This is a genomic window from Fibrobacter sp. (assembly GCA_017503015.1).
GTDB lineage: Bacteria > Fibrobacterota > Fibrobacteria > Fibrobacterales > Fibrobacteraceae > Fibrobacter.
Genome location: JAFVTX010000025.1, coordinates 1 through 57,671, shown reverse-complemented (window position 1 = coordinate 57,671; position 57,671 = coordinate 1). Strand labels below are relative to the sequence as shown.

The window sequence follows — 57,671 nt, the reverse complement described above, 5'->3', positions numbered from 1 at the left end:
GCGTACACGAATAACAACAGGCCTGTCAAGACGATGTATGGAGCTACATAGAGTCCAACAATAGAGAAGACAAGATTATCGGCTATAAACGCAATCAAAAAGAGCGACGACATTAGCCGAATATTAACAGAATGCCCTTCCCTTTCAAAACGAAAGCCCAAAACACCCACAAGGGCAGAATAAATCGTTATTCCACCCATTATGGTAATCAACCATACATTATCGTTATCGACATTCATGGAATACAGACCATATCCAGCAAGAGCGGACATTCCCAAAGAAAGTAAAATCATAAACCAATTCGGTTTCATTGTTTGCTCCTACTTTAGCATTTGCGGAATTTCTGGAGGCATTAATGCAACCAACTTAAGAACATCTGGAATATTCTCTGCCGTCAGCCATTCTCGCATCCCCGGCTTCCACACAAAAGTATCCTTTGTAACTTTTTTCTCATTTATGAGCCTCGAAAGTTCACTCTGAGAAAACGGCCCCGCCTGTTTTCCATCCAAGACAACATAGTAGACACCGTTATTTACCGAATTCAACACCACATTTTGAGGCATCGACGCAGTCGGAGTCTGCATTTGGCAAAGCGTCTGATTCATGGCATTCGTCATCTGCTGAGCTACGGCCATACCAAGACCAAACTCTACAAGACGATCCATCGAAAAGAAACTGTTGTCACTCATACTTCTCTCCTACAATGAAGGCGGAACAGGCGGCACGCCGGGATTTCCCGGAACCGGAGGTACCGGGGGAACAGCTGGTGTGAATAAAGACGCGAGCTCCGGCACAGTTGAGGCCGCAGCCCAAGCAGGCATCCCCACTTTCCACACCAGAGTATCCTTGGTCAAAGTCCCCGCAGCAATCATCTGCTGCAACGCATTCATATCAAAAGGTCCTGCAGACTGGCCATTGACAACCACATTGAACTGAATCTGCGGAGGCATGGGCGGGGGCGGAGGAGCCATATTGGGAGTCATACCGGGAACACCCTGCATTCCACCCATCATATTATTCATCATTCCCGCCATATTCTGACCAACGGCACCACCAACAGCCATGCTAGCCATCATTGCACCAGGATTGAAAGCGCCGTTTCCGCCCATATTCATTCCGCCATTTGCCCCGAGTTGTCCCAAGGCGTCTGTGCCAGCCAAAGCAACCTTGGTCTGCTGATTTAGCTGATGAGCCATAAAATTTGCACCTTCAGTCTGCAATTTCTGCGCACGCTGGGCTTCTTCTCGCTGAATACGGAGCGATTCCTCCATATTTTCGGCATTGATACGCTGCATATCCTGCATATTCTGGATATTCACAGCGCTCTGCGCCTTCATCGTATCCAAATTCACATTCGCCTGTGTTTTGGTAAATTGAGTCTGAATATCCTGCGTAACACTCTTAAGGGTCACATAAGCATCACTCGTCTTGTCCACCTCAATCGTAGCAATATCTACAGAAGAAACAACAACACCGAATTCACTCTGCAAACGCTTCTTGAGACGTTCTTCAATGGCATCGCTCACTGCTATTATTTTCTTTTCTATTTGAACGAGCGGGATATTATCAACGATATTGATAACGGTATCCTTGACATACTTAACGCAAGCATCCTTAATTTGCTTTTGGAACGCGTCCAAATCAAAATTCACAAGGCGATGCAGCTTGATAAATTCACGATAGTCCGCAATCTTAAAGCTCATCGTTCCGCGGACCGCAACGGGAACGCCTAAATCGGGTTGACGCGGATCAAACACATCAAAATACGGAATCGCGAACTTAATCTGGATGATGCCAGCAAGATTGATATAGTAGACTTCGGCCTGGAAAGGAGAAGCCCCGCCAAACGCCAAGCCAACAATACTTGCAAGTACAGGGAAGTTCGCCGTTTCAATTTTCTTGTCAAACGGACCTTCGATAAAATCCTGCTGCGTTCCGTCTTTTTGATTATATACAAATACAGCGACTTCACCATCTTTGACGCGAACGGTGGAACCATACCGAATGGCATTCTCTTTTTTTGTGGTATTCGCTTCCTGCCCCGCAGGACGCCACTTCCAAATAAGATACGACGGTTCGTCGCACCGGATGGCGTCCATAAAGCCGCCTTCATTTACCTTAGGAGCATTACTGCCAAATCCAAAAAGACCCATAAAATACCTACTGTTAATTTGAACTAAAAAGAGTTATTACCGCTCATTTCAGCGTTCGCAATACCCTTGACGGAATACAAACGCCAAAAGGGCGGTTTCCAACTCGGAAATCGTCTCTGACAAAATCATTTTGTAAACTAAATTTTACACGGGGGGGGGAACAGAATAAAACGAGCCATTTTTAAGCCTATTTCGCCCATTTTTCTTATACCCATCAAATTCATACGAAAGAAATATACATAAAATTTGCAAACAATGTACCTGTTCTTAAATTTTTTTTAGAATTTTGAGTGTTACCAACCACTTTTGAGCAGAAGCACCCCAAAAAACGAATATTTATGCAGGAAAAAAACAATGTATGGCAACCTACATTAAACCGATACCAACGCTGAGCGAACGCATTACGGAGATGTTCGCTATGATTGCCCAAGATAACGGGATATATTTTTCCGTGTTGCATTTACAGCTTGATTTTTTTTATTAAGAAAAGAGGTTTGCTATGACTGCAATGGCTGCCGAATTTTCTGAAATCATCGAAACGCTTACCGAGGAAGATTTGCGTTCGGCCTTGGGTTATGTCCGGTTTCTCTCGGCATCCCGCAAAAAAGCGGCAAAAGCGACCATGAAACAGATTCAGGGAATTTTCGCCGACGACAAGGGCTGGAAGAACGAGCAGGAGATGCTTGCTGACATGGCCAACTTCAGACGGACCCGAACCGCTTGATGAAAATCCTGCTTGAGACAAATGTCCTGATATCCGCATTTGTCTTTGGAGGCAAGGCGGTCGTCTCGGGCATTCCTATCACCACGACCATCGCCGCCCTCACCTCTACCGTGGAAGGCCTGGAAGACCGGCTGGCCTTTAATTCAGGATGTTACAAGACCCCAAAGGCCAGCCTCTCGCACGGCAACTCAGCCAAGGCTTCTTTGCCTTCGCTCACAGGGGACAAGCACGACTTCGGAAGATTCGAAGTTTGTAGTTTACAGGAGTACCACAGGCACGTGAAGAAGTAGGAACTGATTAAGGGAAGGACCCTGAGCTTGCCCCGGACTTGCCTCCATTGAGTGGAACCGAAGTGTTCCAGGCTTAAGGCATCACCTTTTAAAAGTAAAAAAGAGGGGTCGCAATCGCGGCCCTTTTTTGCATTCTAAATTTTTGAATTGCACAATTTATTCTGAATTCTTTTCACAAAGCCAAAACAATGATGAAAACGATCGTCAATAACGATGCACTTCCAATAGCAATCCACACCGCCGTATTGTCCGTGTCCTTCATTTTATACGACCCGTCAGACTGAAGTTCAGCCGTATACCTGTCATCTCCCCTGTTGCCGAAGTTTACGTTCATGATGGGCCCATTTATCTGTTGTTTGTTCTCTTGCGAAGGAGCAAAAGTCGCCTTCAAAATCGGTGTATTGGAATCCCCATGAACATTTTCTGCAGCCGTATTTTCGGATTCGGCAACAGTCTGTTTTTCAGCATTACTCAAAACTTCGCATTGGCAGGTTTTAAGAATTTCAGCGCACAAATCCGATTGTCCTTCCGCACATTTTGAGCAAAAATCGATGCATATTGCATCGTCCGATGCAGCAACCACCACAGAGCCCGCAAATAAAACGAACAGAAATAATTTCAGCATAGACGCCTACGATTCTGAAATGATAAGTACTGTTACAATTCCCACTGTAGCAAGGACACTAAGTAGGATAATCCAGAAAGAGGACCCCTGCGATACTTTGGTGTCATTCGCTACCGGCTCATAATCAGGCCTCGGTCGTAAGCCAACAACTCGGCTGTTTACAACCATTATGCCGACAAACCCGGTACGAACGCTCCACAAATCCACTCGATCGTTATCATTGGGCTTAAAATCCCGACCATTGCGAACAGATTTGTAAAGGTGAGGCCTGTAATTGTACACAAACTCTACGGTATCCCCTCTATATTCCGTAAAAACGGGTGTACCAAGAATGGGTGCTACTTTATTTATGTCTGGTTCCGCTAAAATGGTCTTCATGTCATCGTCATCAACCCAGTTTTCTTTTAAGCCATAAGTAGATGCACAACCGGCAAGAAATAACACCATTAAAACAATAGCACATTCAATAATTCTTTTTCTATTCATACAGGCTCCTCCAAAATCTGTCAATTTTTTCGTTCGGAAACAAGTGTTTGACTCTCATTCAACATACCAAAAGAAATATAAATAAAAAATTCTCTTTACAACATTTTTTTACTAAAACAACTTCTTTTTTAGGCAATATCACCCCAAACTTATGTTTTTCCACAGACAAATAAACAATTAGGTTTTTAATTTACAAAACCCCTCTTTTTTTTGATATTCTATTTCATAAAGCGATTTCAGAAAAAAAATCTGGCCATAGGTAATCTTTTTTCTCATTAACGTCGCCATTCACAAAAAAAATTCTATCTTTCCCACTATGCTTATCAGGCAGTACAACGAAATGGACCTTGCGGCAATGATCCACATCTGGAACGAGGTGGTGGAAGAAGGCATCGCCTTTCCGCAAGAGGACTTGCTCACGCCCGAAACCGGCAAGCAGTTCTTTGCCGCACAGACCTACTGCGCCGTTGCGGTCGAGGACGGCAAGATTTACGGGCTATACATTCTGCACCCGAACAACGTGGGCCGTTGCGGACACATCTCAAATGCGAGCTACGCAGTCGCTTCGGAATCCAGGGGCAAGCACATCGGCGAAATGCTCGTAAAGGACTGTCTTGAACAAGCTAAAAAGCACGGTTTCGGAGTTTTGCAGTTCAATGCCGTCGTCGAAAGCAACACGCATGCGCGGCACCTGTACGAGCGCCTCGGATTTGTCCAGCTCGGAACCATCCCGAAAGGTTTCCGAATGAAGGACGGACATTACGAAAACATCTGCCCGTACTATCACGAGCTGTAATTCTCTTCCGCAAAAAAAAGATTACTTTATTCGTTACACCCTGTCCATGCGCGGCAGGGATTTTACGTTTTTTGGATATTATTCAATAAACGAAAAACATTATCCGTAAAGTCAGCGCGGTTTTCTTTCATTTTCCCAGCGATTTCGCCGTTTTTCGCGAAATTTCGCGCATTTCTCTTTTTTGGCACGCTCTTTGCATATATGGCGCGAATTCCAAAATTCCTTGGAATGAAAACAAGGACAAGCGCCATGAAACTCGTTACGGCCTACATTCAACCCGAACGACTCAATCTCGTGAAGCAAGCGCTTTACGAAAACAACATTTTCAAGATGTCAGTAACCAACGTGCTCGGCTGCGGCCAGCAGAAGGGCTATAACCAGCGCTTCCGCGGCGTGGTGACCGAAGTGAATTTGCTCAAGAAAATCTGCCTCAAGATTGCGGTAAACGACGAATTCGTGCAGCCCTGTATCGACGCCATCATCAAGGGCGCGCGCTCCGGCGAAATCGGTGACGGAAAGATTTTCGTCACCAGCCTCGAACAGTGTATCCGCATCCGTACCGGAGAAACTGGGCCGGAGGCGATTGGATAAATAGCGCCTTCGGCGCAGTTACGCCCTGCGGGCTAGTTAATAGATACTAGTTACTAGAGGCTCTCAAAAAAGACTAGTAACTAGTAACTTAGAGCTCGCAACTATACCATCTTTTCAAACCATATTTTAAGGACTACCAATGAACGAAGTTACACAAGTCGTACCTGTCAGCGACGCCATCTTTATGACAGAAAACATCTGGATCATGATCAGCGCCATGCTGGTGTTCATCATGGGTCTCGGATTCGCCTGCGTGGAAGCGGGTCTTGTGCGGGCCAAGTGCTCTGCGAACGTCGCGTTCAAGAACATCGCGGTCCCCGCCATAGGCATCACCATGTACGCGCTGCTGGGCTTTGGCCTCATGTATCCGGGAACCTTCAACGGGATTCTCGGATTCGCAGGCCTTGGCATCGGCGATTGGGCTAACCCGGACAGCTTCACCGCCGCCTACAACGGCCACTTTACGTTGTTTGCAGACTGGCTTTTCCAGGCCATGTTCGCCGCCACCGCAGCCACCATCGTCTCGGGCGCCGTAGCAGAACGCGTGAAGCTCCATTCCTTCCTCATTTTCACCATCATCTATGTTGCCTTTGTCTATCCTATCGTGGGTAGCTGGACATGGGGCGGCGGCTGGCTTTCTACCCTCGGTGCACACGGCTTCCATGACCTGGCCGGTTCTACGCTGGTGCACTCCGTGGGTGGCTGGGCAGCGCTTGCAGGCGTGATGATTCTTGGACCCCGTATCGGCAAGTATGTGGGCGGCAAGGTGCATGCCATCCCGGCTCACAACATTCCGCTCGCCACCATCGGCGTGTTCATGCTGTGGTTCGGTTGGTGGGGATTCAACGCCGGTTCCGCTCTCTCTGGCGACCCGAAGGCTACTAGCTGGATTTTGGTGACCACGAACCTCGCCGCTGTTGCCGGTATCATTACCGCGACACTCACCAGCTGGATTGTCTCCAAGAAGCCCGACGCCACTATGGCCTTGAACGGCTGCCTTGCCGGTCTCGTGGCTATCACTGCCGGTGCCGACGTGGTAACTCCGCTCTCCTCCTGGATTATCGGCGCTATCGCTGGCGTGCTGGTTGTGGGTGCGGTGTTCATGTTCGACCGCCTGCACTTGGACGACCCGGTCGGTGCCCTCTCTGTTCACCTGGTAAACGGCGTGTGGGGAACTCTCGCCGTGGGTATCTTCGATATGACCGGCGACTACACGCTGGGAACGCAGGCTGTTGGCGTGCTTGCCTACGCAGTGCCCTGCTTCGCAGCCGCAAGCCTGATCTTCTACGTCATCAAGAAGACTATCGGACTGCGCGTTACTGAAAGACAAGAACTTCGCGGTCTCGACCAAAGCGAACACGGTCAAGAAGCCTACAGCGGATTCCAGATCTTCAGCAATATGTAAGTTATACTCCATAAATAGAGGCTATCCCGCGGGAGAAATCCTGCGGGATTTTTTTAATGTCGTACCTTGACGATATAGAAAAAGCCCGCTCAGGGCGGGCTTAACAAAATGGTGACGCACAAATGCAATGTTTTATTTTGACTTGATGCCCAGCTTGTTCATGCGGTAGTTCATCATGCGGGGAGACACGCCCAGGTCGCGGCCTGCGGCTGAGAGATTTCCGTTGTTGCGCTTGATGGCCTCGGTGATGATTTCACGCTCGTAGTTGTTCAGCATCACGTCGAGAGGGGCTATTTTCGTACTGGCAGCACCCGACTGCCCCGTGCTGAGACTGGTTTGAAGCGATGGAGGCAGGTTATAACTGTGGATGCAGTCGTCGCTTGCGGTAAGCACCGCCCGTTCCATGCAGTTTTCCAGTTCGCGGACGTTGCCCGGCCAGTGGTAGCTCATGAGCAGGTTGATGGCCGTCGTCGAAAGACGCACCACCTTCTTCGCGTAGCGCAGGTTCATCTTCTCGATGAAATGCTCCGCAAGCAAGATGATGTCGGACTTGCGCTTAGCCAGGTCGGGCATGGAAATGGGGAAAATATTCAGGCGGTAGAAAAGGTCTTCGCGGAACTTGCCCTGGGCGATGAGTTCTTCCAGGTTACGGCTGGTAGCCGCCAAAAAGCGAACGTCCGAATGGAGTTCCTCGTTGCTGCCTACCCTGCTGAAGGTGCGCTCCTGCAAGAACCGCAAGAGTTTCACCTGGGTCTGCATGGTAAGGTCACCGATTTCGTCCAAAAAGAGCGTGCCTCCGTTGGCGGCTTCGGCGCGACCGATACGGCGGTTCACCGCTCCCGTAAAGGCACCCTTCTCGTGACCGAACAGTTCGCTTTCCACCAGGTTTTCCGGAAGGGCCGCACAGTTCAGGGTAATAAAGGGCTTGTCCTTTCTTGCAGACAAATTCACAATGGCACGGGCTATCATCTCTTTACCCGTACCGCTCCCGCCACGGATCAGGACCGTAGCGTCGCTGGGCGCCACCTGGCGTACCTGTTCGTAAATCAGCTGCATCTCCCGGCAATTCCCTACCAGATCGCCCGGATTGTTAGAAAGCATGTCGCGGAGCTTGCGGTTCTCTTCCAGCATGGCTTCGCGTTCGTTGTGCAGCTCGATACATTCGTTGGCGGCGTCGCCCGTGATGTTGGCGATGATTTCCAGCAGGGCCACGTCCCGGTCCAAATCCGTCGCGCCATCCACCGGGCGGTCGATAGAGAGCGTGCCGATGACCTGGCCGTCGTGAATCAGCGGCACACAGATGAAGGCCACCTGATTTTCGTAATGACGGCTCCCCGTACGGTTCAAGAAGCGGGAATCCTTGCGCAGGTCGGGAATCACATGGCTGATGCCACGCTCCGCCACATGGCCCGTAATGCCCTCGCCCATCCGGTACAATCCACGCTGTTTTTCGGATTCGTCGAGCCCACGGGACGCCTCGATCTTGAGGGTATCGCCAAAGAGGAGCGCGAAAGTGCCCCGCAACATGCCGAGCTCGGATTCAAGAATGCCAAGCACATTCTCGAGTAACTTTTCCACATTGCGCTCGTGGATGATGGCGACGCTGATTTTTTGAATAACCGAAATTTCGGAACCGATGGGAATTGGCATGGACATAAGATAGCAAATGGGGTTCGAGGTGTGGGGTCGTGCCTACGGCACTTTGAGGTATGATAAACGAGTAGTTAAAATTTTGCTCAGAGTGAGCCAAAGGCGAACGACCTCATAGCTCAAAGCCTTGCACAGCATGGCGAGCTCAGAGCCTTTCCTTTATTCGCTGGAGTGCGACTTTCGTGCGCTCATAGTCGCCGAAGGCGGTCAGGCGGAAATAACCCTCACCGCAAGGACCGAAACCGCTACCGGGTGTACCCACCACTTCGCAGGTGGCAAGCAGACGGTCAAAGAAATCGAAGGACTTTTCGCCGCCTTCAATCTTCCACCAGATGTAGGGAGCATGCTCGCCGCCGAACACGGTATAGCCAGCCTCGGTGAGTTCCTTGCGGATAACCCCAGCCGTGCGCATGTAACCCGCAATGACTTCTTTGGTCTCCCGCCAGCCGACCGGACTGTAGATGGCCTCGGCGGCACGCTGGGTCACGTAGCTCACGCCGTTGAACTTGGTACACTGGCGGCGGTTCCACATGGAATGGAGTTTCGAAAGTTCGTGAGGGATCACCGTGTAGGCGCAGCGCACGCCGGTAAAGCCCGCCGTCTTGCTGAAACTGCGGAACTCGATAGCGCAGGTGCGGGCTCCCGGAATCTCGAAAATAGAATGGGGCAGCGACTCGTCCTGGATGTAGCAGTTGTAAGCCCCGTCAAAGAGTATTATCGCACCGTTCTCGTTGGCGTAATCCACGAACTTCTGGAGGGTCTCGCGGCTGAGCACCGTGCCCGTGGGGTTGTTCGGGCTGCAGAGGTAAATCATCTGCACCGGATTCTTGGGCAGGTCCGGCTGGAAGTTGTTTTCGGCGGTGGAGGCCAGGTAGGTGACCTTAGAAAAATGTCCATCATCTTGCAACACGCCCGCGCGCCCGGCCATCACGTTGGAGTCCAGATAGACCGGATAGACAGGGTCCGGAATGGCTATCTTTACATTTTCTGTAAAAAGTTCCTGGATGTTCGCCACATCGCACTTGGAACCGTCGCTGACAAAGATATCCTCCGGATCCATATCAATCCCGCGGGAGGTGTACTCCCCCGCCACAATGGCCTGACGCAAAAAGTCGTAGCCCTGCTCGGGCCCGTACCCGCGGAAAGTCCCCTTCTCCGCCATCTCGTCAACAGCCTTGTGCATGGCCTTGATAACTTCGGGGACAAGCGGCGTGGTCACGTCGCCGATTCCCAGGCGGATGATGTCGGCATCGGGCTTTTTGCCCTGGTATTCGGCAATCTTTTTGGCGATGGTAGAAAAGAGGTAACTGCCGGGAAGAAGATCGTAATTGGTGTTAAGTATATTCATAATCGCGTTTCCAAAGTGTCATTCTGAGCGGAGCGCCGTAAGTCGTGTAGTCGAAGAATCTATTCATAGGCTTCAGATTTAGATCCTTCGACTTCGGCGTTTCACGCCTACGCTCAGGATGACACATCCTTGTTTTAAATTTCTCCTCTGAAAACTTCAGTAGCAGGGCCGGTCATGAGGACGGGGCCGCCGTCTTGATGCTTGATGTGGAGCGTCCCGCCGTCGAGAATGATGTCGGCTTCGACGCCCACGCGGCCCGTGCGCTGGGCCGCAACGAGGGTGGCGCAACTCCCGGTTCCACAGGCCATGGTGACGCCACAGCCTCGTTCCCAAACCCGCATGCGGATTTGGGTGGGCGCCCCCTGCTCTGCAGGCAAGACCTGCGCAAACTCGATGTTACAGCGGTCCGGGAACTGCTTATCTACTTCCAGGACACTCCCCCACTTTTCCAGCTGGATCTTCTCGATATCATCGACGAAAATGACCGCATGGGGATTTCCCATGGAGACCGTCTCGGCGGTAAAGTCGAAACTGTCGGCGGGAAGTTTGATACTCCCGAGGAAATCCCTGGGGAGGCCCATATCCACACAGACCCGACCGTCTTCCAGAAGCGAGGGCTTCACAAGGCCGCTCTTGGTATGCAGAACAAAGACCTTGGTGCCGGCATCCTTAGCAAGTCCGCGGCTGACAATGAACTTTGCCACGCACCGCGTGGCGTTCCCGCACATGGCGGCCTCGGAACCGTCGGCGTTAAAGATGCGCATCTCGAAGTCGACGCCCTTGGTGCAGCCGTCGCCCTCCAGCGGAGTCACGAGGACAACACCATCGGCGCCGATACCGAAACGGCGGTCGCAAAGCCGAACAACTTGCTGTTCAAATCCATCGCCAAGATCCAGCGATTCTCCCGGTTCCAGCAGCACGAAATCGTTACCCAGGCCGGTCCATTTTGAAAATTTTAAGCTCATGCCTGCCAACTTGCAAAAAATGTGCCAATTTTACACAAAATGTTAAAACATGTCTAAAACTGCCTAATTTTGGCAAATTTAAGCAAATATTCCAATGTATTATTTTTACAATTTTTGTAAATTCAACAAATTCTTTTACAATTTTTGTAAAGCAAACTATTAAGTCCAATCACTACAGCTCGCATCGCTGGGCATGCGCCAGTCGGCACGGGGCGACAGCGAGATGGTTCCGACCTTCGGGCCATCGGGAATGCAGCTGCGCTTGAATTGCTGCGTAAAGAAGCGCCTGATAAAAACAGCGAGAGCCTTGTCGATTTCTTCGTCAGTATGCCTGTTTGCGAACGCGTATTTCGCGAGGTAGCGGAGTTTTTCGGGAGCGGCTCCGTATTTCGCAAAATGGTAAAGGAAAAAATCGTGCAGTTCGTACGCCCCGAGAATGCTTTCCGTTTTTTGAGCAATCTGGCCGCTTGAATCGGCAGGCAAAAGTTCCGGAGAGACGGGCGTGTCGAGGATGTCGCGGAGGACTGCGGCAAGGGCGGCTTCGTCGCTGGAGGCGAGATGCGTGGCTTTTTGATCCGGGATAGATTCCGCGCCGGTTTGATTCGGGTTATGAGTCGCGCGGTCGGCATACCAGCTTACGATATGGCGCACGAGCGTCTTGGGAATATCGCAGTTCACCGCATACATGGACATGTGATCGGCATTGTAAGTGCTCCACCCGAGCGCAATTTCGGAGAGGTCTCCTGTTCCGATGACGATTCCGCCTTCGCTGTTCGCGATATCCATCAGGATTTGCGTGCGTTCGCGGGCCTGCACGTTCTCGTAAGTCACATCGAGCTTTTGCGGGTCGTGCCCGATGTCGGCAAAATGCTGGAGGCACGCCTTTTGGATATCGACGGTGCGGAGTTCCACGCCCAGGAGTTTCGCGAGTTCAACTGCATTGTTCCTGGTGCGATGTGTTGTCCCGAATCCAGGCATCGTGAGCGCAAGTATTTCTTTTGCAGGGCGGTTCAACAGCTTGAACGTTTCCGCAACCACAAGAAGCGCAAGCGTAGAATCAAGCCCGCCGCTCAGGCCAATTACAGCACGCTTGCTTCGGGTCGCCTCTAGGCGCTTGGCAAGCCCCGCGCACTGTATGTTGAAAATCTCGGTGCAAGAAGCGTCACGAGTTTCGAGCGAGCCAGGAACAAAGGGTGTCGGCGAAACATAGCGGTACTGTAGCTTTTCGCATGCGTGCAGGTTATCAAGAGTAGCCGCCCGTGCAATGATAGCACGGCTGTCAAAATCCTGGAAGCTTCCTTCGCTCAGGCGTTGCATATTCAGGCGTTCCACGTCCACATCAGCATAAACGATTTCGGTTTCCCGCGAGAAAGGCTTGCTTTCGGCGAGCATGCTCCCGTTTTCTGCAATCATCAGGTAGCCACTGAAGACCATGTCCGTTGTAGATTCGTGTACTCCGGCGGAGGCGTACACGTAGGCCGCCATGCAACGCGCCGACTGGTTCATCACCAAGTTCCTGCGGTAATCGCGCTTGCCTACCAGCGCATCACTTGCAGAGAGATTCACGATGACGTTCGCGCCTGCAAGGGCAAGTTCCCCGCTGGGTGGTGCCGGTGTCCACAAGTCCTCGCAGAGTTCCACGCCTATGCGAACCTCGGAACCCGCGCCCTTCACAGTAATAAAATTCGTGACAGGGACTTCGCCTGCGCCTTCTATCGCACACTTCACGATGCTAGCGGCACTCCCTGCCGAAGTGCCACATGCCCCGCGCAGTAAATCCCGCCCGCTCGAAAAATGGCGTTTCTCGTAGAATTCGCGTTGGTTCGGCAAGTGAATCTTGGGCGTAATCGCCACAACGCGCCCGTGCTGCACAAAGGCAGCGCAGTTATACAGCCTTCCGAATATGCGCAAAGGCAGGCCAACCGCAATCACGGCGTCGCTTTCTTTTAAGGCGTCCGCAATCCGCACAAGCGCATGGGTGCTGTTCTGCAAAAGCAGTTCCTGGTGGAACAAGTCGCTGCAGGTATAGCCCGTAATGCAAAGTTCCGGGAAAACGACAAAAGCCGCCCCGTTAGAGGCAGCAATTTTCGCGCTCCTGATAATTTCTTCGGTATTGTAGGCGGTATCGGCCACCTTCAACACGGTCGAAACACATGCGAACCGGTAAAATCTGAACATAGTTCCGTGGGCAGTTTACAGCAGCCGTTACTTGAGAACCGCGACTTTCGCCTTCGCGTCGGCCATGGCGCGTACCACCAGGGAAGCACCGTTCGCGCAGTCGCCCACCGCATAGATGTGTCGGGACGGATCCGGGATAATCGCTGTTCGCGGGGTAAGTTGTAGGCCCAGGTCATTCACGATTCCCTCGGCAGGCACGCCGGTGAATCCCATGGCGAGCACCACCAGGTCGGTATCGATGACCTCGGTAGAATTCGGGACTTCAGCAGGCTTGAGCGGGCGGCCCTGCGGAGACATTTCCCATTCCACACGAACCGCTTCTACGCCTGCCACGCGACCGTCCTTCACAATGAACTGCTTGGAAGATACGTTCCAGCGACGCTCACCGCCTTCGTGCTGGGCGTAGCTCGTGCGCAGCATATACGGCCAATCCGGCCACGGAGTGGACGGAGAACGCTCCTCGGGCGGCTTGGGCATGAATTCAACCTGGAGCACGCTTTCGCAGCCTTCACGGATGGCCTTGCCCACGCAGTCGTTACCCGTATCGCCACCGCCAATCACCAACACCTTGCGGCCCTTGGCACTGAACTTTTCGGGATTCTTTTCGCCCGGCATTTCAGCACCGTGCAAAAAATCGAGAGCGAGGAAAATACCTTCGGCTTCACGGCCCGGGATTTTCAAGTCGCGGGCGTTCGGCGTACCGATGGCGATGAACACCTCGTCAAAATTCTTGTGGACGTATTCTGCCGCAATGTCCTTCCCTATTTCGGTATTGTAGATAAACTTGATTCCGGCTGCTTCAAGCAAGGCGATACGCCGATCGATAATGGACTTGTCGAGCTTCCAGTTCGGAATGCCGTAACGCAGCAGGCCTCCCGCCTTCGCATGCTTCTCGAAAACCGTGACGGCATAGCCCTTGCGTCGCAACGCCTCAGCAGCAAACAGCCCCGAAGGACCGGAGCCGATGACGGCGGCAGACTTTCCGTTGGGCTCAGCCGTCGGCAACACCACGCGACCTTCCTCAAAGGCGGTCTCGATGATGAACTTCTCGATCTGGCGTACCATCACCGGGTCGTTATGCACGTTGCCGGTACAGGCGGATTCGCAGAGCGCGGGACAAACGCGGCCCGTAAACTCCGGGAAGAACGCCGTCTTGCTGATGATATCGTAGGCGCGTTCCGCATTCCCGGCAGCAATCGCCGCATTGAATTCGGGAACGAGGTTTCCGAGGGGGCAACCCGCACCATGGCAGAACGGGATTCCACAGGTGTGGCAGCGTTCCGCCTGGCCGATGATTTCTATCGAAGTGAGTTTGCGTTCGACTTCGTTGTTGTCCTTGACACGCTCTTCGACAGGGCGGTAGATGTCTGCGATTCGGTTTTTTTGCTGCATTATGCCCTCCCCTTCTTCGCCAAAGCGTTCCTGTAATCCACCGGGAAAATCTTCACGAACTTCGGGCGTTCGCTGTTCCAGTTTTCCAGAATGCGCTTGCCCTTCTCGCTACCCGTCGCCTCAACGTGCTGATTGATGATGCCGAGCAGTTCGCTTTCGCTCTCCGTGCCCGGAAGCACACTTTCTAGGTCGGCGGAATCCACGTTGCAGCTCAGGTCAAAATGCCCCGTCTCATCGTAGACGTAGGCAAAACCGCCTGTCATACCCGCGGCGAAGTTCACGCCCACGCGACCGAGCACAACCACGCGACCGCCTGTCATGTATTCGCAGCCGTGGTCACCCACGCCTTCGCTGACCAAAAGCATACCCGAGTTACGGATACCGAAGCGTTCGCCCGCGAGACCGTTGATGAAAATCTTGCCCGAAGTTCCGCCATAACCGATGACGTTACCCGCAATCACGTTGTCTTCGGCCTTGAAGCTTGCATTGCTAGGCGGGCGCACGATAATCTTACCGCCCGAAAGGCCCTTGCCCATAAAGTCGTTGGCTTCGCCCTGCAAATCGAGGGTGATACCCGGAGCGAGGAATGCACCGAAGCTCTGGCCCGCGACACCCTGCAGGTGAATCTTGATGGTATCTTCGGGGAGGCCCTTCACGCCAAAGCGTTCATCCACCTCGCCGGAAAGTTCCGTACCCACGGTGCGGTCGGTATTGTGCACTATGGTGCAAAGTTCCACGGACTCGCCATTCTTGAGGGTATTGAACACGAAAGGCAACAGTTCGCGACGGTCGAAGTTCACCAGTTCTTCTTTCACAAAGTTCTTGTCGAAGGACTTGATGCCGCCACCCACGGTCTTGAAAATCTTGGAGAAGTCCAGGTTGTGCGCCTTGTAGAAGGCAATAGCTTCGTCCCGTTCCAGCAAGTCGCTACGGCCGCAGGCCTCTGCCAGGGAACGCAGGCCAAGGCTTGCAAGGATTTCGCGGACTTCGTCGGCAATAAAGTAGAGGAAGTTTTCCACATATTCGGGCTTGCCCGCAAAACGCTTGCGGTATTCAGGATCCTGCGTAGCGATACCCATGGGGCACTGGTTCGTATGGCACTTGCGGTCCATCACGCAACCGAGACTTACCAGAAGGTTCGTAGCAAAGCCGAATTCTTCGGCACCGAGGAGGGCAGCCACCACCACGTCACGGCCTGTCTTGAGCTGGCCATCCACCTGGAGCTTGATGCGTCCGCGCAAATCGTTCAGCACCAGCGTCTGTTCCGCTTCGGCAATACCGAGTTCCCACGGGAGGCCTGCATGCTTGATGGAGGTAAGCGGAGATGCACCCGTACCGCCATCGTGACCGGAAATCAGTACCACGTCGGCATGAGCTTTAGCGACACCCGCGGCAATTGTACCCACGCCCACTTCAGACACGAGTTTCACGGAAACGCGGGCCTTCGGGTTGGCGTTGCGCAGGTCATAAATCAACTGCGCCAGGTCTTCGATGGAGTAAATATCGTGATGCGGCGGCGGAGAAATCAGAGACACGTTCGGGATAGAATGGCGGATACGTGCCACGAACTCGTTCACTTTATGGGCTGGCAGCTGGCCACCTTCGCCGGGCTTTGCGCCCTGGGCCATCTTGATCTGCAAATCCTTTGCATGACGCAGGTAGTCGATGGTCACGCCAAATCGGCCCGAGGCAACCTGGCGAATCGCAGAACTGCGGATATCACCGTTTGCGGCCGGAGTATCGCGGTCAGGGTCCTCGCCACCTTCGCCGCAGTTGCTCATGGCACCAATGCGGTTCATGGCAATGGCAATAGTCTCGTGGGCTTCGGGGCTCAAGGAACCCAGGCTCATGGCACCAGCCACAAAATGCTTCACGATAGATTCGCGAGATTCAACTTCGCCAATATCAATCGGCGTTGCAGCCTTGAACTTGAAGAGCCCGCGCAAAGTCGCCTGACGTTCGGACTGGTCGTTAATCAGCTTGCTGTAGACCTTGAACTTCTCATAGTCGCCACCCTGCACCGCCTGGCGGAATGCGGCAAGCGACTGCGGAGTCCACAGGTGCTTCTCGCCTTCCTTGCGGAACGCATACTGGCCGCCCGACTGCAGAACCTTGCTTGCATCGGCAAACGCAATCTTCTGACGCTCGCCCACTTCGCGGGCAATTTCTTCGAGGCCGATACCTTCGATGCGGCTTGCCGTACCTGGCAGGAACTTCTCGATGAGTTCGTGGTTCAGGCCCACGGCTTCAAAAATCTGGGCGCTGCGGTAGCTGCGGAGGGTAGAAATACCCATCTTTGACATAATCTTCAGCAGGCCCTTATCGACAGCCTTTACATAATTTGCAGCAGCCGTCACCGGATCCACATCCAGGTCGCCGTTGTGGCACATGTTGGTAATGCTCTCGAAAGCGAGATACGGGTTGATGACCGTGGCACCGTAACCGAGAAGCAACGCAAAGTGCATCACTTCGCGCACTTCACCGCTCTGCACGATCAAACCGATTTCGGGGCGAACACCCGCTTCCACCAGGGCACGGTTCACGCAAGCCGTCGCCAAAAGCGAAGGCATAGGCACGTAGCCCCAGTCAATGTTCTTGTCCGAAAGCACGATGATATCGTAGCTGTCCTGCACCGCACGCACGGCATCGCCGGCCAAGTTCTGCAAGGCAGCCTCCAGCACGGAACCGTCACCGCCCAGCGGGAACTGCATCTTGAGCACCTTCGCCTTGAACGCCTTGTCGCCGATATTTTCAAAGCGGCGGATTTCATCTTCCGTCACAATCGGGCGCGGAATCTTAATCAGGTGAGCCTGTTCCGGAGTTTCTTCCAGAATGTTGCCGTGGTTCCCGATGTATGTCGTAAGGCTCATCACCAGCTCTTCGCGAATCGGGTCAATCGGCGGGTTAGTCACCTGAGCGAACAGTTGCTTGAAGTAGTTGAACAGCGGTTGCGGCTTGTCCGAAAGTACAGCCAGCGCGGCATCGTTACCCATGGAGCCAATCGGCTCTGCACCGTTCTTCGCCATGGGCTGCAAAATGATGCTCAGGTCTTCGGCGGAATAGCCAAAACGCTTCTGCTGCACCAGAATGTCGTCGGGCACGTCGGACGGGTTGATTTCGCTGAAGAGCCCGCGGACGCTCATCTTGTTCTCGGCAACCCAGCGGCGGTAAGGTTTGGCACGGGCCACCTGCGCTTTCATTTCCGCATTCTTCAAGATGCGGTGATTTTCCAAATCCAAATAAATGATTTCGCCGGGCTTGAGGCGGCCCTTTTCTTCCACCTCGTCATCGCGGAGGTCGAGCACGCCCGTCTCGGAGGCCATCACGAAAAGACCGTCTTTACACAGAGTGTAACGTGCCGGACGAAGGCCGTTGCGGTCGAGAATCGCACCCGCATTTACGCCATCGCTGAACGCCACGGCGGCCGGGCCATCCCACGGCTCCATGAGCATGGATTCATATTCGAAGAACCCACGCACGTCGCGACCCAGGTAATGTTTTTTGCCCCAGGCCTGAGGCATGAGCATCATCATCGCATGCGGAAGGCTACGACCCGCAGCGACGAGGAGCTCAAACATGTTGTCAAGGCTAGCCGAATCGCTCTGCCCCGCCGGAACAAGCGGCAAAAGTTTCTGCAAATCGTCGCCGATAATCTCGCTCTTCAGATGCGGTTCGCGGGCACGCAGGCTGTTGAGGTTTCCGCGCAGAGTATTGATTTCGCCGTTGTGAGCGAGGTAGCGGAACGGGTGCGCCAGCGGCCAAGTCGGGAAAGTATTCGTAGAATAACGCTGGTGAACAAGGGCAATCGGGCTCTCGAAATCGAGATCGTTCAAGTCCTTGTAGAAGCCTTCAATCTGGCTCGCCAGAAGCAGGCCCTTGTACACGATGCTACGGCGGCTGCAGCTGCAAACGTACAAGCCCTTGCAGGCCTTTTCCATTAGGCGACGTACCACATACAACTTAATATCAAACGTGCCGTCATTTTCAAACGCCGTCCCGTCAAAGAACACCTGGCGGATATGCGGCAACGTCTCGCGGGCAGTGCGGCCGATCTTGTCGGCATTCACCGGCACCTCGCGGAAGTTCAGCACTGGCATGCTCTCGGCAGCGGCAATCTCCTTGATCTTCGCGTCAAAGGCATCCGCCGCAAGCGTATTCTCCACAAAGAACATCGCCACACCATAGCGGGCAGGCAATTCCGGGTGCAACTTGCGGAAAAACTTGTGGGGCATAGAAAGTAAGAGACCCGCACCGTCGCCGGTTTCCGGGTCTCCACCTGCTGCACCGCGGTGCATGAGCCTCTTCAAAACGGTAATGCCCTGCAGCACAATCTGGTGCGAGGCGACGTTATTAATATTGGCGACCAGGCCGACACCGCAGGCGTCGTGTTCGTTCATCGGGTCGTAAAGAGCTTGAGCGTTCATACTCGTCCTTTCCTAAATTTGCGAATCATTTTCAAATCCGCGCATTATTCCTATTTTTGCGAAAGGACTTTGCAAAAACCGTGCCAAATCTCAGCACAACCCGCCAATTATTGAAAAAGCGGAAAGAAAATGTAAAGAATGGAAAATCGAAGGCGGTTTTAGAAAAGGAATAAATTTCATTTTTTGTAAAAACACGAGCAGTTATTACACCTTTCGTAACATAAAAAGTGGGCTTACAAAGCCCCCTTTAATAAAATCCCCGCCACCATCGCTGGCAGCAGGGATTTTAAAGGATTTCCGTTAGGAAAGATAAGGTTGATTAAGCGTTGCGCTCTACGAGCGCAGGCATATCGGCTCGGAAATGGGAACAAACGAGTTTGTTCCCGCTTTACTCGCCTTATTATGCCTTATTCAAACGATCCTGGATCATGTCGATGATTTCAGAGAGTTCCTTCGGGAGGTGCTTGCCGAACTTCGGATAGTGGTTTTCCTTAACGTCGGCGAGTTCCTTCTTCCAGCCTTCCACGTCAACCTTCGTGATTTCCGGGAGAGTTTCCTTGTAGTAGTCAGCGAGGCCTTCAGTATTGATGGCGCCGTCCTTCGGCATGTAACCGATCGGAGTTTCCTTGGCGTTATCGACACCGTCGCAACGGTCGAAGATCCAAGCGAGCACGCGGCTGTTGTCGCCGTAACCCGGCCACATAAAGCCACCCGGGAGTTTCTCGTTGTTGGCATCCTTGCGGAACCAGTTCACGTAGAAGATCTTCGGAAGCTTGTCTTCGGTAGACTTCTTGCCGATTTCAATCCAGTGCTTGAAGTAGTCGCCCATGTTGTAGCCGCAGAACGGGAGGATGGCGAACGGGTCGCGACGGATCTTACCGACTTCAGCAGCGTTGATGGTGGAAGCAGCGGTGATTTCAGAACCCACGATGGAGCCGAGGAACACGCCGTGGTTCCAGCTCAGGGACTGGTGGACCAGAGGAATGGTGGACGGACGACGGCCACCGAAGAGGATTGCAGAGATAGGCACGCCGGCAGGATCTTCCCATTCCTTGGCAATGCAGGGGCACTGGTTGGCAGGAGCGGTGAAGCGAGCGTTGGGGTGAGCCATTTCTTCGCCCTTGGGAGCCTTGTCCTTGGGGAGAGCGTCGCGGGTCTGACCCTTCCAGTCAACGAGCTTGCCCTTGGCCGGGTAGCCGATGCCTTCCCACCAGACGTCGCCGTCTTCAGTGAGGGCGCAGTTGGTGTAGATGGTGTTCTTTTCGGCAGAGATAAGAGCGTTCTTGTTGGATTCTGCAGAGGTGCCCGGAGCAACGCCGAAGAAGCCGGCTTCCGGGTTGATAGCGTAGAGACGGCCATCCTTGCCAAACTTCATCCATGCAATGTCGTCACCGATGGTTTCAACCTTCCAGCCCGGGATTGTGGGGATAAGCATGGCGAGGTTCGTCTTACCGCAAGCAGACGGGAAGGCGCCAGTCACGTACTTGACTTCGCCCTTCGGGTTGGTGAGCTTGAGGATGAGCATGTGTTCGGCGAGCCAGCCTTCGTCGCGAGCGAGAACGGTAGCGATACGGAGAGCAAAGCACTTCTTGCCGAGGAGGGCGTTTCCACCGTAGCCCGAACCGTACGACCAGATGAGGCGTTCTTCCGGGAACTGGGTGATGTACTTGTGTTCGACGTCAGCGCAGGGCCAGATACCGCCGTCGGTTTCGCCGTTGTTGAGCGGCTTACCCACGGAGTGGAGGCAGGGCACGAATTCAGCGTTCTGGTCGGCATTGAAAATGTCGAGGACCTTCTTGCCGGCGCGAGTCATGATGTCCATGTTGAGCACGACGTATTCGGAGTCGGTCAGTTCGATACCGTTCTTGGAAATCGGGGAACCGAGGGGACCCATGCAGAACGGAATCACGTACATGGTACGGCCGTGCATACAACCCTTGTAGAGGCCCTTCATGGTTTCCTTAAGTTCCTTGGGGTCGATCCAGTGGTTGGTCGGACCGGCGTCTTCTTCCTTCACGGAAGAGATGAACGTACGGGATTCGACACGGGCCACGTCAGACGGCAGAGAACGGAACAAGAAGCAGTTTTCCTTCTTCTTGAGCGGAGTGGCAAGGCCAGCCTTGACACACTTCTGCATGAGGGCGTCATATTCTTCCTTGGAACCGTCAACAACAACCACGTTGTCCGGTTCGCACATTGCGATGCATTCTTCAACCCAAGCCTTGATCTTGCTGTGCTTGATGTCGTTGAGAGTCAGACTCATATAGAGCTCCTGTTTGGTTTAACGTTAAGTTTCGATAATTTCGAACGGGGATAAATTTACAAAAAACAAACCCCGGCAAAAGGTCCAACCTCCTAAAAAAAGGTGCTTTTTTCCTTTTTTTGTGTTTTTTTCTAAAAAATAAGGTAAATTAGTGGTGTACAAGCAAATAAGCATTTTTCCGAGGAAATATGAACTGGTCCTACTCTAGAGAGCATCAAAAAAACATCCTTTGCATGATCATGGCCGGCGGTCAAGGTAGCCGTCTTCAACCCCTCACCCGGGACCGGGCAAAACCCGCCGTCCACTTCGGGGGAACTTACCGTATCATCGACTTCGTGCTGAACAACTTCATCAACTCCGGCATTTTCAAGATCAAGGTGCTGACCCAGTTCAAGAGCGATTCCCTGAACAAGCACATTTCCGCCGCCTGGAACCTGAACGCGAGCCTAGACCAGTATGTGGACCTGGTGCCCGCCCAGATGCGTACCGGCGACGACTGGTACCGTGGCACCGCCGATGCCATTTTCCAGAACATCAACCTGATTACCGACGAGCGCCCCGACCTGGTGGCCATCTTCGGAGGCGACCACATCTACAAGATGGACATCAACCAGATGATCGATTTCCACCTGAGTCGCGCCGCCCTTTTGACCATTGCAGCTATCCCGGTGCCCGTGTCCGAAGCTTCTGAATTCGGCATCATCGAGGTGGATGCGGACAACCGAATGATCGGTTTCGAGGAAAAGCCCAAGAACCCGAAAGAAATGCCCGGCAACCCCGGCTACTGCCTCGCCAGCATGGGCAACTACATCTTTACCAGCAAGTTCCTGGTCCGGGAACTCATGAAGGGTGCCGCGAGCGGCGCCACCGACTTCGGCAAGCACATTATCCCGAGCCTCTACAAGGACTACCCCGTCTACGTGTACGATTTCAACACCAACATCGTCCGTGGCGAACAGGCCTCTACCAAGGGCTACTGGCGCGACGTGGGAACCCTTGACGCCTTCTTCGAGGCCAACATGGACCTGTGCTCCGAAAACCCACCCTTCGACCTATACAACAACTACTGGCCTATCCGCACCTACAACTGGAACCAGCCTCCCGCAAGGTTCTTTGCCGGCGAAGGCAACGCCCACCAGGGGGCGGCCATCGATTCCATCGTGTCTTCGGGCTGTATCATCGGCGGCGGCACCGTGGTCAAGAGCATTCTCAGTCCAGGAGTCACCATCCAGAAAGATGCCCTGGTAGAGGAGGCTATCCTATTCCCGAACGTGACCATCGGCCCGGGCGCTAAGGTGCGCCGTGCCATCATCGAGAAGGGCCTGCATATTCCAGCCGGATTCCAGATCGGCTATGACCTGGAACGAGACAAAAAGTTGTTCCACGTGACCGACTCCGGCATCGTGGTTCTTGCCAAGGATACGGTGATTAAAGCTTAATAGCTACATCCTCAATAGAACGAAACCGAAACGGCTTATTACAGCCATTGGGTAAATGATTTATGTCATCGCAGTAAGAGCGCTGAACTAGTCATTTATAGTTCTCATTTTTTTGATGCCCCAAAGAAAGCATGTTTTACACTACACACAAACTAGCAAAGAATTTTCCAATTCTTTACAAACTTCATGCATGCACCGACATCTACAAAAGGATTATATGAGGTGAGCGAATTTTGCAATTTTATTCACACACAAAAATTAAGGATTCATCAACCTCTCGAGCAAAAACCTTGTAGTGCAAAACAACGATTGTGACGCATTTTCAGAGACACGCTTTGTATCAATATATAATAGTATCGAAGTCCAAGAATCTAGAGAGAAATAGTTGAAACAATTATCCATGAAAATTTTCAAACATGAAAACTACTTTATCAAAAAAAATGTTGAAATAGAATACTTTGATTTAGTGGATAAACAAAATTTACAACTCTTGTAAAACATTGATTTCTTTTTCAATTTACGAAAAACAACCATTTCATGTAAGTACAGTTATTCCCATTTTTTTGCTTTTTTAGCAGAGCATTACGATTTAACACATTTTGGCATAATTTTTGCTTTCATGGCAGCGAAAACAAAATTCACACTAGGAGATTGCCATGAGCAACGAATACAGGCTGAAAGCCATCAAGGAAATCGCAAGCGAAGCCGCGGGCGCAAACATGCCCGCCGCACCCGCAAGTCTCGACTTTTACGGCGAGGACGTCTTTAACGCGGAGGCCATGCGCGCCTATCTGCCCAAGGATATCTGCAAGAAACTGTTCGCCACCATCGACGAGGGCGCACCCCTTGACGCGAGCATCGCAAACGAAGTCGCACATGCCATGAAGAAGTGGGCCATCGACCGGGGTGCCACCCACTTCACGCACTGGTTCCAGCCGCTCACCGGTTCTACCGCCGAAAAGCACGACTCCTTCCTGGAACCCGAAAACGGCAAGGCCATCATGGCCTTCAGCGGCAAGAACCTGATCGTGGGAGAACCGGACGCGTCCTCTTTCCCGAGCGGCGGCCTGCGTTCCACCTTCGAAGCCCGTGGCTACACCGCCTGGGACCCCACCTCCCCCGCATTCATCAAACGTCACGGTAACGGCGCCACGCTCTGCATTCCGACTGCATTCTGTAGCTACACCGGCGAAGCCTTGGACAAGAAGACTCCGCTGCTCCGCTCCATTCAGGCCCTGCAGAAGTCCGCCGACCGCCTCATGGGCATGTTCGGCGTTGCCCAGCAGAAGGTCACCGTCACCCTCGGAGCCGAACAGGAATACTTCCTCATCGACAAGCGTTTCTACCTGCAGCGCCCGGACCTCTACCAGGCCGGCCGTACGCTGTTCGGTGCAGCTCCGGCAAAGCACCAGCAGATGGAAGACCATTACTTTGGTAGCATTCCCGCCCGCATCTTGAACTTCATGAATGATGTGGAAAAGGAACTCTGGAAACTTGGCATTCCAGCAAAGACCCGCCACAACGAAGTCGCCCCCGCACAGTTCGAACTTGCCCCGATGTTCGAGGAAGTGAACCTCGCCTGCGACCACAACATGCAGATTATGGAAGTGCTCCGCCAGGTCGCCGACCGTCATGGCCTCGTGTGCCTGCTGCACGAAAAGCCGTTTGCTGGCATCAACGGTTCCGGCAAGCATAACAACTGGTCGGTGAACTACGGCAAGACGAACCTCTTGAACCCGGGCAAGGACCCGCACCAGAACGCCATCTTCCTCACTACGCTCTGCGCGGTGATTTACGCCGTCGATACTCACGCCGACTTGCTCCGCATGGCAGTTTCGGGCGCAGGCAACGACCACCGTCTCGGTGCCAACGAAGCGCCTCCGGCAATCATCTCCATGTACCTGGGCGACCAGCTTGCCGACGTAATCGACCAGCTCGAAAAGGGTGACCCGAAGTCCAGCAAGCAGGCAGGCGCCCTGAAGCTCGGGAGCGACACGCTGCCGCCTCTCCCCCGCGACGCGACCGACCGTAACCGTACATCGCCCTTCGCCTTCACCGGCAACAAGTTCGAATTCCGCGCTCCGGGCTCCAGCCAGAGCTGCTCCGAACCCAACGTCATCTTGAACACGATTGTTGCCGAAGCATTCGACATCATCGCCGACAAGCTCGAAAAGGTTCCGGCCGACAAGTTCCACGAAGAACTGCAGTCCTTGCTGCAGAAGATCGTGAAGGAACACAAGCGCGTTATCTTCAACGGTAACGGCTACACCGACGAATGGGTGGAAGAAGCGGCCAAGCGCGGCCTCCCCAACACCCGCACCACCATGGAAGCGCTGCAGGCCCTGAACAAAGCCGAAAACATCGCCCTCTTCGAAAAGTACGGCGTGTTCAACAAGCGCGAACTGGAATCCCGTTACGAAGTGAACCTGGAAGAATACCACAAGAAGATCCACATCGAAGGCAAGATTTCCGACGACATCGCGAAGAACGTTATCTTGCCGCAGGTGCTCTGCGCCTACAGTACGGCCCTCAAGACCAACGCCATGGCCAAGGAACAGGGATTTGCCGCGGTGGATTCCTACGCTCAGGAACTGGGAGAAGGCTACAAGGCCCTCGCCTCTGCAATCGAGCGCATGGAAAAGGCCCTGGGCGAAAAGCACGAGAACATCCTCGAAGCGATGGCGGATCTCCGCGTGCAGGTGGACAAGCTCGAAAAGGTTATCCCCGACGAGAAGTGGCCCCTGCCCAAGTATCGCGAGATGTTGTTTATATACTAACCCCCCTGTTGCTCAATAGACACACAAACGCCATCGGAGAAATCCGGTGGCGTTTTTTTATATGTGCGTTTTTTCAGCACGCCCTATTTCAGGCGACCAAAGCTCTTTTTCAGCTTAGCGAGGGCGTCATCTTCGATAACCTCTTCGGAGTCGTCTCCCTTGCGCTTGAACTTAAGTATTTCGAAGTCCTCGAGCATGGCTCGTGCCTGCAGGTATAGCGTGGGATATTCGGCATCGTCCGGTTGCATCCGTTCCATCTTGGAAAGGATTTCACGGACTTTCTTGAGTTCGTGATCCTTGATATAGCGGGCCTTGAGGAAAGGTCGGAACATTTCGCGAAGTTCCCGAACAGAGAGGTTGAGGGGGTCATTGAGCGCCCCAAGGGCAAGGCAGTTATCACCCTCAAATTTGAACTCATCGACGAGCGCCTGTGAAAGGGCGGAAATCCTTTCGAAAAGCGTCCTTTCTACAGAATTTAGGGAATAGAGGGCCAGAATTTTTCCGATAGACTTGTGTTTTGCCTTTAACGCGGCCAGCGCATCGCGGGCATGGTCGCCCCCTTGACGCATAGCTACCGAGAATTCCCGCAAAATGTCCCAGAGTTTCACGAAGGGTTCTGCCCCAAGCAAGGCGGACTCGTAGGTGGCGCGGGCAAGTGCCATGCGGGTCTCTTCGTCTTCGCTCCGGGTGTTGGCTGCCAAATTCTTGAAATCGTGAAGTTTCTTGCCGCGGGAATATTCAAGACCTGTAAAAAGAACGCAACGGGCTGGGTCCAGATGGTCGGCGACGAGGGATTTGACGAGCCAGTTCGAAAGAGGCTCGAGGTTCGAGGCGCGAGGTTCGAAAAATGAACCCATCTCCAATCGCGAAACAAGCAATGTAATTTTTTCGTTTTTGGAAGAAAATTTATCCACCCGCTTGCGGAAGGACTGCCAGAAGGCGGATTCCTGCGGGGTCATGAGCGCGGATTCCCCGAGTCGCCAGCCAAAACGCATACCGTCCAAAGAAAAATCGATTCCGCTGGATTCTACCACAGGGCGCACCGCCGCAAAAAGCCGGAAACTCCCCCACTCCGGATTGATATCGAAGGAATGTTGAGCCACCCTTACATGCAAGCGCAGGTGATTCTCCTTTTCAGGAGTAACCGTCGGAACATCGCAATCCAGCTGTTTCATATCGGAGAAGACTTCGTACAGGAGCAAAAGCGGAGCCTTGTGCGGGTTCGCCTTCAATTTGTCGCAGAAGCCGTCATCAATAAAGGTGCGGCGATTTTCCAGCTGCTTTTTCGCATTCTTGGGCAATTCACGGATGACGGACTGAGCCATCCATTCCCGCCATTGATGGATTGAAAGCGCAAGAGACGCAGGCGTCACCTGCGGGAGCATGTCGCAAGGCAAGTCCAGCGTAATGCCGTCACAGTCACGAGTCGCATCGAACACCAGTTCGCCCGACACCATGCGGCTAGAACCGTCCAGGCCCTCAATGCGGAAACGTTCGAGAGAACCGCCGAGTGTGGGTACGAGGTCGGCGCGGCTCTTACCATCCGTCATGGCGGACCGTGATCCGCCATCTAGATTCCGTGTCCCCGGATCGAGTCCGGGGCAGGCTCTACCCGGAATGACGTTCTTTCCACCCTTGCCCCAAAAGTCGCTTAGAGATTGCTTCACCCCTTCGGGGTTCGCAATGACACCACTAAATCCGCTATCGTTCTGCTCCAGCCAATACTTCGCATCGAATTTCAGGAACTGGTCGGTGTGTTCGCGGATGTAGTCCTTCAATGTCTTGATGGAATTGACTTCATGCGCGATGCGCGTGTAGTAATCCACCAGGGCGTCTTCGCTCGGGGCAAGCCCGAATTGGCGTTTGCGGGCCTCCAGCGCATGCAAGTCCTCAACGACGCGCTCGTTGTGCGTCATGAAGGCGAACGGGCGCGCCATCTGGCCAAGCACAACGGCCTCCCGCCAGAAAATCTCGGCACATTCGTCGGGGTTCACGCGGGCGTAATCCACGCGGTGACCGCGGCTAATCACAAGCCCGCGAAAACTCACCTCCTCCACCGCTTCCACGAAACCCCGTTCCTGGTTCCATGTGGGCGCATACCAGCGGCGCGTGCAGAAAGGTTCCGCCACCTGCATAATCCATTCGGGCTTGATTTCGGCAGCCTTGTTGAGGAAGATGCGGCTCGTCTCACGCACCTCGGCGCTAAAAAGCCATTCCACGCTCTTGCCGTAAAGGTCACTGCCCGGGAACACGTGCGTCTCGCGCCCGCTCACCAGGCGGTAACAACCGTTTTCCAAGTCGCGCAGGGCAATGCCGCCCAGGAATCCCGAAAGAAGCGCGATGTGCAGGTTGTCCCGATGGAAACTGTCCAGCGGGCATACGCGATTCTCGAATTTCACGTCGAGGATGCGCCCGAACTGCTCGTACAAATCAATCCACTCGCGGCACCGCAAAAAGTGCAAGCTGTTCTTGTCGCAGAACTTGCGCAGTTTATTCCAGGTCTTACCATCCCATTCGGCACAGAAGGCATTCCACATGCATATAAACGTGAGGAAATCGCTCTTGTGGCCAGCAAACCTGCGATGCAGCTGGCGGATGCGGGTGCGTTCCGGCTCCTCGCTGGGCACTACACGGGGGTCCTGGATGGAGAGCGCCGAACAGACAATCAGCGCGGGCTGCAATACGCCGGCATCCCGCGCCCGCAGGAGCACCGCCGAGAGCGCCACGTCCATGGGGAGGCGCGTCATCTCGCGGCCGAGCTTGGTCACTTGCCCGCTGGCGTTATCGGCAGTAAGCGCTCCCAGTTCAAACAAGGTCTTGTACGCCCCTCGGAAAGCCGAATTCGGTGGCGGTTGCAGGAACGGAAAATTTTCCAGCTCCAGCCCGAGACTGCGCAACTGTAGGACAACGTTGGCGAGATTACTCCGCCGGATTTCCGGCTCCGTAAACTCGTCGCGCTTCTCGAAATCCTCGGGAGAATAGAGGCGGATGCAGACACCCGGCTTTACGCGCCCCGCACGCCCTGTGCGCTGCCGGGCACTGGCCTTCGAGATGTCCTCGACGGGCAAGCCCTGGATGCGCGACTGCGCGTTGTACCGCGAAATGCGGGCCGTACCAGTATCCACCACGTAGGCGATTCCAGGAATCGTGAGCGAAGTTTCCGCGATGTTCGTCGCGAGCACCACGCGGGTCTTTTCCGTATGCTTGAAAATGCGACGCTGTTCATCAGGGCTCATGCGCCCGTACAGCGGGAGAATATCGAACGTCGCAGAATCCAGTTCGTGGGCAAGTTCCCCCGCCAAATCCTGGATGTCACGTTCCGTCGGTAAAAAACAGAGCAGGTGGTCGCGGTGACGGCTTTCCAAGTCCAGAATCGCATCCCGTGCCTCGTCAAGCAAGCCCGAATCGCCCTTGCCGCTAGTGTCGCGCCCCGTATTGTCATCCCCGCGAAGGCGGGGATCTCCATTCCCTCCACCGAAATAGTATTCTACGTCCACAGGGAATGTGCGGCCCTCGGCTTCCAGCACGCAGCTGTTGTCGTAAAATTCCTCGAAGAGCCTGGCATCCAGCGTCGCGGAGGCCACAATCAGCTTGAATTCGGGGCGGGCCTGCAGAACCGTCTTGAAAATGCCAAGAAGGATGTCGATGTTCAACGAACGTTCATGGGCTTCGTCTATCACGATGGCCGAATATTGCCTAAAAAGCCTATCGCGGCGGAATTCTTGCAACAGGATGCCGTCGGTCATCACCTTGATGGGGGCATCACTCTGGCCCTGTTCCCAGAAGCGGATCTTCGTAGAAACGAGCGTTTCGTCCTTGAGTTCTTCGCGCAGGCGGTCCGCAATGGAAATCGCCGCCAGCCGGCGAGGTTCTGTGACACCGATTTTAAAGAGTTTGTGAGGTCGCGCTTCGCGCTCTGAGGTATGAGTACGGGCTTCGCCCTTTGAGAAATACCATTCCAGCAAGAACTTCGGTAGCTGCGTGGATTTTCCGGAACCGGTGTCCGCCTTGACAATCACCACCTGGTGCTTTTCGAGCAATTCGAAAAACTCTTCCCGATGATCAACGACGGGGAGGTCGGGGTAGGTGATTTTCAGGTTTGATGTAATCATCATCAAGGATCCAGATCCTTCGACTACGTGCTACGCACTCCGCTCAGGATGACACATTCGTGTCACTCCTTTATGTGTCCGCATTTGTCGCAGGTGAGTTTGTAGCTGTTGTCCGGATCGACAACCATCACGCCGTCGCAATCCGGCTTTTCGCAGGGCAGTTCCCCGGGCATTACTTCACGATAGGTTTGTTTTTCTTCCATAGATTCCTCCTCCCTACTTTACAAACTTTTCGATGACTTCGGCGATTCCCGAGTGGTTGTTATCCCGTTCTGTCACATAATCGGCGGCATCCTTGACCACTTGCGAGGCATTCGCCATAGCAACGCCAATGCCTGCCGCCTCAATCATGGGGCAATCGTTTTCTTCGTCGCCTACGGCAATGGTATCCCCCATCGGGACTCCGTAAAATTCCGCCATAAAGCGCACCGCGTCGCCCTTGTTGCTCTGCAGGTGCGAAAATTCCAGCATTTCGGGCTTGCTGAACACGTCAAACAGTTTTCCCGCCGTGGTCTTGCGCATTTCGGCACGGAAACTTTCCAGGCTGGAATGACCGAAGGGCGTAATGATGTTCACCTTGATAGGGGGCTTCACCACCACATTTATGGGTGCCGTCGGAGCCGCATCGCATCCGGTTTTTCCAGCAAAATACTCCCGGATATCATCTACAACCACGTAGTCCATCTGCATCAGGCGGCAGTAGGTCTTGAGCTGTTCCGTCTCGTGTTCCGAAACCACCAGGTCTCCGGCGTAGGTATGAGCGTGCATTCCCGAGCTAAAGGCCGCATCCATAATGAACTTCACGTCGTCAACGGAAATTCGCCGGGTCAGTATGGGCTTTTTTGCCCCGCAGTCGTAAATGAGCCCGCCATTGAAACTCACCAGGTAAAATCCGGCCTCCATAAAGCCGTACTTTTCGGCCAGTTTCTTGACGCTGGTCAAGGGCCGCCCCGTGGTCATCACGAACTTGTGGCCGGCCTCAATCATCTTGCGGATGGCGGACAAATCTTCTGCGGAAATATCCTTGTTGTCGTCCAGCAGGGTTCCGTCCAGATCGGTAAACAGGATTTTCATGATACAGTCCTACAATACGCTACGAGACCGTCTTTACCAAGGTTTCGTGAATCAGGCCGTTGCTGAAAAGCACCTGTTCGCCGTCCACGAACTGCATGGGTGTGCCGTCGATATGAGTGGCCATGCCACCCGCTTCCGTAACCATCAGGGCTCCGGCGGCAATATCCCAGGGGTAACTCATGGTCATCACGAATCCGTCTATGCGGCCGCAGGCCACAAAGCAGGATTCCACCACCGCAGAACCCAGGCACTTGACCCGCTCGAAGGCCTCGGCCTCCCGGGCAAAATTTTTGGAATTGCGGGCGTTGATTTCTGTCGCCACGCCCACGTTAAAATCCCCGTTGCTCACGATGGCATGGAGCGGGTTGGATTCCTTGCTCACGCAGACCCGCTTGCCGTTCATGAAGGTGCCGCCCCCGAGGGTCGCCGTAAAGAACTCCCCAAGCTTAGGCAGGTTTATCACCGCCACCAGGGGCTTACCCTTATAATGGAGCGCAATGGAAATTCCCCAAAGGGGAATGCCCCGGCTAAAGTTCACCGTGCCATCCACCGGGTCGATAATCCAGCGGAAATCCGGGTCGGAGCCTTCTACCACGCCCATTTCTTCAGTTCTGATAGAATGGCTCGGAAACGCCTTGCGGATTCCTTCCACAATGAGCTTCTCGCTGCCCACGTCGGCAACGGTCACTACATCTTTAACAGACTTGTACTTCACATCGCCCAGTTCGCCCTGCAGGCGAAGGCAAAGCTCCCCCGCCTCGCGGCCCAGGCGTTCCGCCAAATCCAGGTATTTTTTCAGGTCTTCCATAAGCGCCCCAAATATAGAAAAAGCCCCGCGGGGCTTGCTCGCAAGGCTAAATTCAAAAATAATTGTTATATGTCAATTAGAACAAGGCGATGCTGTAAGGAACCTGGGCACCCTTGGGCTGTTCAAAGCCGGTCAGCTTGCCGTCCTTATAGACATAGATCTTTTCCTTGCCCATGGTATGGTCGCCCACATAGAGAGCCTCGTCCTTGTAGGCAAGGGTGGCCTGGGCATCGGCAATGCCCTTCACTTCTTCGAAAGAACCCTTTTCAAGGTCGATCTTTACAACCGGCGTGCTGCCCCATTCCTTATAGAGGGCCGCAAAGGCAATTCCATCTTCTGCGGTAAACCCGTAGATACCGGCACCCAGCTTTTTGCCAGAAATAACAAGGCTTGATTTCTTGGCATCGAGATCAACCTTTTCAATGCCGCGGTTGTCATCGGCCTTACCGTCGTATTCACCTAGAGAGGCCACATAAAGGTCGCCTTTGTAGAAGGTCAACTTTGTCGGATTGTTCGTCACAAGCTGAATCGTGTCCTGCAGTTTGCCGGTAGAACCGTCGTAAATAGCCACCAGGCCCTTCGGGTAAGTGAAAACGAAGTTTTCATCCGAAGAATAGCGCTGCATCAGCACATAAAGCGTGCCGTCATCAAATTCCACATCGGTCACATACGGAGAAACCTCTTCTCCTGTGGCAAATTCGCCAGTCTTGATGGACTTTACGACCTTGCCATCCTTGGTAGAGATTTTCACGAGAGAGTCGGCATTCTGGAGAGCCACCCAGGCTTCTTCGCCATCGAAAGCCATGTCCACCGGGTTGGAATTTTCAAATTTTACCTGCCAGACCACAGCCTTCTTGGCACCCTCTTCAATGAATTCGGGCTTGACCAGGGAAACGTTATCCGTGCCCAGACCTTCCATAACGAACACGTCGTTGCCATTGGTCGCGACTCTCGAATCCTGGTAGAACGAAAGGCTCTTTTCGGAGATGTTGCCCTCCACATCAATCCAACGGAGTTCTCCTTCGGGCACCTGGTAGTCGCCGCCATCAAAAATGACACCGGCAAGTTCCACGTCGCCAACGATGGGGCCGCTTGTGCTAGAAGAGCTGGAGTCGTCACCGCAAGCGGAGAGACCAAAAGCAAGGCTGGCCACAGCAATGCAGGCGAGAGATTGCTTCGCCATGCTCGCAATGACATTATGTTTCTTATTCATGTTTTGTCCTTTTCTGGCTTTACACTATACTTTGCCATAACTCTATGAACTCCGTATAGCGAGGGGGCTAGAACCCCTGTATGATTGTGAACTTGTATTCTCTTCCTGGCATGGGAAAAGGCGTATAGAAATTTCGGTACTTTTCGTCGGTAATGTTATTCACGCTAAAAGTCAAACGGGTATTATCAAAGGGATTGTACGAAAGGGAGGCACGGTGGGTCGCCACGGCCGGCTGTTCCGTTCTGTTGGCTCGGTCGCTATACATAACGCTTCGCCAGTCCGAAGCCCAAACAAAGTCGAAACGGAATGGCAAATGAAGGGTCGCTTCTGCATAATAGCTGCGATCCGGCTCACCGGGGAGCTTGTTACCGTTATAGGTGTTGGAATGGGAACGGTCCCTTGTCTTTTGGATAGTCGCCCGAAGCACCACATCCAAAAATTTCGCAGGGCTGCTGTTCAGTTCCATCTCCACTCCTCGGACAAGGGAACGGGCTACATTTTCAGGACGCAGCAGCTCTACCGACATCAGCCAATAGATTCCGTCTTCCACATGGGACTCAAAATAGGTGGCCTGAAAAGCCGTGCGGTTCCCCGGAAACCTGTATGTGCCCGTTGCCTCGAACTTGGTTGCCTTTTCCCGTTTCAATTCCGGATTGGAAACCGCGCCGGGGAATGTGCCGTAAAGCTCCATCAGGGCGGGCTGCTGGTAAAAACGGCCTATGGAAACCTCCCCCATGAATGGAGAAGCGCTGGCACCGAACCTTGAATAAATTCGGCCCGCAAATGTAGCGTCCCGATCTGCCGCCTTATCCAGGGTATGGGTCCCCGTCGGCAACACGAAGGCTCCCTTGTCCAGGCGGTCCTTCAACGCCTGCACGGAACCTTCACCGCCGAGACCTGCGTACCTGAAAAACTGGTAATACAAATCTCCGGAACCAACGAAGGTCTTACGGTCCAGCGCCCAGTCCTTGGAATTCCCTCGGGCTTCGGCGCGTTCCCATTCGTAGGCCACGCGGGCCGTTCCGGTCAAATGTTCCAAAGGAGTAAACTCGGTCCACAGCTCGGGAACCAGCTTGTAGGTGGCCGTTCCGTAATCCATAAAGACATTGTTCCCAAAGCCGATGTGGTCCAGGGGGTAGAAGGAACTGGACATGTTCTTGTCGAACCGTGCCGAAAGAGCGCCATACAAGAACAACTTGTCATCAAGGTAGCCTACCGATTCAAGCCCGTAGCGGATTAGCGCAGACTCCCCCACAAACTTCGCTACCTTGGTTTGGTTCTGTTCCTTGCCGGGGTTACCGCTTTCGGCCCTGGAGGCCGTCGCCGACAAGGTGGAAAAATACCCGTTCCCGTGAAGCATACGGAACTGGACATTCCCCGAGACATCGGTAAACTTGGCGTTTTCGCGGGTGGCGGTGTAGTCGTCCTCGTCGTTGTACTGGGTACCGTTCCGGTTGGTATATTCGTAGTCGTTGTCGGAATGCCTCGTGGCAAAAGAAGAGGCGAACATGATGCTGTCGGTCACGGGAGTCGCCACCTGGAACGAACCCTCCCAGGTGTTGTGGTTACCGTAGGCGGCAAGGACCCGGCCGCCTTTCTTGACGGCGTTCTTGGTCACAAAGTTGATGGCCCCGCCGACACCGGACACGCCAAATTTTGCAGGAACGTTGTTCTTGTAAACCTCCACCTTTTCCTTCTGGTTCAGGTCGATGGAACCCAGGTTCACCGCCCCGCCGCTGGCATCGTTCAGCGGAACGCCATCTACGCAAATCAGAATATTTCGGGCCGCAATCCCGCGGATAGAAACCGTCTGGAAACTGCCTAACCCGCCCTGCTTGTAGGACTGAATTCCGGGCAGCGTCGAGAGAAGGTCTGCCGCCGACAGAGCCTTGCCCTCCCAAGCATCGGAGGTAATTTCTGTATAATTGGCACTTGTTGTAGGCTTGTACCCGTCGTCACCGGACACCTCGGACACCCCGAGGTCCTGGACCGGGGCTGCATCAGGCACGTGAGCCACGGCAAAACCCGTGGCAGCACAGCACCAAAGAGCCGCAGCGTATGCGGCCTTGCAGAAAGATGTCGTTCGCATCGTTCCTCAACAAAGCGTTTCCCACAGTTCTTCTGGCTCGGGGCTCAATCTACTCCCGGTTCCTTCACACACGACAGCTCGTGCATTGGTTCATGCCGGTTTCGTCCTCCCTTACAGCGGCGCGACCGCCCCCGGCTTTCACGGGGTTCTCTCCTTGCGGGCCACCCAGTAGGGCGCCAGCATGGGCTTTTCAGGGCACAGGAAACTTTAGGCCAAATGTAGGTAATGTAAAACCAGGACAGGTGCAACGTTCTCAAAAAAGGGCAAAATTTGCCTAAAAACGCCAAATTTTCTACAAATGTAAGTTTTTCATGTCGTTTTTTGCACTTTCCGCTTTAAAACAAGCACAAACTAACGCAAATAAACTATATTCGTCGTATTCATCGGGATCAAGGGATTTTTTATGAAAAAAGGCTTCACCCTCATCGAAATAATGGTGGTCATCGTCATCATGGGCGTGTTGGCGGCCGTTGGCGTACCAAAACTTTTCGCGATGATCGCCAAGGCAAAGGCTAGCGAAGCACCAACGGCAGCCGGAGTTTACATACATTTGCAAGAAGCGTACCAAGCCGACAAAACTGTCATTGGAAGTTGGAAGAACATTGGTTACGAAGCTCCTGGAACAAACGGTGTTTCGTCCTACTTTAAATACAAAAGCTGCGCAGACGAGGACATTGTATACGATGGAAATCAAAGTGCTGCTATTGGTTGGATTGCTACTAGCTTAAGTGGCCTCAATGACTGCGCGTTGGGCAGTTCATGGGCCGTTACCGTATCTATCTTGGCCGAACGGAGTCTTGTCTACGCTACAAACGTCAATTCCGACGAATGTACCAAACTGACTCACAACTGGACTGTCGCAAATATTGGAGACGAATGCGAAGGAAATTCAGGCAATACCCAACAGGCGAGCAACGACCCTGAGCCACAGCAGCAACAGCAACCAGAACAGCAACCAGATGAACAGACACAATCTTCACCTTCGCAAGACGTCGACTGCCAAGCCCTAAAAGATGCACACAATGCTGAGCATGGAAATAAAAATGGATGGGTCGATTACCCACGTTGCGGAACGAAAGTTCCACCCGGAGTAGCAAAGGACTTGCCCGGATGCTCTGGGAATGGCAACAAACTCCAGTGCGAATAGCTCCACAAACCCGCAGCACCAATGCGGGTTCTTTTTTTTGACTATATTGTTTCCGCAAAAAGAGACAATTAAATGATCCACGAAATACTCCCCCACAAGCTCTACAACGAATTCAAAATCTGTGGACCGAAATCTACGGATTTTGTTATCCGGTATGACGGAGCAAAAACCTTATTGAAGAAGGGTACCGCCTACACCATTCCCCGCGTAGGCGAACTACTAGAACTTGAAGGCAAGAGCCTCGAAAATTTTGAAGGTCATTACCTTTTCAGTATCGACGAGACGGCGTTTTTTTTGGATGATAGTGTTACCTGCGGTGACGCTCCCGAGGGTTACGAATACATGGTCAGCCGGACCTTCCGCAATATGAGTCCCGTAGAACGCCTGGGTGGAGCCACCGCCGCCCACCTCGCCCACTGGGAATCCCTGAATAGGTTCTGCGGCCGCTGCGGAAGTGAAATGGCCCGTGGCGAAAAAGAACGTTCCATGGTTTGCCCCAAATGCGGGAACGTCGTGTACCCGCGAATCTCGCCGGTGGTGATTGTGGCCGTGCACAACGGTGACAAGCTCCTGATGGCCCACAACATCGACAACCCGAACCCAAGACTCTTCTTGATTTCGGGATTCGTGGAAATCGGTGAGAGCCTGGAACAGGCGGTACACCGGGAGGTTCTAGAAGAGGCGGGCCTTCGTGTGAAAAACGTCCGCTATTTCGGGAGCCAGCCGTGGCCTTTCAGCGACTCGCTTATCGCAGGGTTCACCGCCGAACTGGATGGCGACGACACCATCCACATGCAAGAGGCGGAGCTTTCCGAAGCCATGTGGGTCCGGCGCGAAGACATTCCCGAATACGAGACCGACGTAAGCATCAGTTGCTGCCTCATCGAGAATTTCAGGCGTGGATTTACGATAAAAGAAAGCTAGATGGCGGATCAGGTCCGCCATGACGTACAAATCTGCGTCATTCCGGCCCACGAGCCGGAACCTAGATGGCGTGTCGTAGCACGCCATGACGTTTACACAACTTAAAGCACTAGCGGCACGGGCTTGTCGGCGCTAACCGTCTTCGGAGTCACCTTGCAGTCCACTACAAAAATTTCCACACCTGCGTCTCGGGCATCCCGCAGGGCTCCCGCGAACTCCGGATGGATTTTTTCGTCGGGTCCAAAGCGGTGGCAGCCCTTCATCTGGACCAGAAACAGCACGCCACATTCGTAAGGTGTTCCGTCGTCTGCAGACGTTCGGGTCCCAAGAATGCGGGCAAGTTCCCGCAGGTGCTTGACGCCCCGCTCCGTCGGAGCGTCTGGGAAAGAGGCAGAACCGTCGTATTCCAAAGTCACACCCTTCACTTCCAGGAACATCTTGTGGAGCCGCGCTTTCTGTGCCCTGGTCTTCCCCGCTCCCCGATATTCGATGTAAAAGTCGAAGCGGGAATTCCCGAAGGTGTATTCCGGCTTTAGAAAGGTAATCTCCGGAAAGCGTTCCCGGCTGGAACAAATCCATTCGGCGGCCACCTTGTTGGGAGCCTGACTGTCCATGTTCACCAGGATTTTCCCGCGGGGAGTGACCTTTTCCACCGTCACCAGGTCGTAGGGCGTCTTGCGTTCCGGATTTTTCGACTTTTCCAGAAAAACTTTTACGCCTGGCTGCAACAGTTCACGACAGCGTCCCGTGTTCTTCACGTGGACCACCGTCTTTTTGCCGTCTATTTTCACGTGGGCGATAAAGCGGTTCGGCCGCTCCAAGAACTCGCCCTGGACAATTTCACCATATTTCATCGGCATTTTTCCAATTTGACCAGAATATAAATAAAGAATTCGGCGAAAATTTTTAATTTTGAAGAAAACAAAAGGAGTACGACTTCAAATGGTCATTACCGTTTTTATCCTGTACCTGTTGATGATGCTCGGCATCGGTTTTTACTTTTCCAAGAAGGCCAACAGCCTGAACGCCTACTACCTGGGCAACCGTGGAATGAACAAGTGGGTGGTGGCCATGTCCGCCCAGGCCTCCGACATGAGCGGCTGGCTCCTGATGGGGCTCCCCGGTGCCGTGTTCGTGAGCGGGTTCTCCGAAGCCTGGATCGGTATCGGCCTTGTCATCGGCACTTATTTCAACTGGAAAATCGTAGGCAAGCGCCTCCGCAAGTACAGCCACTTCTGCGGCGATTCCATCACTCTCCCCGACTTTTTCTCTAACCGCTTCCGCGACAACAAGGGCATCATCCGCGTGATTGCCTCCATATTCATTCTCGCCTTCTTCCTGTTCTATACGGTATCGGGATTTGTGGCCAGCGCTAAACTGTTCGGCACCATCTTCGGCATGAACTACACCACGGGCCTGATTCTTGGGGCTGTAGTCGTGGTGAGCTACACCTTCATGGGCGGCTTCTTTGCCGTGTGCTGGACCGACTTTATCCAGGCCATGATGATGCTTGTGGCCGTGGTCGCCATCCCCCTGATTATCATGAGCGGCTCTGGCGGATTTGCCTCCACCATGGACGCGGTGAACGCCCAGAACCCCTACCTGATGAGCCTGTTCACCAACGCCACCACCGGCAAGTCCATCGGCCTTATCGCCCTGATTTCTAGCCTCGCGTGGGGCCTCGGCTACTTCGGCATGCCGCACATCCTGGTGCGCTTCATGAGCATCAAGAACGCCGAAGACATCAAGTTCTCCCGCCGCGTCGCCATGACCTGGGTCACCATCTGTCTCGGTGCCGCCATCATGATTGCCATTCTCGGTCGCTACTACGTGGAAGCGAACGGCATCAAGGTGGACGACCCGGAACGCATCTTCATGATCCTCTGCCAGGCGCTCTGCCACCCGGCCATTGCCGCCATCTTGATGGCCGCCATCCTTGCCGCCATCATGAGTACCGCCGACTCCCAGCTGCTTGTTTCCGCTTCTGCCTTCAGTAACGACCTCTACAAGCACCTGTTCCGCAAGAATGCAAGCAACAAGGAAGTCATGTGGGTGAGCCGTGGCGTGGTGGTGCTTATCACCGTTATCGCCGTCATCGTGGCCATGCAGGGCGCTCCCAGTGCCGACGGAGTGAAGCACGGCAAGAGTTTCCTGGACGTGGTCATGAGCCTGGTGAGCTTCGCCTGGGGTGGATTTGGCGCCACCTTCGGCCCGATTATGCTCCTCGCCCTCTTCTGGAAACGTACCACCCTCCCCGCAGCCATCGCCGGCATGCTGGTGGGCGGCATCACCACCTTCGTGTGGAAGTTCTACCTTTCCAGCTTCCCTGCCGAAATCTTCCAGATTTACGAACTGGTGCCCGGCTTCGTCTTGAGCTTTGTGACCATCGTGGTGGTGAGCCTCTTGACCAAGGCCCCCAGCAAGGAAATTCAGGACGAGTTCGACCAGGTGGAACACACCCGCCTCAGCACACTGAAACTTTAACCATTCGCCCGCATATTACGGAGAAAAAATGTCCCTACTAGAATCATTACCTAAATCCAACAAAGACGGAATCCTCTACGAGGCCGACACCGTCCACAATATCTTGCCGCAGAAGGCGCCCTTCGCCTTCGTTGACGAAATCCTCAGCCTCGACGTCGAGAACATGGAAATCGTAGGCAAGTGGCACCTGACCGGCGAAGAAGGATTTCTGAAGGGGCATTTCCCCGGAAACCCCGTGCTCCCCGGCGTCATCCAGATTGAATCTATGGCCCAGGCGGCAACGCTCTTGACCATGATCGGCCGCGAAGCGGAAACCACGGGCAAGCGTCCCGCCTTTATGGGCGTAGAAAACTGCCGATTCCGTGCACCGGTAATCCCCCCTGCCGAAATCGTTTTGAAGGCCAAGCTGGTCATGGCCCGCCACGGCATTTTCAAGTACAGCGGCGAGCTCTATACCGTTGATGCCGAAGGAAAGGAAACCCTCTGCACCAAGGCGGATTTCAGCGCCGCCATGGTCTAGCAGGACTTTCTAAAAAATCTCAAAAAGATTCCGCCCGGAGCCTTTAAATCTGGGCGGATTTTTATATATTTGGTTCGCTCGCCCCCATCGTCTAGTGGCCCAGGACTCGGGATTCTCATTCCCGCAACAGCGGTTCGAGTCCGCTTGGGGGTATAAAAAAACCGATGCATCACAAAGGTGTGTCGGTTTTCTTTTTTCCGAAAAAAAGCGGCACAAAGAAAAAGCCACCCGCATCTGCAGGTGGCAAAATTTGTTCGGGCTTAACAACGCTGTACAACTAGTCCTTGTAGAACAGGTCCAGATTGTTCACCACAGGCGTTGCCTTTTCCAAGTCACCCACATACTGGCTGAAGGCCGTCATAGAAGTGAAGCGGGCGGCATTGTCCTTGTCGTCCTTGATGGCGGTTTCGAGAGCGGCCTGGTCCACAGCCTTCTTGGACTTGACCTTAATCATCACGGCACCGTTGTCGGTTTCCACCACAGGGCCCCATTCGCCTTCTTTCTGGTTCTTGAGCACCTTGGCCACATTCGGGTTGGCATAGCCGAAGCCCGGAATAAATCCTTCCACAGAAGCGCTCTTGGATTCAATCTTTACCTTTTCGATTTCGGCAGGAGCATTGGCTGCCGTAGAGTCGGCGGCAGAATCAGCCGGAGCCCAGGCCTTCACCTTGTCGGCCATGGAGGTCAGGTAAGCGGCTGCAGCGGCAGCGCTCTTCTTCTTGAGCAGGTTCTTCTTGATTGCGTCATAGTAAACGCTCACGTCACGTTCGCCGGCCTTGAGTTCCTTGGCCTTGGTGGCCACCACAACCCACTGGTTGTTCTTGAGAACCGGAGAGACATCGCCCACGTCTTCAGAAAGGTTTTCGTTGGGCCAGGCAAAGGAAGTCAGTCCCTTCAGGTAGCCGAGGGCGGCAATGTTGTCGCCGGGGCCAACCCATTCGGAGCGTTCCACCGTAAGGTTACGATCCTTGGCGGCATCGGCAAAGGACTTGCCGGCGGCCATATCGGTCTTGATTCCGGAGAGAACGTTTTCAAGGCTATCTACAGTTTCGGAAGAAGCGTTCACCACCAAGAGGATATGGCCCACCTTGGCGGAAACTGCGCCGGTAGAGTCAGTAGTCTTGCCGTAGCTCTTGATGATGTGGTAGCCGAAGCGGGTCTTGACCGGTTCAGAAATAGCGCCGGAATCCAGAGCCAGGGCGGCCTTCTCGAATTCCTCGACAAAGGCGCCGTGACCGGCTTCTTGGGAGAGCATGCCGCCGTTTTCGGCGCTGCCCGGATCTTCGGAAGAAATGCGGGCCATGTCTTCGAAGTTGGCAGTAGAAGAGGTATCGGAAAGCTGGTAGTAAAGCGTCATGGCGTATTCGCGGATGCGTTCGTCATCGGCGTCGGTAGCGGCCACCGGGAGCTTCACGTAGTCAAAGAGGACCTCGTCCTTTTCTACAAAGAAGCTATCTACATGGGCGTTGAAATAGCCCTTGACCATAGCGCTGTCGATAGTGGCTTCTTCTACGGCAAAGTCGTTTGCATTGACGTATGCCACGTCCATGTCGTAATCCGTCATGCGGCGGTCCACGTTCCACTTGGATTCAAGAGAGGTGGGGTGCACCGAAGCCCCGACCAGCACCTGCAGTTGACGGGAAGGAATGGTGGCGTTCTTCAGGTCTTCTTCGAACTGGAGCATCACGCCCCACTGGAAAGCCTGGGGAGTCTCGAGCCAGGCGTCGAATTCGGCCTTGTTGAAGTTGGTGTCCACCAGGAACTTGGGAAGAGAGGCGATGTAGGCCTGGGAGCGCTGCATCAGGTCTTCTTGGGAGGTAGCCTGCTGCTGGATAGCGTACAGACGGCTCTGGGCCTCTTGCACCAGACGGGCGCGGATGGCATCGGGATTGTTCTTGAATTCGCTCTTGAGTTCGACCACAGAAGCACGCAGTTCGGCGTCTTCGTAGATGCCTTCCATCATGACCTGGCGCACAAAGGAGCGGAACACTTCGGAACGGAGCTGGGCATACTGTTCGTCTTCGAGATGTTGGCCCTGGTACTGGTTCTGCACGATTCTCTTGATGCGGGTGTCGAATTCACCATAGGAGACCTTGTGGTCATTCACGATAGCTACCGGATAGCTCTGGTTCGTGTTGGGCACGCGGTCCATGGCCAGAAGGCCCACGACAATACCGGCAGCAAAAATGACAATGACCCACTTGGCCTTTTCATTAATCCACGTTAACATAGAGATGACTCCATAAATAATTTTGACGGGCGAAAATTTAGCAAAAAAACACGGGTTTCTGTTAAAAACAGTACAAATATAGCCGTATAGCCCCAAAATTGCTATCTATTGTCTATCCCCCAAAATCGGGGACGTTTCGTCATGGAGTTCAGATGTACGACATTCTAGTACTTGGAGCAGGGATTTCGGGCCTTTCCGCCGCCCTGCATGCCGCCGAAAAGGGCCTTTCCGTAGTCATCCTCACCAAGGGAGCAAAGCCCGACGGTTCCTCCAACTACGCCCAGGGGGGCATCGCCACCGTCACCGAAAAGACGGACAAGTTCGAATTCCATATCGCGGATACCCTGGAAGCGGGTGCCGGTCTCTGCAAAAAAGAACCCGTGAACATCCTCACCAAGAGCGGGCCTGCCACCATCAAACAGCTGGTGAAATGGGGCGTGCTCTTTACCCCGAACCCCACGGACAAGACCCAGTTCGACCTGCACCTGGAGGGTGGCCATAGCCACCACCGCATATTGCATGCCGCAGACCTTACCGGCAAGGAGATTATGCGGGCCCTTTTGGCAGAGCTCCACAAGCAGAAGAACATCGACTATCTGGAAAACTGCTACATCAAGGACTTGATTTGCAAGGGCACAGGCAAGGCCAAGCAGTGCATCGGTGCCGAAATCATCCACCAGAAGACCGGCGAAATTGAAAAAATCTACGCCAAGGCCACCATCCTCTCTACAGGTGGCGCCGGCCGCATCTGGCAGTACACCGTCTGCCCGCCGGACAGCTGCGGCGACGGCATGGCCATTGCCGCCCGTGCAGGAGCCGCCCTGCAAGACATTGAGTTCATGCAGTTCCACCCCACAAGCCTTTATGCGCCCAGCCTAAAGAAGCCGTTCCTGATTTCAGAAGCGGTCCGAGGGTTCGGCGGGATCCTGAAGAACGACAAGGGCGAAGAGTTCATGAACCAGGTGCACCCGCTCCATTCTCTCGCGCCCCGCGACATCGTGGCCCGGGCCATCCACAGCGAGATGCAGCGCCTGGGCAAGCCCCACATGTACATCGACCTGAGCGGTCGCACGCCCAAGGACATCAAGAGCCATTTCCCGAACATCTACGCCAAGTGCCTGGAAGCAGGCATCGACATCACCAAGGAATGGATTCCCGTGGTGCCCGCGGCACATTACATGTGCGGAGGCGTACTGGTGGACACCTGGTCCCGTACCGAAATCAAGGGCCTGTACGCCTGCGGCGAAGTCGCCGCCACGGGCGTCCACGGGGCAAACCGCCTCGCCTCCAACTCCCTGCTGGAAAGCGTGGTCTTTGCGCTCCGGGCCGTCGATGACATCCAGAAGAGCGGTCTTCTGAAAAGCAAGCTGACCGTTCCGCCCAAGGGCAAAAAACAGTTCATCAGTTTCGCGAAGGCTCCCTACTGGAAAAAGCGCCGCAAGATTCTGCAAGACATGATGTGGACCCACTGCGGAATCGTCCGCACGGTAGCTGGTCTGAACCAGGGGCTGAAAGTCATCGAAGAACTGGAAGCCGACCTGCAAGCCGCCATCAAGAACAAGGAAACGGAGAACATCCATTTCTTGGAATTCCAGAACGCCCTGCAGGTGTCGAAGATGATCCTTATCGCGGCGCTCCGCAGGCACGAATCCCGCGGGCTGCACTACATTCTGGACTACCCGAACCCGAGCCCCAAAACCAAGCACCAAAGCATTTACCTGAGCGACAAGAAGTGAGTGGTGAGTTTTTATAGTCGCGCCTTTGGTGCCAAATTTTGTACTGAAGACTGAGAACTGAATACTGATAATTCGTTACTTATTTTACATATTCTCATAAACTTATATTATCTTTAGGACCATGGCCGAAGCGAAGACTAAACTCCCCAAGAAAATCGGTGGCTACACGCCCACACAAATGCTGGGACACGGAGCCATGGGAAACGTGTGGCTCTGCCACGACCCGTCTCTCGACCGCATGGTGGTGGTCAAGCAGATGCGCCAGGTCCTGTTGAACCAGGACGATTTCATTTTGCGTTTCGAGCGGGAAGCGAAAATTCTCGCCCACCTGAACCACCCAGCCATCATCCAGCCTTACGCCCTCTGGAAGGAGAGCGACGGCCAGCTTTCACTATCGATGGAGTTCGTAGAGGGCAAGAGCCTCCGGGAACTTTTGGACTGCTGCAAGCAACCCCCTCTCTGGGTGGTACTTTCCATCTTGTACGAGATTCTCACAGCCTTAAGCGAGGTGCACCGCTACGGCATTGTCCACAGGGACCTGAAGCCCGCGAACCTGATGATCGACAAGGACGGTCGCATCCGCCTGTTGGACTTTGGCGTCGCCCACGCCGAAAAAGAAAACGAAGACGACCTGACGCTCACGGTTGCAGGTTCCCAAATCGGAACCGGCGCCTACATGAGTCCGGAACAGACCCTGAACGAAGACGCCACTCCCCTTTCGGACCTGTTCAGCATGGGTATCATCGGGGCCGAAATGCTCCTGGGCGAAAACGTTTTCCGCGGAGAGAACCTCTCCAAGACATTCAAGCGCATCCAAAAGCTCCGCATCAAGGCGGAAGCTTTCCCCAAGGGGACTCCCAAGGCACTGATAAAAGTCATCCTCAAGCTTTTGGCCAAGAACCCTTCAAAGCGCTACCTCTCTGCCGCAGACGCCGCAGACGACTTGTCCAAAATCATGAAGGGCTACCCCAGGCACATGGAGCCGTACCTGGCCGAATGGGTCCTTGCCACCCTCAACAGCAAGGAATCCCTGGTAGAGCCGCAAATCGTCCCCGACAGGTCTAAGAAATTCTTTATTGCAGGGGCCATCTTAGGAGCAGTAGTAGTGGCAACCCTCTGGATACTTGTTCATTTCCTATAAGTCGAGATTTATAAATGGTCTGGATTGATATTGTCTGCTGTGTCATCATCGCGATATTCGCCCTGCTTGGGCTGTGGCATGGTCTTCTGAAGAGCATCTTTAAACTGGTTGCCTGGGTAGCAGGCCTGCTGGGAGCCTATTTTGCCACGGATGTCATCGGGAATTTTATCGCCACAAACTTGGAAATTGACGGACTGACCGTAAAAATCATCTGCGTCTGCGTCGGATTCCTGGTTCCCTTCTTGCTTTTCTCGTTCATCGGGCATTTTCTGCACAACATCGTCAAGGATTCCGCCATCAGCGGCGTGAACAGACTTCTCGGTGCAGGGCTCGGCGTTGTAAAAGCCCTAATACTCTGTTTCCTGTTCCTGACCATCATCCACCTGATTCCCGCCTCGGGCGGACTCAGGGACGCCCGCAACAACGCCCTTTCGTACAGTGCCTATAGGTGGAGCCTAGAGACTATGGGAATCTCCTCTGAAGAGGTAGATATCATCGACATGGCCGAAAAGAAAGCCACCGAAATGGCGGACTCCGCCGTAGATGCCGCCAAGGAAGCCGCCGAAAAAGAAGCAGAAAAGGCTGTCGAGAACGCGAAAAAGGCGGCAAAAGAAGCCGCCATCAAAACCGTGGAAAAAGCCACTACCGATACTACAAAAAAATAAATCCCGCCTAGGCCAGATGGTCGTTAGACGTAGGCACGAGACTCAAGGGGCCATCATTATATTCGCTGGCATCAAGCAACGAAGCCTGCGGATCCATCTCCACCACAGTCAATTCCGGCGCGAGATACTCTTTCTTTTTCATTTCCATCTTTTCTCCATTAAGGGACCGGAGATCCCTGAATCACGCCGATTACATCCGGCAATTCTTTTTCTTCATCATCCGACAAAAGATTTCGATTAGGCAGACCCAAATATACAAATTTTATTGTCGGGACTTGGTACGGCTTTTTCATACGGTCCTACTTTACGATAACCCTCTTACCGTTGCGGTAGTAGGTTCCCTGAACCTTGGGCTGTCCGTTCAGCTTACGGCCTTGCAGGTCGTACCAGCTATCCATGTGGAACTCGCCTGTCTTGGTATCCAAGACACCCCGTTCCACAATGTTGCCTTGTTCATCCTGGACAACCACGTTGATCTCATCCGGGAGTACCGTTCCGAAACCAGAACCGACAGCAGACTTGGTGGCAGAGGAGCCATTCAATTCACCCCTGTACACCAGGTAGGCTCTCATCGGATTTACATAGGCGCTGCCTCCAACCTTTACAAACTGACCTACCGTAATTTTATCCACGGCCTTACCGGCAAACCCGTAGGCACGACCTAACAAATCATCCCGTTCGCCGAACACAATCTTCTCGTATGCAGGCACAAAGTACCAATCGCTAGTACCGATTTGCTTTTCGCCATCTACGGTCTTCTTGAGGGTAACAGGTCCATCAAAAGTCAGCGTAGACTGATCGGCAAGCATCACATAGGGTTCGTAGGCATACAGCTGCGAAGACTTTTCGCCAAGAGTAATCGTCTTGAAATCGCCCGATATGGAAGACAGAACATTAAACTTGCCACCATGAGTATTTGCGACCGCAATATCAAAGGGCAGCACAATGGTTGAACGGTTACCCACCGGGAATTCCCTTTCAAAGATCACCGTATCTACTTCGATATCTTTAGGGATGCTTGTATAAAGAGAAGAATTGCCATCAATGACAGCTTCCTTACGGCCGGTATCGTTTTCATAGGTGTAAACAGTTACAGCACCATAAGATGTTGCCTTTACCCAGTGAGGATAGAGAATCAAATCCTCATGATTGCTGTAGGTATCACCAAAGTTATATGCAAGAGGTCCATTGGGCGTCTTGCTCCAGCCCTTATGGACATACCCATCACGTTCAAGAGCAAACGCCTCACCCTTCAGGGTTAAGCCCGTACCCACAGGCACCTTATCGGCCACAATCGTTGCCGACACTTCGTTACCCGAAAGATATTCGACCGTATAGAACTGCTGAATCCACCCAGCATACAAAGTTATGTCGCCCGTAACGGTATTCGTCGCTATTCCAGTAGCCGGTTGTGTAAAGCCGGCATCATAGAACCACCCTTCAAAGGCGTAGCCAGAACGTGTAGGCTCGGCAAAGATAATGGTGTCAGATTCAACGGTGAACGAGTCTGGATTGGCGACATTATTCGTACCACTATTCATCACATAGTTAATCGCGTATTTCTCAAGATCCCATTCAGCATACAGAGTAAGATTACTATCTAACGAACTAGCAAAATCATACTTACTTCCTTCTGTACAATTTTCATTAGTGCACCAGTCAACGATCTTGTATCCCGGATCTGTGAAAATATCTCGCACATCCGGTTCTTCAACCGCATCGCCCTGATTTACCTTCTTGACAAACCGGACATAAGTCTTTCCATGTAGGGTCGCATCAAATGTCACAGAATATGTTTCCGCTCTGGTCCAAACAGGGTACAAAGCAGTATCCTGAACGACATCGATATTGGCCAAATGCAGGGTGTCGGAGGATGTAGGATCTTGATTCACTTCCAACCATTTCGCTTCAAAAGCCCATCCCGTAAAGTAATACTTTATGGAATCACCTTCGCTTTCAGGGTCGGGAATCTTATAAGAACTAGGAACGGTAAAGCCTTCTACCGCAACGACTCCATGCTTAGGAACCTGAATCGTAAAGGGATCAGAATTTGTATTGAAGGTAACCGTATAAATGTCGTACCAAACGGCATAAATAGTCGTATTTGCACTGGCAACACCTAGGGTGGTCGGTTCTTTAGCACCTGTCGTTGTGGCCCAGCCAGCGAATTTTTTATTGGCAAGCGTTGGCACAGTAATTTCATCAGCCGTAATCGTAGCGCCGTTGGCAACGATCTTGAAGATCTTTGCTCCAGAGGCAAAAGTTCCACCGTTGGCATTGAAAGAAACCTTGTAGCCGTCGGAACCGTTCATAGAAATACCGGTCACACCTTCTGACCAGACATTTCTCGTAGTATCACCAGAACAGATTTGAGTAGCACTATTCCATGAGCCCCCATTCAATCCGCACACGACTTCTTCTGAATTGAGTTCATCATCGTCTTTTTGGGAGGTAGGAATAGTAACACCGGCTTTGGGCTTACCTGTACCCGGATAATCACCGGTATAATACAAGTTGTTTGCATTCACAGTAGCATTTTCATGGTATCCAACGATTCCACCAGCAGTTCCTCCTGTACTGATAAGGGTATCACCTTCAAAAACACAAGAGGATAGGTTCACAGTCCCCCCCTTTCTTAGCGCACCAACAACACCACCCACATGGGTGTCTGTTCCACTTGCAGATATGGACACATCACTTACACAATCGGTGATAGTCGCACTCCACACATTTCCGACCAAGCCACCGACTCGATTCGATCCCCCACTTGTGGTAATACTCCCTTCAACAACACAATTTTCAATTTTTCCTTTTTCCATCCACCCCACGAGGGTACCCACAGAGATAGGATTGTCCTTACCCTGAGTTCCGTCCTCTCCAGCAGAGCTCGAAGCATAAATTTCGGAAACTTCCAAAACAAGGTTCTTAATGGTTCCACCGCTAAGAATAGCAACAAGACCAATGTTTTGCGCATAAATTGGGGCACCATTTACTTCCGATTTTGCAATTTCAGAACCCTTGATATACAAGCCCTTAATGGTATGTCCTTGACCATCCAAAGTCCCTGTAAATTTCACATTAGTTCCATTTACTTTTTCACCTTTTCCTGCTGCAATAGGGATGAAAAGTTTTCCTCCAAGATCTATATCAGTGGTCAATTTAAATTTATTAGAAACCAACGACCCATTTGTAGTTTTGCAAGAAACCCACGCCAGTTTTTCCGGCGTATCAATTTCATAGTAGCCGTCGCTACCCTTGGTGGCTTCCTGTGTCAAAAAATCGCCCCAACCCGTGCCAGTCGCACAGTCAAGAGCAGCAAACCCCTGGCTTGCCAAGACCAGGCCAGCGATTAGAACAAATTTGTTCGAAAATGACCATTTTTTCATATTTTCTACACCTTGTTTTTTTTTCTTTACATAGTACAATTTAGAATATTTTACTTTGTCAGTCAAGAGTAAATCGCACAAAATACTTACGAAAATATTACAACAAGAAAAACATGTGACGGTAGTCACCTCGGTAAACCTATAAAATGGGTGGGAAATTGCCCGTACGGGGGTGAGGATGGGAGATCCCCGCCTTCGCGGGGATGACAAAGGGGGGGGGTGATAGTGTATCCCCGCCGGAGCCTGCCCTGAGCAAGGCCGAATGGGCGGGGATGACAGAGGGAGGGGTTTTAGGGGGTGGCCCCCTAGGAGAGGGGGTAGCGGAAGCCGCAAGGAGATCCCCGCCTGCGCGGGGATGACCTAAGTAAGGCGGGCTGACAAAGCGGCTGGAGCGACCTTTGTACACTTAGCACTTTAGCGCTTAGTGTACATGGCCACCTTTAGGTGGTGCGGGAGGCCTCCCCCTTTGGCAAATTTTGCTACATTTTCGCGCGAAAAATTTTATCCAAGGATAAACTCATGAAACGTACTCATAACTGCGGCCAGCTGCGCAAGGCAGATGTTGGCCAGACCGTAACACTCGCCGGTTGGGTGGACCGCCGCCGCGACCATGGTGGTGTGATTTTTGTGGACCTCCGCGACAAGTATGGCAAGACCCAGATCGTCTTCAACCCGGACTACAATGCCGACGTGATGAAGACCGCCGAACAGCTCCGCAACGAATACGTGATTACGGTGACCGGCAAGGTCTACGCCCGCGAAGAGGGCAACGCCAACGAGAAGCTCGCCACGGGCGAAATCGAAGTCAAGATTGACTCCATCGAAATCCTGAACGCGGCCCTCACCTCCCCGCTCGCCATCAACGACCCTAACGAAGAGTGCAAGGAAAACGACGACCTGCGCCTGCAGTACCGTTACCTGGACCTCCGCCGTCCGTGGATCCAGAAGAAGCTCCTCCTCAAGAGCCGCTTCCTCAAGGCCGTGTACGACTTCTTCTACGCTAACGGTTTCGAAAACATCGAGACTCCGGTGCTCTGCAAGTCCACTCCGGAAGGCGCCCGCGACTACCTGGTGCCGAGCCGTGTGAACCCGGGCAAGTTCTACGCCCTGCCCCAGTCTCCGCAGCAGTACAAGCAGCTCTTGATGATTGCCGGCATGGACCGCTACTTCCAGATTGCCAAGTGCTTCCGCGACGAAGACCTCCGCGCAGACCGTCAGCCTGAATTTACGCAGATTGACGTCGAGATGTCCTTCGTGGACCAGGACGACGTGATGGCCATGTTCGACAAGTTCGTGACCGAAGTTCTCGGTAAGGTTTGGAACTTCGAACCGCCGCGTCACATCCGCCGCATGAAGTGGCACGAAGCCATGCTCAAGTACGGGAGCGACAAGCCGGACCTCCGCTTCGACCTCGAAATCCACGACGTGTCTGAAATCGGCGCCAAGTCCGAATTCGGCGTGTTCAAGAACTGCGTTGCCGCCGGTGGCAAGATCCGCGGTATCGCCGCCAAGGGCTGCGTGGACTTCACCCGCAAGCAGATTGACGAACTCACCGCCTACGTGGGCAAGTACGGTTCCAAGGGACTCGTGTGGATGCGTGTCAAGGAAAATGACGAAGTGGAAACCCAGGTCGGCAAGTTCTTTACGACTGAGCAGTTAAACGAACTGCGCGACGCCGTCGGTGCCAAGTGCGGCGACATGATGTTCTTCATCGCAGGCCCCGAAAAGGTTGCTGCAACCGCCATGGGTCAGCTCCGCCTGGAAGTCGCCCGCATCAAGGGCCTCCGCGATCCGAAGAAGCGCGAATTTGTGTGGATTACCGAATTCCCGATGTTCGAATACAGCGACACCGAAGGCCGCTACATGGCCATGCACCACCCGTTCACCAACCCGCTTCCGGAACACCTGGACATGATGCTGGGTGGCAACCTCAAGGATTGCAACGCCGAAGCCTACGACCTTGTTCTGAACGGCGTGGAAATCGGTGGCGGCTCTATCCGTATTCACAACCCGGAAGTCCAGGAGAAGGTGTTCCGCCTGCTGGGTCTCTCCGAAGAACAGGTGAAGGAAAAGTTCGGCTTCTTCGTCGACGCCTTCAAGTACGGCGCTCCTCCGCATGGTGGCTTGGCCTTCGGCTTGGATCGCGTTGTCGCTACCATGGAAGGTGAAGAATCTATCCGTGACTTCATCGCGTTCCCGAAGAACACCAGCGCTTCTAGCCCGATGGACCAGTGCCCCAGCGAAGTGGACCTCCAGCAGCTGCAGGATATTCATATTTCCGTGCAGATGCCTAAGGGTGCCGACAAGAAGTAATCGTGGATTGCCACGTCGCAACGCTCCTCGCAATGACGTAGCATGTCATGCTCGCGAAGGCGAGCATCTACCCTTTCAAAGTAGTCCGGTTCAACCGGACTATTTTTTGCTAAATTGCAGCGCGAATTCAACCCTAACCTATGGAGATGTTTATGAAACTTAGTACTCGTGCTATTGCCGAAGCTATCGGCACCTTCTGGCTTGTGTTTGGCGGCTGCGGTGCGGCCGTGCTCGCTTGCGGCGTCCCGACCACCGGTATCGGCTACGTGGGCGTGTCCCTCGCGTTTGGCCTTACGGTGCTCACCATGGCATACGCCATCGGCCACATTTCGGGTTGCCACCTGAACCCGGCCGTCACACTCGGTCAGGTTGCCGGCGGCCGCTTCCCCGCTAAGGAAGCTCCGGCCTACATCGTGGCACAGGTCATTGGCGGTATCATTGCCGCAGCGCTCCTCTACGTAATCGCCTGCCCCGACCTTGCCAACGCAGGCATCGGCGCATTTGCTACCAACGGCTGGTCCGATTCCCTCACCAACGGCCTGAACGCCTTCGGCGGCAAGACCTCCGGCATGCTTTCTGCATTCCTCATTGAAACCGTGCTCACGGCCATCTTCCTGTTCGTAATCATGGGCGCCACCGACGGCCGCGCTCCCGCTGGCTTTGCCCCCATTGCCATCGGCCTCTGCCTCACGCTCATCCACCTCATCTCCATCCCGGTAACCAACACCTCCGTGAATCCGGCCCGCTCTACCGCCATGGCCGTGTTCGTGGGCGGCGCCGCCATCAAGCAGCTCTGGCTCTTCTGGGTGGCCCCGATTCTCGGTGGCGTAATTGGCGGCGTGTGCTACAAGTTCCTCGCCGAAGCTAAGAAATAAGCCCTTGCAAAAACAACGTTTACGCAAGTCGTAATGACTATACGAAAACGGCCCCGCAACTTGCGGGGCTTTTTTATGAGGGTGTGAACTGTGTGACGCCTGGCAGGCCGAAACATGCAGGCGGACGCCGGTCTGAAAAATGCAGGCTACTTAATGTCGTACTTTTCCTTGATGGCGATACGTTCCTCTTCGGAGAGACTTTTCAGGTACGAGCGCCAGCCGGGGCAGAAGTTGATGTGGAACCGCCAGAACCGCCCGATGAGGGACTTGGGATTCTTGTCGTACTGGGCACGGATTTTGCAATTTGCACAGGCCATAGGGGTCCTCCGTTTTATTACAAGATAACATTTTAAAAACAAAGCAGGGCGTTGCTAAAAACAAAGCAGGGCGTTGCGGGGCGGCGTTTGAGCCCCGCAGAGGGGGTGTGCGGAAGACCCGGCGTGGGCGGGGCTGAAGCCAGGGGGATTCCTCCCCCACTATAAAAAAGAGAACTGCCGTTAAGCAGTCCTCTTTGGGAAAAGGAGATCCCCGCCTTCGCGAGGATGACATTCTTGTCAAGCCGGGGATGACAATGCGGATAATTACTTCACCTTGAGGGCGCCGCGTTCCAGCTTGATCGTGAAGTTCGTGATGTCGCAAACTTCGCTGGGACCCCAGTACTGGATCGGACCCGGATAGGTGTAGGATTCAGTCTTGGCCCAAACGTCGCGGTTCTTGGCGAAGAACTTGAACGGAGCGCCGTCGAGTTCCACGAGAGCCTTCTGGATCACCGGCTTGTCGGCACCGTGACGACGTTCGATGTTCATCATCATGGTGATAGGAATGCCACCGGCAGTCCACTTTTCGATGCCCTTCGTGAGGTCACGCACAGAGCTCATGTAGCCGTTCATCTTGTTGAAGGCGAGCACAGAGGCGGTGAAGCCGAGGCTGTAGCAGTAGTCAGCGTCGAAGTTGGACGGAGCGGCGCAGCGGCCTTCGTAACCGAAGAAGTGGTTGAGAGCGCTGAACTTGCCCTTGAAGGACTTCCGGCTCTTGAGTTCCTTCTTGACCATCTCGATGATGAGCTTTTCGGTTTCGATGAGGGAAACCTGCACGTTGCCGTGGCTGTCGCGGTCGAGCATCAGCTGGCCCTGAGTGGTGGCGGGGAGGCTCTTGAGGACTTCGGCGGAAGCCTTGGAAATCCACTTGCAGACCTTTTCCACCTTGGCGGCAGTGTCGAGACCTTCCACTTCCTTTTCGTGATGAGCGAGGGCTTCGGAGAGTTCGGAAATGAGCACGCCTACATCGGGGATGAATTCCAGGAGGCCTTCCGGAATGAGGGCCACACCGAAGTTCTTGCCGGCAGCGGCACGGGCAGCGACGATGTCGGCCACGTACTTGATGACCTGCTTCAGCTTCATCTTCTTGGCCTTGACTTCTTCAGAAATCAGGCAGATGTTCGGGTGGGTCTGGAGAGCGGCTTCGAGAGCAATGTGAGAAGCGCTGCGGCCCATGAGCTTGATGAAGTGCCAGTACTTCTGAGCGGAGTTGGCATCGCGCATGATGTTGCCGATGAGTTCGGAGTAGGTCTTGACGGCGGTGTCGAAACCGAAGGAGGTTTCGATGTATTCGTTCTTGAGGTCGCCGTCGATGGTTTTGGGGCAGCCGCAAACCACGCAGCTTGCGCCGTGGGCCTGGAAGTATTCACCGAGAACAGCAGCGTTCGTGTTGGAGTCGTCACCACCGATGATCACGATAGCGTCGAGCTTCTGGGCCTTGGCAACGGCCATGCACTTCTTGAACTGTTCTTCAGTTTCGAGCTTGGTACGGCCGGACTGGATGATGTCGAATCCACCAGTGTTGCGGTAGGAGTCCATGATCTTTTCGTTGATCACGATGAACTTGCCGTTTTCGAGGCCGGAGGGGCCGCCGAGGAAGCCGAGGAGCTTGGAATTCTTGCTGATGCTCTTGATACCGTCGAAGATACCCGCGATCACGTTGTGTCCACCAGGAGCCTGACCACCGGAGAGCACCACGCCCACGTTGAGAGCCTTACCGGCAGCAGCCTTGGTAGCCTTCTTCATGCCGATGTAGGGAGCGCCGTAGGTGTTGGGGAACAGGGCCTTGATCTTGGCCTGGTCACGGACGGACTGGGTGGGCTTGCCCTTCACGAGAGCAACTTTGAGAGCGCCATTGCGGAGCGCTACGGGGAGTTTCGGCTTGTAGGCCTTGCGGGCCTGGCCGAGGACGGACAGATTGTCAGCCATTGTTTCTTCCTTTTGAATTTTCGCGCAGTCAGTAAACCGCGCGGTTTCGGGTTAAAAAATTTACGGGTGTAAATATAGCAAAAGCAAAAAAGAATCGTAAGGAGATCCCCGCCTGCGCGGGGATGACAAAGAGGGGCGCGGGGATGACAATACCGCCTACCCTTGGGAGGTTTCGGCGAACTTGAGGTTCTCGTAGTTCTTCATCGCGAGGTTCAGGCGGTACTCGTTGGGGAACAGACAAACCAGGTTACGTTCCTTGTCCATCATGCAGTCCATGGCGTATTCCTCGGCGAACTTGGCCATGTCGGCTTCGGGGCCAGACACCCAGCGGATTCCGTGGGCGGGCACGCGGTCCAGGGACACGTCGGCGCCGTATTCGCTCTGCAGGCGGAACTTGAGCACGTCGAACTGCAACTCCCCCACCACGCCAATCACAGGAATTGCGGACTTGAGCGGTTCGTAGAGCTGGGTTGCACCTTCTTCACTGAGTTCGGCAAGGCCCTTGGCCATCTGCTTGCTCTTAAGCGGATTCAAAAGCGTCACTCGGGCAAAGTGTTCCGGAGCAAAATCCGGAATGCCCGTGAAACTCATTTTCTCGCCGTCGGTCAGCGTATCGCCGATGCGGAAAAGCCCCGGGTCATTGATGCCCACGATATCGCCCGCCCAGGCGTGGTCGATGACTTCCTTGTCCTTGGCGAGGAAGGCGGTCGGAGCGGCCAGGCGGATTTCGCGGCCCGTGCGCACATGGAAAACTTTCTCCCCGCGGGTAAAACTGCCGGAGCAGATGCGCAGGAATGCGGTACGGTCGCGGTGCTTGGGGTCCATGTTGGCCTGAATCTTGAAGACGAAGGCGCTGAAAGCATCTTCGTCGGGGCTCACCGGGCGCTTGTCGGTCTCGCGCACCATGGGGGGCGGGGCCAGTTTGGCGAAAGCGTTCAAAAGTTGACGGACACCGAAGTTGTTCACCGCAGAGCCGAAGAACACGGGGCACATCTCCCCCTTCAGGAACTTCTCGTGGTCGAAGGGGTCCATGCCGCCGGTGACCATCTCGTATTCTTCCTTGAACTGGTTCACCCAGTTTTCGCCGCACATTTCCACCAGGCGCGGGTCGTCGGGACCTTCCATCTGGATGATTTCCTGATGGCCTTCTTCCTTGTTGAAAGTGTGAAAGGTATTCTCGGCGATGGAATACACGCCCTTGAACAGCTTTCCTACTCCGATGGGGAGCGTAAAGGGGGCGGTCTTGATGTGCAAAACACTTTCAATTTGGTCCAGCAGGTCCAGCACATGGCGGCCATCCAGGTCCATCTTGTTGATGAAGGTGATAATCGGGGTGTGACGCATGCGGCACACGTCCATGAGCTTGATGGTCTGCTTTTCCACACCGTTCACGCTGTCGATAAGCACCAGGGCGGCATCCACGGCGGTCAATGCGCGGTAGGTGTCTTCGCAGAAGTCCTGGTGCCCCGGGGTATCCACCAGGTTGAACATGCAACCTTCGAAGGGGAAATTCAGAACGGAACTGGAAACCGAGATACCGCGCTGCTGTTCGATCTTCATCCAGTCACTGACGGTGTAGCTGCGGTTTGCCTTGGCGCGCACATGGCCCGCCTCGCGGATTACGTTTCCGTACCACAGGAACTTTTCGGTGATGGTGGTCTTACCCGCGTCGGGGTGGCTGACAATAGCGAAAGTGCGGCGTTTTTCAATTTCCGGATTCATGGCGCCAAATATAACAAAATGACGAAGAAAGCAACATACTGTTACCACGTCATAGCGGCCCACGAGCCGCTATCTAGCATTCTAGATGGCGGGTCAAGCCCGCCATGACGATTGGGTTGCCCGCCATGACGATTGAGCCCCCCCCAAGACAATCATCACCTATGATGATACGGATGGTTCTGCATTACCATCTGCACGCGGTAGAGCTGTTCCGCCATAATCACCCGTGCATGGTCGTGGGTAAAGGTCAGGGGCGAAAGGGAAAGCAGCAAATCGGCGGACTTTTTCAGGTTCTCGTCAATACCATAAGCGGAACCAATCAAGAATACGATATTGCCCGAAAAACGGTCACGCAAGGTGTCGGAGAGCTTCACCGTATCCATGAGTTTGCCCTCTTCTGAAAGGATAACGCGGCGGTATTCCGATTTCGGGAATTTCTTGTCAAAAAGTGTCGCTTCCTGCGCCAGGGACTGGGCGCGGTCATCGAGCTTGGATTCCTTCAGTTCCACCACCTCCAGCGGGTACACTCCCCCACGGAGCCGCTTCACGTACTTGTCCACCTCGTCGGCGATAAACGGCGAGCCGGCCTTACCAAAAACTGCGAGAACCCATTTCATAATCAAAGGTGTGTAGTGTGAGATGTGAAATGTAAAATTCGACAGCTCATTACACATTAGTCACTACACATTCCACATCGTTATCTTCCTACGCTCAGGCGGTCGATGAGGAAATTGGGCATTCCCGCCTTGCGCATACGCTCCTGGGTGATAAAGACATCGTATTCCACGCGGATAATGCGGATGCACTTGGTCTCCGTATCCAACAGGCACCAGCTGGCGCGGCAGTCCCGGTCACGAGGCTGGCCTACGCTGCCCACATTCACCAAAAGCCGTTCCGTATTCTCGATGGTGTATTCGTATTCGTCCAGCACCTTGGGAATGGCCATGGGGCGGCTCGCCACAATCACAGGGCTGTGGGTATGGCCGATAAAGCAATAAGTTCCAGAAAAATGGTCAAAAGCGTTCAGGGCGTCTTCCAAGTCGGTAATGTAGAGCCAATCCGCAGGGGACATGGGCGACGCATGCACAAAGGTAATGTCGTTTTCTTCGTGAATGTAGGGCAACGAACGGATGTAGGCCACCGATTCGGCATTCATGTTCTCTTGCATCCATTCCACGGCCTGCTTGGCGTAAGGGTTAAATCCCATGCTGGACTCGTACTTGATAGCCACGCTGTCGTGGTTTCCTATCAGGCACACATCCATGTTTTCCTTGGCGAGCTGTACACATTCGTTGGCGTCGACGCCGTAACCCACAAGGTCGCCCAGGCAGATTCTGCGCTCCACCTTGTTTTCTTTCATGGATTCCAGCACGGCACGAAAAGCCGTAGCATTGGAATGAATATCAGAACAAATACCGTAAAGCATGGGTGTAATAGTAGTAAAATAGTTGTGAGTTGTGAGTTGTGGGTTGTGAGTTGT

The 57,671-nt window shown here is 53.6% G+C and carries 43 protein-coding genes, 1 tRNA gene and 1 riboswitch (1 of these 45 running past the window's edge); of the genes, 17 read left to right on the top strand and 27 right to left on the bottom strand.

Annotated elements, in window-relative coordinates; all coding sequences use genetic code 11:
• The 3 genes in view from IKB43_04745 to IKB43_04735 are tightly spaced (at most 9 nt apart) and all read right to left on the bottom strand, a layout consistent with a single transcriptional unit that may run on beyond the window.
• Positions 1–311: the 5' portion of a hypothetical protein gene (locus IKB43_04745; GenBank protein MBR2469447.1), read on the bottom strand. The gene continues 37 nt to the left of window position 1, outside the view; the window shows 311 of its 348 coding nt (coding positions 1–311); it begins with the start codon at positions 309–311; its stop codon lies beyond the left edge, outside the window.
• Between the two features lie 9 nt (positions 312–320).
• Positions 321–689: a DUF4339 domain-containing protein gene (locus IKB43_04740; GenBank protein MBR2469446.1), complete on the bottom strand. Its 369-nt coding sequence runs from the start codon at positions 687–689 to the stop codon at positions 321–323.
• 9 nt (positions 690–698) lie between these two features.
• Positions 699–2,153, bottom strand: a complete 1,455-nt coding sequence (locus IKB43_04735; GenBank protein ID MBR2469445.1) for an SPFH domain-containing protein — start codon at positions 2,151–2,153, stop codon at positions 699–701.
• A gap of 499 nt (positions 2,154–2,652) precedes the next feature.
• Here IKB43_04735 and IKB43_04730 point away from each other — a divergent pair, with 499 nt between their 5' ends.
• Positions 2,653–2,877, top strand: a complete 225-nt coding sequence (locus tag IKB43_04730) for a hypothetical protein (protein MBR2469444.1) — start codon at positions 2,653–2,655, stop codon at positions 2,875–2,877.
• On the top strand, positions 2,877–3,167 hold the full coding sequence (locus IKB43_04725) for a hypothetical protein (protein ID MBR2469443.1): 291 nt from the start codon (positions 2,877–2,879) through the stop codon (positions 3,165–3,167). Before IKB43_04730 ends, IKB43_04725 begins: the two co-directional genes overlap by 1 nt.
• A gap of 172 nt (positions 3,168–3,339) precedes the next feature.
• On the opposite strand, the gene IKB43_04720 is transcribed toward IKB43_04725, so the two are convergent.
• Positions 3,340–3,792, bottom strand: a complete 453-nt coding sequence (locus IKB43_04720) for a hypothetical protein (GenBank protein MBR2469442.1) — start codon at positions 3,790–3,792, stop codon at positions 3,340–3,342.
• 6 nt (positions 3,793–3,798) lie between these two features.
• Positions 3,799–4,278 carry a hypothetical protein gene (locus tag IKB43_04715; protein MBR2469441.1) on the bottom strand — a complete coding sequence of 160 codons (480 nt, stop codon included), beginning with the start codon at positions 4,276–4,278 and terminating at the stop codon, positions 3,799–3,801.
• Between the two features lie 316 nt (positions 4,279–4,594).
• Between IKB43_04715 and IKB43_04710 the strand changes: the two genes are divergently transcribed.
• The 3 genes from IKB43_04710 to amt all read left to right on the top strand — a co-directional run bounded on the left by IKB43_04710 (position 4,595) and on the right by amt (position 7,070).
• Complete coding sequence (locus IKB43_04710) at positions 4,595–5,074, top strand: GNAT family N-acetyltransferase (GenBank protein ID MBR2469440.1); 480 nt, start codon at positions 4,595–4,597, stop codon at positions 5,072–5,074.
• A 249-nt stretch (positions 5,075–5,323) separates the two neighbouring features.
• Entirely contained in the window at positions 5,324–5,665 is a 342-nt protein-coding gene (locus IKB43_04705) for a P-II family nitrogen regulator (protein ID MBR2469439.1), read from the top strand.
• Between the two features lie 139 nt (positions 5,666–5,804).
• On the top strand, positions 5,805–7,070 hold the full coding sequence (amt, locus tag IKB43_04700) for an ammonium transporter (protein ID MBR2469438.1): 1,266 nt from the start codon (positions 5,805–5,807) through the stop codon (positions 7,068–7,070).
• A gap of 132 nt (positions 7,071–7,202) precedes the next feature.
• Here amt and IKB43_04695 read toward each other — a convergent pair whose 3' ends face one another.
• From IKB43_04695 to IKB43_04665, 7 genes are all read right to left on the bottom strand, one after another.
• On the bottom strand, positions 7,203–8,726 hold the full coding sequence (locus tag IKB43_04695; protein MBR2469437.1) for a sigma 54-interacting transcriptional regulator: 1,524 nt from the start codon (positions 8,724–8,726) through the stop codon (positions 7,203–7,205).
• Between the two features lie 139 nt (positions 8,727–8,865).
• Positions 8,866–10,068 (bottom strand): LL-diaminopimelate aminotransferase, encoded by a 1,203-nt coding sequence (locus IKB43_04690; GenBank protein MBR2469436.1) that lies wholly within the window; start codon positions 10,066–10,068, stop codon positions 8,866–8,868.
• A gap of 134 nt (positions 10,069–10,202) precedes the next feature.
• Positions 10,203–11,033: a diaminopimelate epimerase gene (locus IKB43_04685; GenBank protein MBR2469435.1), complete on the bottom strand. Its 831-nt coding sequence runs from the start codon at positions 11,031–11,033 to the stop codon at positions 10,203–10,205.
• Positions 11,034–11,192: 159 nt separating this feature from the next.
• Positions 11,193–13,211: an NAD(+) synthase gene (locus tag IKB43_04680; GenBank protein MBR2469434.1), complete on the bottom strand. Its 2,019-nt coding sequence runs from the start codon at positions 13,209–13,211 to the stop codon at positions 11,193–11,195.
• 27 nt (positions 13,212–13,238) lie between these two features.
• Entirely contained in the window at positions 13,239–14,603 is a 1,365-nt protein-coding gene (locus IKB43_04675; GenBank protein ID MBR2469433.1) for a glutamate synthase subunit beta, read from the bottom strand.
• Positions 14,603–19,027 carry a glutamate synthase large subunit gene (gltB, locus tag IKB43_04670; protein ID MBR2469432.1) on the bottom strand — a complete coding sequence of 1,475 codons (4,425 nt, stop codon included), beginning with the start codon at positions 19,025–19,027 and terminating at the stop codon, positions 14,603–14,605. Before gltB ends, IKB43_04675 begins: the two co-directional genes overlap by 1 nt.
• Positions 19,028–19,427: 400 nt before the next feature.
• Entirely contained in the window at positions 19,428–21,290 is a 1,863-nt protein-coding gene (locus tag IKB43_04665; protein ID MBR2469431.1) for a phosphoenolpyruvate carboxykinase (GTP), read from the bottom strand.
• A 188-nt stretch (positions 21,291–21,478) separates the two neighbouring features.
• Here IKB43_04665 and glgC point away from each other — a divergent pair, with 188 nt between their 5' ends.
• Positions 21,479–22,729, top strand: a complete 1,251-nt coding sequence (gene glgC / locus IKB43_04660; protein ID MBR2469430.1) for a glucose-1-phosphate adenylyltransferase — start codon at positions 21,479–21,481, stop codon at positions 22,727–22,729.
• Positions 22,730–23,385: 656 nt separating this feature from the next.
• Positions 23,386–25,506, top strand: a complete 2,121-nt coding sequence (locus IKB43_04655; GenBank protein MBR2469429.1) for a glutamine synthetase III — start codon at positions 23,386–23,388, stop codon at positions 25,504–25,506.
• An 83-nt stretch (positions 25,507–25,589) separates the two neighbouring features.
• On the opposite strand, the gene hrpA is transcribed toward IKB43_04655, so the two are convergent.
• The 6 genes from hrpA to IKB43_04625 all read right to left on the bottom strand — a co-directional run bounded on the left by hrpA (position 25,590) and on the right by IKB43_04625 (position 34,802).
• Positions 25,590–29,618 (bottom strand): ATP-dependent RNA helicase HrpA, encoded by a 4,029-nt coding sequence (gene hrpA, locus IKB43_04650; protein ID MBR2469428.1) that lies wholly within the window; start codon positions 29,616–29,618, stop codon positions 25,590–25,592.
• A 62-nt stretch (positions 29,619–29,680) separates the two neighbouring features.
• On the bottom strand, positions 29,681–29,821 hold the full coding sequence (locus IKB43_04645; protein ID MBR2469427.1) for a hypothetical protein: 141 nt from the start codon (positions 29,819–29,821) through the stop codon (positions 29,681–29,683).
• Between the two features lie 13 nt (positions 29,822–29,834).
• The gene (locus IKB43_04640) at positions 29,835–30,692 is read right to left on the bottom strand and encodes an HAD family phosphatase (protein MBR2469426.1); all 858 of its coding nucleotides are present in this window, start codon (positions 30,690–30,692) and stop codon (positions 29,835–29,837) included.
• A gap of 19 nt (positions 30,693–30,711) precedes the next feature.
• Complete coding sequence (locus tag IKB43_04635) at positions 30,712–31,500, bottom strand: inositol monophosphatase (protein MBR2469425.1); 789 nt, start codon at positions 31,498–31,500, stop codon at positions 30,712–30,714.
• Between the two features lie 76 nt (positions 31,501–31,576).
• Positions 31,577–32,713, bottom strand: a complete 1,137-nt coding sequence (locus IKB43_04630) for a hypothetical protein (protein ID MBR2469424.1) — start codon at positions 32,711–32,713, stop codon at positions 31,577–31,579.
• A gap of 67 nt (positions 32,714–32,780) precedes the next feature.
• The gene (locus tag IKB43_04625; protein MBR2469423.1) at positions 32,781–34,802 is read right to left on the bottom strand and encodes a TonB-dependent receptor; all 2,022 of its coding nucleotides are present in this window, start codon (positions 34,800–34,802) and stop codon (positions 32,781–32,783) included.
• 4 nt (positions 34,803–34,806) lie between these two features.
• Positions 34,807–35,004: riboswitch (cobalamin riboswitch) on the bottom strand.
• Between the two features lie 201 nt (positions 35,005–35,205).
• On the opposite strand from IKB43_04625, the gene IKB43_04620 reads away from it, so the two are divergent.
• The gene (locus IKB43_04620) at positions 35,206–35,949 is read left to right on the top strand and encodes a type II secretion system protein (protein ID MBR2469422.1); all 744 of its coding nucleotides are present in this window, start codon (positions 35,206–35,208) and stop codon (positions 35,947–35,949) included.
• A gap of 72 nt (positions 35,950–36,021) precedes the next feature.
• Positions 36,022–36,873 (top strand): NAD(+) diphosphatase, encoded by an 852-nt coding sequence (gene nudC, locus IKB43_04615; GenBank protein ID MBR2469421.1) that lies wholly within the window; start codon positions 36,022–36,024, stop codon positions 36,871–36,873.
• A gap of 101 nt (positions 36,874–36,974) precedes the next feature.
• On the opposite strand, the gene sfsA is transcribed toward nudC, so the two are convergent.
• Positions 36,975–37,733 carry a DNA/RNA nuclease SfsA gene (sfsA, locus tag IKB43_04610; protein MBR2469420.1) on the bottom strand — a complete coding sequence of 253 codons (759 nt, stop codon included), beginning with the start codon at positions 37,731–37,733 and terminating at the stop codon, positions 36,975–36,977.
• Positions 37,734–37,815: 82 nt separating this feature from the next.
• On the opposite strand from sfsA, the gene putP reads away from it, so the two are divergent.
• From putP to IKB43_04595, 3 genes are all read left to right on the top strand, one after another.
• A complete protein-coding gene (gene putP / locus IKB43_04605; protein ID MBR2469419.1) occupies positions 37,816–39,357 on the top strand; it encodes a sodium/proline symporter PutP in 1,542 nt (513 codons plus the stop codon).
• A gap of 70 nt (positions 39,358–39,427) precedes the next feature.
• Positions 39,428–39,877: a beta-hydroxyacyl-ACP dehydratase gene (locus IKB43_04600; GenBank protein MBR2469418.1), complete on the top strand. Its 450-nt coding sequence runs from the start codon at positions 39,428–39,430 to the stop codon at positions 39,875–39,877.
• An 80-nt stretch (positions 39,878–39,957) separates the two neighbouring features.
• Positions 39,958–40,030 (top strand) — tRNA-Glu (locus IKB43_04595).
• A 124-nt stretch (positions 40,031–40,154) separates the two neighbouring features.
• Here IKB43_04595 and IKB43_04590 read toward each other — a convergent pair.
• Positions 40,155–42,107: a peptidylprolyl isomerase gene (locus tag IKB43_04590; protein ID MBR2469417.1), complete on the bottom strand. Its 1,953-nt coding sequence runs from the start codon at positions 42,105–42,107 to the stop codon at positions 40,155–40,157.
• A 152-nt stretch (positions 42,108–42,259) separates the two neighbouring features.
• On the opposite strand from IKB43_04590, the gene nadB reads away from it, so the two are divergent.
• The 3 genes from nadB to IKB43_04575 all read left to right on the top strand — a co-directional run bounded on the left by nadB (position 42,260) and on the right by IKB43_04575 (position 45,649).
• Positions 42,260–43,843: an L-aspartate oxidase gene (gene nadB / locus IKB43_04585; GenBank protein ID MBR2469416.1), complete on the top strand. Its 1,584-nt coding sequence runs from the start codon at positions 42,260–42,262 to the stop codon at positions 43,841–43,843.
• 121 nt (positions 43,844–43,964) lie between these two features.
• The gene (locus IKB43_04580) at positions 43,965–44,984 is read left to right on the top strand and encodes a serine/threonine protein kinase (protein MBR2469415.1); all 1,020 of its coding nucleotides are present in this window, start codon (positions 43,965–43,967) and stop codon (positions 44,982–44,984) included.
• A gap of 14 nt (positions 44,985–44,998) precedes the next feature.
• Positions 44,999–45,649, top strand: coding sequence for a CvpA family protein (locus tag IKB43_04575; GenBank protein MBR2469414.1), 651 nt, complete (start codon positions 44,999–45,001; stop codon positions 45,647–45,649).
• A gap of 7 nt (positions 45,650–45,656) precedes the next feature.
• Here IKB43_04575 and IKB43_04570 read toward each other — a convergent pair whose 3' ends face one another.
• Together IKB43_04570 and IKB43_04565 are read right to left on the bottom strand one after the other, a co-directional pair.
• The gene (locus tag IKB43_04570) at positions 45,657–45,797 is read right to left on the bottom strand and encodes a hypothetical protein (GenBank protein MBR2469413.1); all 141 of its coding nucleotides are present in this window, start codon (positions 45,795–45,797) and stop codon (positions 45,657–45,659) included.
• Positions 45,798–45,948: 151 nt separating this feature from the next.
• Complete coding sequence (locus IKB43_04565; protein MBR2469412.1) at positions 45,949–49,101, bottom strand: InlB B-repeat-containing protein; 3,153 nt, start codon at positions 49,099–49,101, stop codon at positions 45,949–45,951.
• A 453-nt stretch (positions 49,102–49,554) separates the two neighbouring features.
• Here IKB43_04565 and aspS point away from each other — a divergent pair, with 453 nt between their 5' ends.
• Both aspS and aqpZ read left to right on the top strand, forming a co-directional pair.
• Positions 49,555–51,348 (top strand): aspartate--tRNA ligase, encoded by a 1,794-nt coding sequence (gene aspS / locus IKB43_04560; GenBank protein MBR2469411.1) that lies wholly within the window; start codon positions 49,555–49,557, stop codon positions 51,346–51,348.
• A 152-nt stretch (positions 51,349–51,500) separates the two neighbouring features.
• On the top strand, positions 51,501–52,223 hold the full coding sequence (gene aqpZ / locus IKB43_04555) for an aquaporin Z (protein MBR2469410.1): 723 nt from the start codon (positions 51,501–51,503) through the stop codon (positions 52,221–52,223).
• A 146-nt stretch (positions 52,224–52,369) separates the two neighbouring features.
• On the opposite strand, the gene IKB43_04550 is transcribed toward aqpZ, so the two are convergent.
• From IKB43_04550 to IKB43_04530, 5 genes are all read right to left on the bottom strand, one after another.
• The gene (locus IKB43_04550; GenBank protein MBR2469409.1) at positions 52,370–52,540 is read right to left on the bottom strand and encodes a hypothetical protein; all 171 of its coding nucleotides are present in this window, start codon (positions 52,538–52,540) and stop codon (positions 52,370–52,372) included.
• 264 nt (positions 52,541–52,804) lie between these two features.
• The gene (locus IKB43_04545) at positions 52,805–54,469 is read right to left on the bottom strand and encodes a diphosphate--fructose-6-phosphate 1-phosphotransferase (GenBank protein MBR2469408.1); all 1,665 of its coding nucleotides are present in this window, start codon (positions 54,467–54,469) and stop codon (positions 52,805–52,807) included.
• Positions 54,470–54,625: 156 nt separating this feature from the next.
• Positions 54,626–56,191, bottom strand: coding sequence for a peptide chain release factor 3 (locus IKB43_04540; GenBank protein MBR2469407.1), 1,566 nt, complete (start codon positions 56,189–56,191; stop codon positions 54,626–54,628).
• 155 nt (positions 56,192–56,346) lie between these two features.
• On the bottom strand, positions 56,347–56,808 hold the full coding sequence (locus IKB43_04535) for a 23S rRNA (pseudouridine(1915)-N(3))-methyltransferase RlmH (GenBank protein MBR2469406.1): 462 nt from the start codon (positions 56,806–56,808) through the stop codon (positions 56,347–56,349).
• Positions 56,809–56,888: 80 nt separating this feature from the next.
• Complete coding sequence (locus IKB43_04530; GenBank protein MBR2469405.1) at positions 56,889–57,617, bottom strand: metallophosphoesterase family protein; 729 nt, start codon at positions 57,615–57,617, stop codon at positions 56,889–56,891.
• Between the last annotated feature and the right edge of the window lie 54 nt (positions 57,618–57,671).

Coding starts and splice junctions, on each gene's coding strand:
- IKB43_04740 (MBR2469446.1), bottom strand. CDS start 689: ATGAGTGACAACAGTTTCTTTTCGATGGATCGTCTTGTAGAGTTTGGT.
- IKB43_04735 (MBR2469445.1), bottom strand. CDS start 2,153: ATGGGTCTTTTTGGATTTGGCAGTAATGCTCCTAAGGTAAATGAAGGC.
- IKB43_04730 (MBR2469444.1), top strand. CDS start 2,653: ATGACTGCAATGGCTGCCGAATTTTCTGAAATCATCGAAACGCTTACC.
- IKB43_04725 (MBR2469443.1), top strand. CDS start 2,877: ATGAAAATCCTGCTTGAGACAAATGTCCTGATATCCGCATTTGTCTTT.
- IKB43_04720 (MBR2469442.1), bottom strand. CDS start 3,792: ATGCTGAAATTATTTCTGTTCGTTTTATTTGCGGGCTCTGTGGTGGTT.
- IKB43_04715 (MBR2469441.1), bottom strand. CDS start 4,278: ATGAATAGAAAAAGAATTATTGAATGTGCTATTGTTTTAATGGTGTTA.
- IKB43_04710 (MBR2469440.1), top strand. CDS start 4,595: ATGCTTATCAGGCAGTACAACGAAATGGACCTTGCGGCAATGATCCAC.
- IKB43_04705 (MBR2469439.1), top strand. CDS start 5,324: ATGAAACTCGTTACGGCCTACATTCAACCCGAACGACTCAATCTCGTG.
- amt (MBR2469438.1), top strand. CDS start 5,805: ATGAACGAAGTTACACAAGTCGTACCTGTCAGCGACGCCATCTTTATG.
- IKB43_04695 (MBR2469437.1), bottom strand. CDS start 8,726: ATGTCCATGCCAATTCCCATCGGTTCCGAAATTTCGGTTATTCAAAAA.
- IKB43_04690 (MBR2469436.1), bottom strand. CDS start 10,068: ATGAATATACTTAACACCAATTACGATCTTCTTCCCGGCAGTTACCTC.
- IKB43_04685 (MBR2469435.1), bottom strand. CDS start 11,033: ATGAGCTTAAAATTTTCAAAATGGACCGGCCTGGGTAACGATTTCGTG.
- IKB43_04680 (MBR2469434.1), bottom strand. CDS start 13,211: ATGTTCAGATTTTACCGGTTCGCATGTGTTTCGACCGTGTTGAAGGTG.
- IKB43_04675 (MBR2469433.1), bottom strand. CDS start 14,603: ATGCAGCAAAAAAACCGAATCGCAGACATCTACCGCCCTGTCGAAGAG.
- gltB (MBR2469432.1), bottom strand. CDS start 19,027: ATGAACGCTCAAGCTCTTTACGACCCGATGAACGAACACGACGCCTGC.
- IKB43_04665 (MBR2469431.1), bottom strand. CDS start 21,290: ATGAGTCTGACTCTCAACGACATCAAGCACAGCAAGATCAAGGCTTGG.
- glgC (MBR2469430.1), top strand. CDS start 21,479: ATGAACTGGTCCTACTCTAGAGAGCATCAAAAAAACATCCTTTGCATG.
- IKB43_04655 (MBR2469429.1), top strand. CDS start 23,386: ATGAGCAACGAATACAGGCTGAAAGCCATCAAGGAAATCGCAAGCGAA.
- hrpA (MBR2469428.1), bottom strand. CDS start 29,618: ATGATTACATCAAACCTGAAAATCACCTACCCCGACCTCCCCGTCGTT.
- IKB43_04645 (MBR2469427.1), bottom strand. CDS start 29,821: ATGGAAGAAAAACAAACCTATCGTGAAGTAATGCCCGGGGAACTGCCC.
- IKB43_04640 (MBR2469426.1), bottom strand. CDS start 30,692: ATGAAAATCCTGTTTACCGATCTGGACGGAACCCTGCTGGACGACAAC.
- IKB43_04635 (MBR2469425.1), bottom strand. CDS start 31,500: ATGGAAGACCTGAAAAAATACCTGGATTTGGCGGAACGCCTGGGCCGC.
- IKB43_04630 (MBR2469424.1), bottom strand. CDS start 32,713: ATGAATAAGAAACATAATGTCATTGCGAGCATGGCGAAGCAATCTCTC.
- IKB43_04625 (MBR2469423.1), bottom strand. CDS start 34,802: ATGCGAACGACATCTTTCTGCAAGGCCGCATACGCTGCGGCTCTTTGG.
- IKB43_04620 (MBR2469422.1), top strand. CDS start 35,206: ATGAAAAAAGGCTTCACCCTCATCGAAATAATGGTGGTCATCGTCATC.
- nudC (MBR2469421.1), top strand. CDS start 36,022: ATGATCCACGAAATACTCCCCCACAAGCTCTACAACGAATTCAAAATC.
- sfsA (MBR2469420.1), bottom strand. CDS start 37,733: ATGCCGATGAAATATGGTGAAATTGTCCAGGGCGAGTTCTTGGAGCGG.
- putP (MBR2469419.1), top strand. CDS start 37,816: ATGGTCATTACCGTTTTTATCCTGTACCTGTTGATGATGCTCGGCATC.
- IKB43_04590 (MBR2469417.1), bottom strand. CDS start 42,107: ATGTTAACGTGGATTAATGAAAAGGCCAAGTGGGTCATTGTCATTTTT.
- nadB (MBR2469416.1), top strand. CDS start 42,260: ATGTACGACATTCTAGTACTTGGAGCAGGGATTTCGGGCCTTTCCGCC.
- IKB43_04580 (MBR2469415.1), top strand. CDS start 43,965: ATGGCCGAAGCGAAGACTAAACTCCCCAAGAAAATCGGTGGCTACACG.
- IKB43_04575 (MBR2469414.1), top strand. CDS start 44,999: ATGGTCTGGATTGATATTGTCTGCTGTGTCATCATCGCGATATTCGCC.
- IKB43_04570 (MBR2469413.1), bottom strand. CDS start 45,797: ATGGAAATGAAAAAGAAAGAGTATCTCGCGCCGGAATTGACTGTGGTG.
- aspS (MBR2469411.1), top strand. CDS start 49,555: ATGAAACGTACTCATAACTGCGGCCAGCTGCGCAAGGCAGATGTTGGC.
- aqpZ (MBR2469410.1), top strand. CDS start 51,501: ATGAAACTTAGTACTCGTGCTATTGCCGAAGCTATCGGCACCTTCTGG.
- IKB43_04550 (MBR2469409.1), bottom strand. CDS start 52,540: ATGGCCTGTGCAAATTGCAAAATCCGTGCCCAGTACGACAAGAATCCC.
- IKB43_04545 (MBR2469408.1), bottom strand. CDS start 54,469: ATGGCTGACAATCTGTCCGTCCTCGGCCAGGCCCGCAAGGCCTACAAG.
- IKB43_04540 (MBR2469407.1), bottom strand. CDS start 56,191: ATGAATCCGGAAATTGAAAAACGCCGCACTTTCGCTATTGTCAGCCAC.
- IKB43_04535 (MBR2469406.1), bottom strand. CDS start 56,808: ATGAAATGGGTTCTCGCAGTTTTTGGTAAGGCCGGCTCGCCGTTTATC.
- IKB43_04530 (MBR2469405.1), bottom strand. CDS start 57,617: ATGCTTTACGGTATTTGTTCTGATATTCATTCCAATGCTACGGCTTTT.